Below are 57,671 nucleotides of genomic sequence, written 5' to 3' on the forward strand. Positions count from 1 at the left end.
GTCTGCTCCCTTTGGCCGCTCGGGAACCCCACCACGGGGTAAAGCTTGGTTTTACTGGCCTGCTTCCTTCTGGGGAAGCGGGGCGCATCATATCAAATGACGCGCCGCTGTAAAGCATTCGTTTACCGAAAATGAACTGTTTGCATGCTTTTTGTCCGTAACGGATTAAAGCTAATCAATTCATTTCGCTAGCGATTAAAGAATAATCGTTCGATTGCCGTATACGAAGACGCGCTGCGCTAATACCTGGTACAGCGCACGGCTGAGAACGTTTTTCTCCACGTCGCGACCGGCACGCATCATATCTTCCGCCGTGTAGGTGTGATCGACGTGAATGACGTCCTGCATAATGATTGGGCCTTCGTCCAGATTATCGTTCACATAGTGAGCCGTAGCGCCAACAATCTTCACGCCGCGCTCGTAGGCCTGATGGTACGGACGCGCGCCGATAAACGCCGGCAGGAACGAGTGGTGGATGTTGATAATCTTGTTCGGGAAGCGAGAAACGAATTCAGGCGTCAGCACGCGCATATATTTCGCCAGCACCACATAGTCCGGCTGGTGCGCTTCAATGGCATCCGCCATCAGCTTATCGTGCTCTTCACGCGCCAGCCCTTCATGGCTGACCAGCTCGAATGGAATACCGAAACGCTCAACCAGCGAACGCAGCGTGTCGTGGTTGCCAATCACGGCGGCAATGTCGACGTCAAGACCGCCATAGTTGGCCTTCATCAGCAGATCGCCGAGGCAATGGGCCTCTTTGGTCACCAGGATCACGATGCGACGGCGGCCGGCTGGATTTAATTCGCGAACGGAGCCTTCCGGCAGCGCGCTGTCTAAGTCTGCCAGCAGGGTGGAGTCGTTGAAGATCCCTTCGAGCTCGGTGCGCATAAAGAAGCGGCCGGTGCGGTGATCGACGAACTCGTTGTTCTGCACGATATTCAGCTCGTGCTTATAGCAGATGTTGGTGATGCGCGCGATAAGCCCTTTTTGGTCAGGGCAGATGGTGCGAAGAACTTTACGTTGAATGGAATGCATTGCCGGGTAAATCCTGTTGATGATGTTTGCGAAGCTGTTCCGGGCTTATTGCCCGCAGCATTTTTTAAATTTTTTACCTGAACCACAGGGGCAGGGATCATTTCTGCCAATTAATGGACGGGTGCCATCAATATAGTACCACTGGCCGTTTTCTTTTAAGAATCGTGAACGCTCAATGATGGCGCCACTCTTGTTATTTTCTCGAAAACGGGCCACGAAGCTGACGAAGCCTTCATCAGGCGAACGGCCTGGGTCAGTCGCGAAGACGGTCAGCCCCAGCCATTCGGTCTGACCAAATCCGTTCTGGATGTCGTCACGAAAGGTTCCAGCCTGACAGGAAGGATGCCAGGTTTTCACCAGGTAATCGGCATCCCGCTTAACAAAGGCAGTATAGCGTGAGCGCATCAGCAGTGACGGCTCGGCGGCACATTCGTTACCGGACAGATAACGCTGGCAACATAAGCTATACTCGAGAGCGCTGCCACAAGGGCACAGTTCAGACAAAGACAACTCCTGAATCGATAATTAACGGCGTTTTAACGCCCGATAGCACTATGTTAACCGAGCGCTGGCAATGATGCCACGCTATCAGTAAGAGGATGTTCATCGGTCGCAATGAGAAAAATTAAAATTGGCCTGGCATTAGGCTCAGGAGCTGCGCGAGGCTGGTCGCATATCGGGGTCATTAAAGCGCTACAGAAGATGGGCATCGAGATTGATATTGTCGCGGGGTGCTCCATCGGTTCACTGGTCGGGGCGGCGTATGCCAGCAATCGGCTTCCTCAACTGGAGGAGTGGGTCTGTTCATTTAGCTACTGGGACGTTTTGCGCCTGATGGATCTCTCCTGGCGGCGCGGCGGGCTTCTGCGCGGCGAGCGGGTGTTTAATCAGTATCGGCAGATTATGCCCAACGAAGTGATTGAACAGTGCGAGAGGCGTTTTGCGGCGGTAGCGACTAATCTGAGTACCGGGCGTGAGCTTTGGTTTACCGAAGGCGACCTGCACATGGCGGTGCGAGCGTCCTGCAGCATCCCAGGGTTGATGGCGCCAGTGCTACATAACGGCTACTGGCTGGTTGACGGCGCGGTGGTTAATCCGGTTCCCGTTTCGCTGACCCGTGCGCTGGGAGCCGATATTGTGATAGCGGTTGATTTGCAACATGACGCACATCTTATGCAGCAGGATCTCCTGTCCGTCCATATTCAGCCTGATGAAGAGATGAATGAATCAGCAGATGAGCTATCATGGCATGAGCGTCTGCGTGCCCGGCTCGGCCGTGCCGCTGCGCGTCGTTCGGTCGTAGCGCCGACGGCGATGGAAATCATGACAACATCAATCCAGGTCCTGGAAAACAGACTAAAGCGAAACCGCATGGCGGGTGACCCGCCGGATATTTTATTACAGCCGTTTTGCCCCCAGATCTCGACACTGGATTTTCATCGAGCCTCATCTGCAATAGCCGCGGGTCAACAAGCGGTTGAAAAAAAGACAGATGAGCTTTTGCCTTTGGTACAGAGTTCGACTTAAGGCATTTTTTTCGACTACTTCAGCATATTCTGACAGGCGATTATCACAATAGCATGCCACTATTTAATTATCGTCGGGCAGGGGAGACATCATGACGCAGCCGTTGGCGGGAAAACAGATTTTGATAGTCGAAGACGAACCCGTTTTCCGCTCACTTATGGACTCATGGCTTTCGTCGCTGGGCGCAAAAACCCTGGTAGCACAGGACGGCGTCGACGCCCTGGCGCAGATGGCGCTGCAAAAACCTGACCTGATGATTTGCGATCTCGCGATGCCTCGCATGAATGGGCTGCAGCTGGTAGAGCACGTCCGCAACGCCGGTGAGCAGATTCCTATCCTGATTATCTCTGCCACTGAAAATATGGCCGATATTGCCAAAGCGCTGCGCCTTGGCGTACAGGACGTCTTATTAAAACCGGTGAAAGACCTTAACCGACTGCGTGAGACGGTACTGGCCTGTCTTTATCCCAATATGTTTAATTCCCGGGTGGAAGAAGAAGAGCGGTTATTTGAAGATTGGGACGCGTTGGTTAACAATCCTACAGCCGCGGCTAAGCTCTTACAGGAGTTGCAGCCGCCTGTTCAGCAGGTTATTTCACGCTGCCGCATAAATTATCGCCAATTAATGGCGGTGGACGCGCCGGGGTTGGTGCTCGATATTGCACCGCTATCCGAACACGATTTGGCTTTTTATTGCCTGGATGTCACCCGAGCAGGGGATAATGGCGTACTGGCGGCGTTATTACTTCGCGTGCTTTTTAATGGCCTGCTTCAGGAGCAGCTTTCCCACCAGGGGCAACGGCTACCGGAATTGGGCAGTTTGTTAAAACAGGTCAACCAACTTCTTCGCCAGGCAAATCTTCCAGGTCAGTTCCCACTATTGGTTGGCTATTACCATAGCGGATTAAAAAATCTTATCCTCGTGTCAGCTGGTTTGAATGGAACCTTAAATACCGGTGAGCATCAAATACAAATAAGTAACGGCGTTCCTCTAGGGACGTTAGGAACGGCCTATCTCAATCAAATAAGCCAACGCTGCACTTCATGGCAGTGTCAGATTTGGGGTAATGGTGGCCGTTTACGCTTAATGTTGTCTGCGGAATGAGCAAACGCATTTTTTTACAGGGATAGCTTTAACAGCTTATCTGCCGTAGTGATACTATCTGGCAAATTGATGTGGATATACTCGTCATGTTTCAGCGTGCTGGTGCGTTGGTCAGGTTCATTACTTTTGTGACAGTGTTTCAATCTGTAACCTGAGTTTATGAGCGGCGTTCCCTCCTACAGCTCGACTTCTTCGAGTATTAATCTTAATTCGAGGTTAACGCATTCTTTTCGGAGCAGCCTCATGTGGCTGTGATGATATACTTATTGCGTTATTAATTAACGAGCAAGTTCAAAGTTTGAACAGTTCAGGAGATTTGAATGGCTGCCCTAAATTCGAAAGTAAGAAAGGCTGTAATCCCGGTGGCGGGATTAGGTACAAGGATGCTGCCAGCAACGAAAGCAATCCCTAAAGAAATGCTGCCGTTGGTGGATAAGCCTTTAATTCAGTATGTTGTGAACGAGTGTATTGCAGCTGGTATCACTGAAATTGTACTGGTTACCCATTCTTCCAAGAATTCCATTGAAAACCACTTTGACACCAGCTTCGAGCTTGAAGCCATGCTGGAGAAGCGCGTAAAACGTCAGCTTCTGGAAGAGGTGCAGTCTATCTGTCCACCGCATGTGACCATCATGCAGGTGCGTCAGGGTCTGGCGAAAGGCCTGGGTCATGCGGTGCTGTGTGCTCATCCTGTTGTGGGTGATGAACCCGTTGCGGTTATTCTGCCAGACGTGATTCTGGATGAATATGAATCCGATCTGAGCCGTGACAACCTTGCTGATATGATTGCGCGTTTCGATGAAACTGGCGCAAGTCAGATCATGGTTGAGCCGGTAGCAGACGTGACGGCGTACGGCGTGGTTGACTGTAAAGGTGCCGCGCTGAACCCAGGCGATAGCGTCCCGATGGTTGGCGTGGTTGAGAAGCCAAAAGCTGATGTTGCGCCGTCTAACCTGGCCGTTGTAGGTCGTTATGTCCTGAGCGCTGAAATCTGGCCGCTGCTGGCAAAAACCCCTCCGGGAGCCGGTGACGAAATTCAGTTAACCGATGCCATTGATATGCTGATCGAAAAAGAAACGGTTGAAGCGTATCACATGAAAGGCAAAAGCCACGACTGTGGGAATAAACTCGGTTATATGCAGGCGTTTGTTGAATACGGTATTCGCCACAATACGCTGGGTGAAGATTTCAAAGCCTGGCTGCAAGACACGCTGGGCGTTGCGAAGTAATTTAACGAATGTTGCTAAAGCCGGGGAAACCCGGCTTTTTTATATCTAAATAACACAAATGGATAAAAAACGAGCGCCAATGTACTTGCTTGTTATCAACATCGGCGTTTTTCAGATATAAAAAATCCCGCCGAAGCGGGATTTTTACGAAGCAGGGTGGATTAACCTTAGATCAGGAAATCGTCCAGGGATTTACCCTGTTCTTCCATTGCTTTTTTGATAACTGCTGGAGTACGGCCCTGACCAGTCCAGGTTTTAGTTTCGCCGTTTTCGTCTACGTAGCTATATTTAGCCGGACGAGCAGCACGTTTAGCTTTAGTGCCAACTTTAGCAGCAGCCATGCTATTCAGCAGTTCGTTCGGGTCAATGCCGTCAGCAATCAGCATTTCACGATATTGTTGCAGTTTACGAGTGCGCTCTTCAACTTCAGCAGCTGCCGCATTTTCTTCTTCACGACGTTCGTTAACAACAACTTCTAATTTTTCCAGCATTTCTTCAAGCGTTTCAAGGGTGCATTCTCTTGCCTGCGCACGAAGAGTACGGATGTTGTTCAAAATTTTAAGTGCTTCGCTCATTGTAGTAATCTCAAACTTATATTGTGGGGTGGTTTGTTGAGGTAATAATAGAGCGATAAAATCAGTTGTGCAATAGGGAAGAATGTAAGGAATTCAAAATAACCTGTTATTTGGTGCGATATTTAATATGTATAAGTTAAATTGCTGATGAACACCCACTGCCTCGCTGCGCTTATTGTTGAAGAGCAACACGTGATTACACGCGGGATGCAGGACGGTTTACCCACATAAATATACTCCGTATGGATAAATATCAACCTTATGTATTAGCCAGAGCGCATCCTTTGCCGAACACGGTGTTATCGTGGATAACGGGGATGCTACCTGACGGCTTTGCGCTCCCCAGGCTTTCTGCTGCTCTGTTTCTTAACCTTCATTCATCTATTTGATTGATAGCATGCGGCGATAAATTGTATACGCACGGTAAGTAAGTTCAATGGACGAAAATGGCTATTGTGCCGCACGGCATACTGGACTGCGGGGTTATGTCCATAGTTATGACGATGTTATTTTCGAGAGATTACGTTTAATTTGCAGATAACAATGGTAAGGACTCCGCTACACAAATTGTGGTGGATCACATTTTCTCTGCTGAACTCATTAATCTTTTCAACTATTAATCTGGCTAGCTATTTTTTTATCCTGTGATCATTACCCCTACGTGTGCGCAGGTAGGCAAACGATTAAATAGTTCAGTTGAATGATGATGTTACGGGTGTGTACCGAGACATTATGCAAGAGCGCGTTGAGGTATTGTTTAATATTTCCAGCCAGCGTCGCGTATGCCCTTATGCTGTGTTTATCCCTATGTTGAGGTATACATAACGTCCGGATGACACAGGAAGCCTGGGGGCTAATATGGTACACTGCGCTCCGTTTAAAAAACGCATCGATTAGGACTCCTCAGCCAATGGCACAACTTTATTTCTACTACTCAGCAATGAATGCGGGCAAATCGACGGCACTGTTACAGTCGTCGTACAATTACCAGGAGCGGGGGATGCGCACCATCGTTTATACCGCTGAAATAGACGATCGGTTTGGTGCCGGTAAGGTTAGTTCGCGTATCGGCCTCTCATCGCCTGCAAAGCTGTTTAATCAGAACAGCCAGTTGTTTGATGAAATTAACGCTGAGAACGCTCGTGAGGCGGTTAATTGCGTGCTGGTGGATGAATGCCAGTTCCTGACGCGTGAGCAGGTCTACGCGCTCTCTGACGTGGTGGACAATCTGGATATTCCAGTATTGTGCTATGGCCTAAGAACCGATTTCCGTGGTGAACTGTTTAGCGGCAGTCAGTACCTGCTGGCACTCTCTGATAAGCTGGTCGAACTAAAAACGATTTGCTTCTGCGGGCGTAAGGCCAGCATGGTGCTGCGCCTCGATCAAGAAGGGCGTCCCTACAACGAAGGTGAACAGGTGGTGATTGGCGGTAACGAGCGCTATGTCTCTGTTTGTCGTAAGCATTACAAAGAAGCGCTGGAAGAGGGCTCACTGGCCGTTATTCAGGATCAACATCGTCATACCTGCCGCTCCTGTTAATCCCTTCCTGATGCGTTTCCTGCCGTTTTAGAGACGGGCAGGGAACGCGTTGCCTTGTATATACCGTTTATCAGGCATAAAAAAAGCCCCATCAGTGATGGGGCTTGTTCATTTTGCTTTTCAGCCAGAAATTAGCGGATTATTTCTTCGCTTTTTTCTCAGCTTTAGCTGGAGCGGCTTCTTTCTTCTCTTCTACAGCGCCTTCTACGAAATTACGGCCGTAGTAAGTATCCATAAGGATCTGTTTCAGTTCAGAAATCAGTGGGTAACGCGGGTTAGCACCGGTGCACTGGTCATCAAACGCATCTTCAGACAGTTTGTCAACGTGTGCCAGGAAGTCAGCTTCCTGTACGCCAGCTTCACGGATAGACTTAGGAATACCCAGTTCAGCTTTGATCTCTTCCAGCCAGCCCAGCAGTTTTTCGATTTTCGCTGCAGTACGGTCGCCCGGTGCAGACAGACCCAGATGGTCAGCGATTTCAGCGTAGCGACGACGTGCTTGTGGACGGTCGTACTGGCTGAATGCAGTCTGTTTGGTTGGGTTGTCGTTCGCGTTATAACGAATAACGTTGCTGATCAGCAGGGCGTTCGCCAGACCGTGAGGAATGTGGAACTGAGAGCCCAGCTTGTGCGCCATGGAGTGACATACACCCAGGAAGGCGTTCGCAAACGCGATACCTGCGATGGTCGCTGCACTGTGAACGCGCTCACGTGCTACCGGGTTCTTAGAACCTTCGTGGTAGGACGCTGGCAGGTTTTCTTTCAGCAGTTTCAGAGCCTGCAGAGCCTGACCGTCGGAGAACTCGGAAGCCAGTACGGAAACGTAAGCTTCCAGGGCGTGAGTCACCGCATCCAGACCACCGAAAGCACACAGGGACTTCGGCATATCCATAACCAGGTTGGCATCAACAATTGCCATGTCTGGAGTCAGCGCGTAGTCAGCCAGTGGGTATTTCTGGCCAGTTGCGTCGTCGGTTACTACCGCAAACGGCGTCACTTCAGAACCGGTACCGGAAGTGGTGGTGATAGCAACCATTTTCGCTTTCACGCCCATTTTCGGGAACTTGTAGATACGTTTACGGATGTCCATAAAGCGCAGCGCCAGTTCTTCGAAGTGAGTTTCTGGGTGTTCGTACATGACCCACATGATTTTGGCTGCGTCCATCGGGGAACCGCCGCCCAGTGCGATGATCACGTCTGGTTTGAAGGAGTTCGCCAGCTCTGCACCTTTACGAACGATGGTCAGAGTCGGGTCAGCTTCAACTTCGAAGAACACATCAGTTTCAACGCCAGCTGCTTTCAGTACAGAAGTGATCTGGTCTGCGTAGCCATTGTTGAACAGGAAGCGGTCAGTTACGATCAGCGCGCGTTTGTGGCCATCAGTAATCAGCTCATCTAACGCGATTGGCAGTGAGCCACGACGGAAGTAGATAGATTTCGGAAGTTTGTGCCACAACATGTTTTCAGCTCGCTTAGCAACGGTTTTCTTGTTGATCAGGTGCTTAGGACCAACGTTTTCAGAGATGGAGTTACCACCCCATGAACCACAACCCAGAGTCAGGGAAGGTGCGAGTTTGAAGTTGTAGAGGTCACCGATACCACCCTGGGAAGCAGGGGTGTTGATCAGGATACGCGCGGTTTTCATCATCTGACCGAAGTGAGCAACGCGTTCTGGCTGGTTGTCCTGGTCGGTGTACAGGCAAGAGGTATGACCGATACCGCCCATCGCAACCAGTTTTTCAGCTTTCTCAACAGCATCGTTGAAGTCTTTTGCACGATACATCGCCAGAGTTGGAGACAGTTTTTCGTGTGCAAACGGCTCGCTTTCGTCGACAACTTTCACTTCACCAATCAGGATTTTAGTGGTTACCGGAACGGTGAAGCCTGCCAGTTCAGCAATTTTGTATGCTGGCTGACCAACGATAGCGGCGTTCAGCGCGCCATTTTTCAGGATGATGTCCTGAACGGCTTTCAGCTCTTTGCCCTGCAGCATGTAGCCGCCGTGGCTTGCGAAACGTTCGCGAACGGCATCGTAAACGGAGTCAACAACAACAACCGACTGTTCAGAAGCACAGATTACGCCGTTATCGAAGGTTTTAGACATCAGAACAGATGCGACAGCACGTTTGATATCAGCGGTTTCGTCGATAACAACAGGGGTGTTACCTGCGCCTACGCCGATAGCTGGTTTACCGGAGCTGTATGCCGCTTTAACCATGCCTGGACCACCGGTCGCGAGGATCAGGTTGATATCCGGGTGGTGCATCAGTGCGTTAGACAGTTCTACAGACGGTTGGTCAATCCAGCCGATCAGATCTTTTGGTGCGCCAGCAGCGATTGCAGCCTGCAGAACGATATCTGCTGCTTTGTTGGTTGCATCTTTAGCACGTGGGTGCGGAGAGAAGATGATGGCGTTACGCGTCTTCAGGCTGATCAGCGATTTGAAGATAGCGGTAGAAGTTGGGTTAGTGGTCGGTACGATACCGCAGATGATGCCGATTGGTTCAGCAATGGTGATGGTACCGAAAGTGTCGTCTTCAGACAGAACACCACAGGTCTTTTCATCTTTATAGGCGTTGTAGATATATTCTGAAGCGAAGTGGTTTTTGATCACTTTGTCTTCAACAATACCCATGCCCGATTCGGCAACGGCCATTTTTGCGAGAGGGATTCGAGCATCTGCAGCGGCCAGAGCGGCGGCGCGGAAGATTTTGTCAACTTGCTCTTGAGTGAAACTGGCATATTCACGCTGGGCTTTTTTTACGCGCTCTACGAGTGCGTTAAGTTCAGCGACATTAGTAACAGCCATAATGCTCTCCTGATAATGTTAAACTTTTTTAGTGAATCATCTGCTCGACAAGTCAGTATAGACAAATCGCCTGCAGCTGGCGAAAAAGTTAAGGAAACAAGGTGTTATCGACGAACTGATTCACTGATTTACTAAAAGAGCTTCGATTTAGCCAAGGAGCTCACCGTCCAGGATACGCTGTTTTTATGAAGACGTTTCCCTTTCGGTGTAAGCAGATTACCCACTTCTGAGTACGATTTGCATGATCTAAATCAAGTTTAAGCCAAGCTGACACCTTTCAGCATGGCGCTTTTAGCAAATTATAAATGCCGTTAATCAATCGTGAGTAGTTGTGGGCTTAACATTAGCATATTTTATACAACTCGGTAACACTCTGTTTTGTACCCGGTTTTATGGATAATTCAGATGAACCTAAGGCCTAAACAGGGTATTGTCAGCGCAAATTATGGTTTGCCGTTCGTCAACTACTAACTTTTAATGATGCTCTGGGGTTAACGTGATTCAAACGCTGTTTGATTTTCCTATCTTCTTTAAGTTCTTTATCGGCCTGTTTGCGCTGGTCAACCCGGTGGGGCTGATTCCTGTTTTCATCAGTCTGACGAGCAATCAGACGGCGATGGTGCGAAATAAAACCAACCTGACGGCGAGCCTTTCCGTCGCCATCATCCTGCTGACGTCTTTATTCCTTGGCGACCTGATTCTGCAACTGTTCGGGATCTCCATTGATTCCTTCCGTATCGCCGGTGGGATTCTGGTGGTGAGCATCGCGATGTCGATGATCAGCGGCAAGCTAGGAGAGGACAAACAAAATAAGCAGGAGAAATCGGAAACCTCGGTGCGCGAAAGCCTTGGTGTGGTACCGCTCGCTCTGCCGTTGATGGCCGGGCCTGGGGCGATCAGTTCGACCATCGTGTGGGGTACACGCTTCCACTCTCTTCCTTATTTACTCGGCTTCTCGCTGTCCATCGCGCTGTTTGCTTACTGCTGCTGGGGTATTTTCCGTATTTCGCCGTGGTTAGTTCGTATGTTGGGGCAGACGGGGATCAACGTGGTGACGCGTATTATGGGTCTGCTGCTGATGGCGCTGGGCATTGAGTTTATTGTTACCGGCATCAAATCCATCTTTCCCGGTCTGGTCGGTTAATTATGCTGCGGCGGTAGTGGCGCTGTTGTCGCGATTACCGCCGTGACTATTGGAAAAACATATTCTTAAACTTTTGTTGTAATCCATACATAATTAATTTGAATGTTTTAAAAAATTGATTTCAATCAATCAGATACTCCCGCCTCCTGTCTGCTTTCTCAACAACTCACATGTTATTTCTCTCACACCATACTCTGGCGCTTGCTGTTAGATAATTGAAATGATATTAGTAATTTCAGTTTCAACGCAGAGTTATGTGCTAAAAAATAAGCAACTGTTAAATTTTCGTACAAAAAACGCACACCTTTGCAGAACGCATATGTACAGGGCACTGGTTTTCATCTATCTAATTGAAAAATATTGATTTCAGATAGATTGATTTTGCGATTACGCTAGCGGGCAGCGCACAGTATGTTGAGCAAAAGAGAATTGCTTAACAAATTTGCAAATTATATTGGCGGCAGTGATAGGCATTTGGTACTTTCCGGCCTGAGTTATTCGCAAGATAAAATTTTGTAAACGGTAACTGTTTCTGGTTGTAAGCAGTTATTAACGGATAAGAAAAGTTTCCCGACAGGGGGGAAGCTTTTAATGAATCGACGTCAGGTTGCCAATAAGAGCAACCGTAATAAAAAAGTCGGTGATAGCAGCAGTAAAACGACCCGGCAGACGCAAAAATCTCCTGCGCTGTACGGGAACCCGAAACGGGATTAAACAGGCTGGCGTGAGTCAGTAATAATAATGAACGGAGTATCAACACAATGTCCATCATCACAAAAAAAAGCCTGGTTGCGGCAGGCATTCTTACCGCACTGATCGCGGGTAATGTCATGGCTGCAGATGTTCCTGCAGGCGTACAGTTGGCAAGCAAGCAAACGCTGGTTCGTAACAGTGGCGCAGAACCGCAGTCCCTCGATCCGAATAAAATTGAAGGTGTTCCTGAGGCGAATATTAGCCGCGACCTGTTCGAAGGGTTGCTGAATACCTCTCCGAAAGACGGCCACCCGATTCCGGGCGTTGCAGAAAGCTGGGATAATAAAGACTTTAAAGTCTGGACATTCCATCTGCGTAAAGACGCTAAATGGTCTAACGGCCAGCCGGTTACCGCACAAGATTTCGTCTATAGCTGGCAGCGTCTGGTGGATCCGAAAACCGCATCCCCATACGCCAGCTATCCGCAGTACGGTCATATCGTGAACGTTGATGATATCATCGACGGTAAAAAGGCGCCGAGCGAGTTGGGCGTGAAAGCGTTGGATGACCACACGCTGGAAGTCACTCTGAGTGAGCCAGTGCCTTACTTCTATAAACTGCTGGTTAACCCAGCGATGTCTCCGGTCTACAAGCCCGCGATTGAAAAATTTGGCGAAAAATGGACCCAGCCTGGCAATATCGTGACCAACGGTGCATACACCCTGAAAGATTGGGTTGTTAACGAACGTATCGTGATGGAACGTAACCCACAGTACTGGGATAACGCCAAAACCGTCGTTGATGAAGTCACCTGGCTGCCAACGTCTTCCGAAGTTACCTACGTTAACCGCTATCGTAGCGGCGAGCTGGATATGACCTATAACCAGCTGCCGATTGAACTGTTCCAGAAGCTGAAAAAAGAGATCCCGAACGAAGTTCACGTCGATCCGTATCTGTGTACTTATTACTATGAAATTAACAACCAGAAAGCACCGTTTACCGACGCACGTGTTCGTACCGCACTGAAGCTGGGTCTGGATCGCGATATTATCGCCAACAAAGTGAAAGGCCAGGGCGACCTGCCAGCTTATGGTTATACCCCTCCGTATACCGATGGCGCGAAGCTGACCGAACCAGAATGGTTCAAGTGGTCACAGGAAAAACGTAACGAAGAAGGTAAGAAACTGCTGGCCGAAGCGGGTTATACCGCTGATAAGCCGCTGACCTTCAACCTGCTGTACAACACTTCAGATCTGCACAAGAAGCTGGCGATTGCTGCGGCCTCTCTGTGGCGTAAAAACCTGGGCGTAGAAGTGAAGCTGGTGAACCAGGAATGGAAAACCTTCCTCGACACGCGTCACCAGGGGACTTACGACGTTGCGCGCGCCGGCTGGTGTGCGGACTACAACGAACCAACTTCCTTCCTGAACACCATGCTGTCTGGTAGCTCTATGAACACCGCGCACTATAAGAGCGAAGCGTTCGATAAGATCATGGCTGAGTCAGTGAAAGCGTCTAATGAAGAGCAGCGTACTGCCGCGTATGCGAAAGCTGAACAACAGCTGGATAAAGATACCGCGATCGTACCGGTCTATTACTATGTGAACGCCCGTCTGGTGAAACCATGGGTTGGCGGCTATACCGGTAAAGACCCGATGGATAACGTTTATACTAAAGACCTCTACGTTATCAAGCATTAATGGCAATACGTGGGGCGAGTACTGGCTCGCCCCATCGTGTCTTATTTGAGAGCAGTGCAAAGGCACATGCCAGAAGGTACGGGCAATGTTAAAATTTATATTACGCCGCTGTTTGGAAGCGATTCCGACGCTATTTATTCTTATTACTATTTCCTTCTTTATGATGCGCCTTGCGCCGGGAAGCCCGTTTACGGGTGAGCGTACGCTCCCGCCGGAAGTGATGGCCAACATCGAAGCGAAATATCATTTAAACGATCCAATTCTGGTTCAGTACGGTAATTACCTGAAGCAACTTGCTCACGGTGATTTCGGCCCTTCCTTTAAATACAAAGATTATACCGTTAACGATCTGGTGGCGGTGAGCTTCCCGGTATCGGCGAAATTGGGTGCCGCGGCGTTCCTGTTGGCCGTTATATTCGGAGTGACTGCCGGGGTTATTGCGGCGTTAAAACAGAACACCAAATGGGATTACGCGGTAATGGGGGTGGCAATGACCGGGGTGGTCATACCGAGCTTCGTTGTCGCGCCGCTGCTGGTAATGATATTCGCGATCACGCTGCATTGGCTGCCCGGCGGTGGCTGGAACGGCGGGGCGATTCAATTCATGATTCTACCGATGGTGGCGCTTTCTCTGGCCTATATTGCCAGCATTGCGCGTATTACCCGCGGCTCGATGATTGAGGTTTTACACTCCAACTTCATCCGTACCGCACGGGCGAAAGGGTTACCGATGCGCCGGATTATTTTCCGCCATGCGTTAAAACCTGCGCTGTTACCGGTGCTTTCTTATATGGGGCCAGCCTTCGTCGGTATTATTACCGGTTCGATGGTTATCGAGACAATCTACGGTTTACCGGGGATTGGACAGCTGTTCGTTAACGGGGCGCTTAACCGCGATTATTCCCTGGTGTTGAGCCTGACCATTCTGGTTGGCGCACTGACGATCCTGTTTAACGCGGTAGTAGACGTGCTCTACGCCGTGATTGACCCGAAAATCCGTTACTAAGGCTGGAGTTCGCCATGATGTTAAGTAAAAAAAACAGCGAGGCGCTGGAAAACTTCAGCGAGAAGCTGGAAGTTGAAGGGCGTAGCCTCTGGCAGGATGCGCGTCGGCGCTTTATGCACAACCGCGCGGCGGTTGCCAGCCTGGCTGTGCTCGTTGTGATTGCACTGTTCGTGACGCTGGCGCCCATGTTGTCGCAGTTCTCCTACTTCGACACCGATTGGGGCATGATGTCCAACGCGCCGGATATGGCTTCCGGTCACTACTTCGGCACTGACTCCTCCGGGCGTGACCTGCTGGTGCGCGTGGCTATCGGTGGGCGTATCTCCTTAATGGTTGGGATCGCCGCTGCGCTGGTAGCCGTGATTGTCGGCACGTTGTATGGCTCACTGTCCGGTTATCTGGGTGGGAAAGTCGATTCGGTGATGATGCGCCTGCTGGAAATCCTCAACTCCTTCCCGTTCATGTTCTTTGTGATCCTGCTGGTGACGTTCTTTGGGCAAAACATCCTGCTGATCTTCGTGGCTATCGGGATGGTGTCCTGGCTGGATATGGCGCGTATCGTGCGTGGCCAGACCCTCAGCCTGAAGCGCAAAGAGTTTATCGAAGCGGCACAGGTTGGCGGTGTTTCTACCGTCAATATCGTGGTTCGCCATATCGTGCCGAACGTGCTGGGCGTGGTGGTGGTTTACGCCTCGCTGCTGGTGCCGAGCATGATCCTGTTTGAATCCTTCCTGAGCTTCCTCGGACTGGGTACCCAGGAGCCGTTGAGTAGCTGGGGTGCGTTATTAAGCGATGGCGCGAACTCAATGGAAGTATCGCCGTGGCTGCTGCTGTTCCCGGCTGGGTTCCTGGTTGTGACCCTGTTCTGTTTTAACTTTATCGGCGATGGCCTGCGTGATGCCCTCGACCCGAAAGACCGTTAAGGAGAGTTGCCATGAGCACAATTGAAACGGCAACGGCATCTGAGCGGTTGCTTAGCGTTAAAGATCTGCGCGTCACCTTTAAAACCCCGGACGGTGACGTGACCGCCGTGAACGATCTCAACTTCAGCCTGCGTGCGGGTGAAACGCTGGGTATCGTTGGTGAGTCTGGTTCCGGTAAGTCGCAGACTGCGTTTGCGCTGATGGGGCTGCTGGCCAGCAACGGGCGCATTGGCGGTTCGGCGCTGTTTAACGGCAAAGAGATCCTTAACCTGCCCGAGCATCAGTTGAACAAGTTGCGCGCCGAACAGATTTCGATGATTTTCCAGGACCCAATGACCTCACTGAACCCGTATATGCGCGTCGGCGAGCAGTTAATGGAAGTCCTGATGCTGCATAAAGGCATGGGTAAGGCCGAAGCATTTGAAGAGTCGGTCAGAATGCTGGACGCGGTTAAAATGCCGGAAGCGCGTAAGCGCATGAAGATGTATCCGCACGAGTTCTCCGGCGGGATGCGTCAGCGCGTGATGATCGCCATGGCGCTACTTTGCCGGCCAAAACTGTTGATTGCCGATGAACCAACTACCGCGCTGGACGTGACCGTTCAGGCGCAAATTATGACCCTGTTGAACGAGTTGAAGCGCGAGTTCAATACGGCGATTATCATGATCACCCACGATCTGGGCGTTGTTGCCGGGATCTGCGATAAGGTGCTGGTGATGTACGCCGGGCGGACCATGGAATACGGTAAGGCGCGCGATGTGTTCTATCAGCCTGCTCATCCGTATTCTATTGGTTTGCTGAATGCCGTTCCACGTCTTGATGCCGAGGGTGAGTCGTTGCTGACTATCCCAGGTAACCCACCGAACCTGCTGCGTTTGCCGACCGGTTGCCCGTTCCAGCCTCGCTGTCCACATGCGATGGAGGCCTGCAATAGTGCGCCGCCGCTGGAAGAGTTTGCGCCGGGCCGTTTACGTGCCTGCTTTAGAAACGTGGGGGAACTGGTATGAGCGCCGTGACTGACGAAAGAAAAGTGTTGCTCGAAATCGCGGACTTAAAGGTCCACTTCGAGATCAAAGATGGGAAACAGTGGTTCTGGCAGCCGCCAAAAACGCTGAAAGCAGTCGATGGCGTGACCCTGCGTCTGTATGAAGGTGAAACGCTGGGCGTGGTAGGCGAGTCTGGCTGCGGGAAGTCAACCTTCGCGCGCGCCATTATCGGTCTGGTGAAGGCAACGGAAGGCAAAGTGGCCTGGCTTGGCAAAGATCTGCTGGGGATGAAACCGGACGAGTGGCGCGCCGTGCGCAGTGATATCCAGATGATTTTCCAGGATCCGCTGGCCTCGTTGAACCCGCGTATGACCATCGGCGAAATCATCGCTGAGCCGCTGCGCACCTACTATCCGCAGATGCCCCGTCAGGAAGTGCGCGATAAAGTGAAAACCATGATGATGAAGGTGGGTCTGCTGCCGAACCTCGTCAACCGTTATCCGCATGAGTTTTCCGGTGGTCAGTGCCAGCGTATCGGTATTGCCCGCGCGCTGATCCTCGAACCAAAGCTGATCATCTGTGATGAGCCGGTGTCGGCGCTGGACGTATCAATCCAGGCGCAGGTGGTGAACCTGCTGCAGCAACTGCAACGTGAGATGGGGTTGTCGCTTATCTTTATCGCCCACGATCTTGCGGTGGTGAAGCATATCTCTGACCGCGTACTGGTGATGTATCTGGGGCATGCGGTGGAGCTTGGTACCTACGATGAGGTGTACAACAATCCGCTTCATCCATATACCAGGGCGCTGATGTCCGCGGTGCCGGTGCCTGACCCGGATCTGGAGCAGAACAAAACCATTCAACTGCTGGAAGGGGAACTGCCGTCGCCGATTAACCCGCCGTCAGGCTGCGTATTCCGTACGCGCTGTCCGTTGGCAGGACCAGAATGTGCGAAAACGCGTCCACTTCTGGAAGGGAGTTTCCGCCACGCGGTTTCCTGTCTCAAGGTTGACCCGTTATAATCGTCAGGGCTGGCAAGTTGCCAGCCCTTTTATTTTGACGAGGAGATAACGTGGTGGCTATTAGCGCTTTGCGCCATCGTCTTTATCATTTCTTATTCGATCAACGTACGCGCACCGGACGACGGTTTGAAGCGCTGTGCGGACTGTTTGCGCTCTTAAGCGTTATCGTTATTTTTATCGAATCAGGGATTGGCACAACCTACCATCTGACCTTCGACGAATGGCATGCATTCATGCTGCTGGAAGTCGGATTTACCCTTATGTTTACCCTGGAATACCTTCTGCGGGTGTGCTGCTGGCCAAAACCGGCGCGCTACGTTTTCAGCTTCTGGGGATTTATCGATCTCGCGACTATTCTGCCGCTGTACGTTATTTTACTGTGGCCAGAGATTGGTGTGGAGTATCTGTTCGCCTGGCGAGCGATGCGTGTGATTCGCGTATTACGTATTCTGAAGCTACTGCGCTTGATGCCTGCGCTGAACAGTTTGTGGAGCGCTATCGTTAATTCGCGGCATCAACTGATTCTGTTCTACGCCTTTATTGGCATTGTCATGGTTGTCGCGGGCGCGCTGATGTACGGCATAGAAGGGCCGGTTAACGGCTTTACCACGCTGAGTACTTCAGTGTATTGGGCGATTGTCACGGTGACGACGGTAGGCTATGGCGATATTACGCCGCATACCGCACCAGGCAGAACGGTGGCCTCGATTCTTATCTTAATCGGTTACTCTGTCATTGCTATCCCAACCGGGATTATTACTGCGCAGATGACCGCAGAGTTTCAAAAACGCCGCCATGAACGTGTGTGTCCGCACTGCAAACAGCGAGACCACGATCCGAAAGCGCGTTACTGCAACGGATGTGGAACAGCGCTTCCCCGTGAGCTTGGGGCATAAAAAAGGGCAGCGTTACGCTGCCCTTTGATCAACATTTCACTTATTCGCGCCACAGAATATGGCAGAGCTTGTGATCTTTTTCGCGGCACAGCAGAACGCGCGCGAAGATATCGTTCAGTTCGCCGCCGTCGGTGTCTGCCAGACCAATAACCACTTCCGCAAAGAAGTCCGGGTTCAGGTCATAATCAACGTGTTCCTGCCAGTCTTCCGCCGGATCGAACAGTTCGGCGCCGCCGCGCTCTTCAAACTGCAGGTTGAACAGAAGGACATCGGCGGGGTCGAGATTATCGACCGCCAGCTCGAGGAAAATGTCGTAAGCCTGCTCGAGCGTTTCGTCTTCGGTAAGACGATTATTTAAATCCATATCCATGATGGCTACCTGTTGAGTTCTGTTGGGCACGTTTTACAGCAACGGACTGAAGAAGTAAAACAGACGTTCGGCAATACGGTGCCAGAAGGGACGTTTAACCCATAACCGCGCATCCAGTAACCGGGAACGGGAAATGTAGTCGTCCTGCACGGAGGCTAAATCGGCGCCGAATCCGGCATCATCAATCACCAGCGTGATCTCGAAATTGAGCCACAGGCTGCGCATATCAAGATTAACGGTGCCGACCAGGCTCAGTTCCCCATCGACCAGCACGCTCTTGGTGTGCAGCAGTCCACCTTCAAATTGATAAATTTTCACCCCCGCAGCCAGCAGTTCGGTAAAGAAGGCGCGGCTTGCCCAACCCACCAGCACCGAATCGTTCTTACGCGGCAGAATAATGCTGACATCAACCCCACGCTGAGCCGCAGTGCAGATGGCATGTAGCAGGTCTTCGCTCGGGACGAAGTAGGGGGTGGTCATGATCAGATACTCACGGGCAGAGTATGCCGCCGTCAGCAATGCCTGGTGAATCAAATCTTCCGGGAAGCCCGGGCCGGAGGCGATGGTCTGGATGGTGTGCCCGCTGGCCTCTTCAAACGGCATAATGTTGAGGTCTGGAGTCGGCGGTAAAATGCGCTTGCCGGTTTCTATCTCCCAGTCACAGGAGTAGACAATCCCCATGCCGGTAGCAATAGGGCCTTCCATTCGCGCCATCAAATCAATCCACTGACCGACGCCAGAATCCTGTTTAAAGAAGCGCGGGTCGACCATGTTCATACTGCCGGTGTAGGCAATATAGTTATCAATCATGATCATTTTGCGATGCTGGCGTAAGTCCATACGGCGCAGGAAAACACGCATCAGGTTAACTTTGAGGGCTTCCACCACTTCGATGCCAGCATTGCGCATCATCGCGGCCCACGGGCTGCGGAAAAACGCCACGCTGCCAGCAGAGTCGAGCATCAGGCGGCAGTGCACGCCGCGTCGCGCAGCAGCCATCAGCGACTCGGCAACCTGATCGGCCATGCCGCCGGGCTGCCAGATATAGAACACCATCTCAATATTATGCCGTGCGAGCTGAATATCACGGATGATGGCCTGCATCACATCATCGGATTCCGTTAACAGCTGTAGCTGATTGCCCTTAAGGCCAGCAATGCCCTGGCGGCGTTCGCACAGTTTGAACAGTGAAGAGGCGACCTGACTGTTGTCCTCGGCAAAAATATGTTTGCAGGCTTTGAGGTCGTTAAGCCATTTCGCCGTTGATGGCCACATTGCGCGGGCGCGTTCGGCGCGGCGTTTACCGAGATGGAGCTCACCTAAAGAGAGGTAGGCGATGATCCCAACCAGCGGCAGGATATAGATAACCAGCAGCCAGGCCATCGCTGAGGGCACGGCGCGGCGCTTCATTAAAATACGTAGCGTTACCCCGGCTATCAACAACCAATACCCCAAAATTGCCATCCAACTCACTACGGTGTAGACGGTTGTCATATGTCGAAAATCCTTTTGAATGCCAGTTGTTAAGAGTTTACGCATCAGGAGGCGTCTGGCAAATAAAAACACCATGAGAAAGCGCTGGTCAGCACTAAGCGAGGGGCTATAATGGTCCGTCTTTTTTTGAAAGAGCGTTAGAAATGAAGCGTAGTAGACCGGAAGTGGGGCGTTGGCGGATGCTGAGACAAGCGAGCCGTCGTAAGTCGCGTTGGCTGGAAGCTCAGTCGCGTCGCAATATGCGTATCCACTCCATCAGAAAGTGCCTTGTCGGTCGGCAGCGCAATTGCCTGCTGTTCGCCATCTACGATCTCTGATGATATAAAAAGGGCACCGTCAGGGTGCCCTCAGTTTTTAAGCAGGTGCCAGCCTGCTTTTGTCAAAATACTTTCTTGTAAGGTTTTACTGAAACCTGCTGATATACACCCGCGGCAACGTACGGGTCATCCTGCGCCCATGACTGCGCGGCTTCCAGTGATTCAAATTCAGCAATAACCGTCGAACCGCTGAAACCGGCGGCGCCCGGATCGTTGCTATCAACGGCAGGCATCGGGCCAGCGGTCAGCAGACGGCCTTCGTCGTGCAGAAGCTGCAGGCGAGCGAGGTGGGCAGGGCGTACGGAAAGACGTTTTTCAAGAGAGTCGGCGATATCCTGGGCATAGATGACGTAAAGCACGGGCGGAACTCCTGTTTAAATAATTTGCGAATTACGGTAAGGGAAAGCGCCAGCGACTGCAATGCAAAGTTTTAGCGGCGTGAAAAGTTGTGTTTTGGCGGGGGTTTTTTAGGCAGGAAGGGGAAAAAATTGATCGAAGATAAGATGTCTTATTGAATATGATTGTCATTTGCATTTAAAATCAGGGTCTCATTTTTCAACTGTAACGACTATGACTGCAATGACCCTTGATTTACCTCGCCGCTTTCCGTGGCCGACGTTACTCTCTGTTGGTATTCACGGTGCCGTCGTCGCTGGTCTGCTTTATACCTCGGTACATCAGGTTATTGAACTGCCCGCACCCGCTCAGCCGATTACCATTACCATGGTCGCGCCTGCCGATTTAGAGCCGCCACAGGCGGTGGTTCAGCCACAACCGGTCGTCGAGCCTGAACCCGAGCCAGAGCCGGAACCGATCCCTGAAGTACCGCAGGCCCCGGTCGTTATTCATAAACCGAAGCCTAAGCCGAAACCTAAACCGAAGCCGGTGAAAAAGGTCGAGCAGCCGAAACCGGAAGTTAAGCCGGTTGAACAGCGTCCGCTTTCTACCGTGAACAACGATGCGCCGCCAGCACGTTCCGTTGCTAACAATCTGCCGGGGGCAAGTGCGCCTTCGGTGAATACGCCAACGGGCCCACGTGCGTTGAATCGTCCGCAGCCGGGTTACCCAACGCGTGCGCAGGCATTACGTATTGAAGGCAAGGTGCGGGTGAAGTTTGACGTGACCGCCGATGGCCGCGTTGAAAACGTAGAAATTCTCTCCGCTCAGCCATCTAACATGTTTGAACGTGACGTGAAAACGGCGATGCGTAAATGGCGCTACGAATCCGGTAAGCCGGGAACGGGGCTGATTATGAATATTGAGTTCCGCCTGAAGGGCGTACAGATGAACTAAAGCAAAGCCCCCGAAAGGGGGCTTTGTCGTTATACGGCAAGGACGTTATCCAGCGCCTTTTGCGCGATAACCAGATGTTGCCCACCAAACAGAATGGCACGGTTAATGAGGGTATACAGCTGATACACCGGCTGGCGTTCAAGGAAATCGGCCGGCAGCGGCGAGACGGACTGATAGCCATCGTAGATTTGCGGCGGCTGGTCAGGATGTAGCGGCAGCATGGCAAGGTCGCACTCGCGGTCTCCCCAATAACAGGCTGGGTCGAAAATATACGGCCCGTTTGGCCCCAGCGCGCAGTTGTTTGACCACAAATCACCGTGTAGTAAGGAAGGCTGCGGCTGGTGGGAACTCAGGCGCTGCTGAACGTGGTCGACTATCGCATCGATATCACCAAACTCCATGCCTTTTTCTGCTGCTAATTCCAGCTGCCAGCCAATACGCTGCTCGGCGAAAAAGTTAGACCAGCGCCGTTGCCAGGCATTGGGCTGCGGGGTGGTGGACAGATCGTTGTCGAAGTCGAGACCAAACTGCGGCTGATCGCTCCATTCGTGCAGACGGGCCAACTGTTGCCCCAGCAAGAAAGCATTATGCGCATCCAGCGGACGCGGTGGGAGATACTCCATGACCAGGAAGCTATAGTCGCGATCGGTGCCGACGACGAAAACTTCAGGAACGGCCACAGTTTTGCTGCGAGAGAGCAGCTCAAGCTGATCGGCCTCCGCGGTAAAAATGGGCAGTAATTCTCGTTCATCGCATTTGACGAAAAAATCTCGACCCGCATAGCGCATATGCCATGCGGCATGGATCTCTCCGCCGGGCAGTTCAGTACGCTGATCGATTTCGCCACTTCCAAGTTGCTCGCCTAACAGGTTACTGATCGCTTGCCACATGATGTCTCTCCCCATGTTTTCTGCCATATCATAAGGTTAGCGCATAAAGACCGGGTAAAAATACGAGCCAGACCGCACAACGGGTAAAAAGAGTGTAGAAAGCAGAGGCAAGGTCGTATGCCTTCTGCGACAAACGCATGATGGCTCACCCGTGGCAATGGCTGGTTCAACCATCGCGATGCACACCATTGTTAACAATGGAGTTTTGTTAGCATAGCCGATAACGGCAATTTCGCGACTCGCGGCGGGCTCCGCGAGTCCGATTTTTGAACATTTAGTGCTGTTGCAGATAATCGTAGATTTTTTGGGTATTTTCCCGTGAGCACAGGCGAGTGCCCTGGTTGATCGTGGCTGCGCTGCCTGCGGCAACCCCAAAGCGAACCATCTCTTCAAGACTGGCGTGCTCGGCGAGTTTCAGGGTCATCGCGCCGACCATGCTATCCCCCGCACCCACGGTGCTCTGGCTTTTAATTGGCGGGGGAACGACCTGCACGCAGAGTTGTTCATCCACTGCCAACGCCCCCTGTGCCCCCAATGACACCACCACCCGACGCGCTTTACCGCTGCGGACAATCTCCTGCGCAGCATTGCGGACGTCATCAGGCTGTATAAGTTCGCGCTGGACCAGCGCACTCAGCTCTTTCTGATTCGGTTTAACCAGCTCGATTTGGCCAATGGCTAACGCGGCGGTCAACGCATCACCAGAGCTATCGATAACGCAGCGCAGCCCATGGTGTTGAACCGCTTTAATGAGCGTTGTGAACTGCTCCAGGGAAACGCCGGGCGGCAGGCTGCCGCTGATAACCAGCAAAGAGCCTGGTGCAATCTGCAGGACCTTTTGCTGAATTTGTTGCAGTTCATCTTCGTTGAGCGTGGCACCGGGCATGACAAAGCGATACTGCTCGCCGCTGGCATTGACGTGGACGTGAAGGTTCTGGCGGGTCCATTCGTGCGCATTGATACTTTCAACGGGAACATTTTCCTGCTGGAGCAGGGCGACCAGGTGCTCGCCGGTGGCACCACCGGCAGGGAAGATGGCGGTAGCTCGGCCTCCGAGAAAGGTAATTGCGCGGGCAACGTTAATGCCGCCGCCGCCGGGCTCAAACACAGGGGAACTGCAACGCAGTTTACCTTCCGGATAGATTTGTGGCGTTTGGGTGGCGCTGTCGAGTGAAGGGGCGAGCGTCAGCGTGTAGATCTGGACCATAGCGATAACCTCCCTTTATGAGCCAGAAGACGGCTCTGAACACAATTGGGTTTAAGTCTGGCACTGGTTCATCGATAAGGAAAGTAACAATGGACTGATTTTTATAGAAAAATGTAAAGAAGCCGTCGTTTTTTATTATGAAATAAAACGTGCTTTGAGAGGGCTCTTATTCAAAAAATGAAAGAAGAATAGATTGCTATGTTATACGTGCCTTTTTATAATTTGTTGCCTTTCTACGGACCACCCCATCGTTGATCCTCGCGAAAGTTTCCCGGGACGGAATCGTCTCCTATTTTGTTGTATGGACCTTTAATAAATGAAGCTTTTGAAGACAGTACCGGTAGCGGTTGTGCTGCTGGGGGGCGTGTTTGCGTCTATGTATGCAACCGCCAGTGATACCGTTTTTACTGTCATGGATGACCCAACTACCGCTAAGAAGCCTTTTGAAGGCAACGTCAATGCGGGCTATCTCTCGCAGGCTGGCAACACCAAAAGTACGTCAGCAACCGCAGATTCCACGCTCACATGGTACGGTAGCGAGACGGCATGGTCCTTATGGGGCGCAGCCAGCAACACCTCTGCAAATGATGAACGTTCTTCCGAGAAATACTCCGTCGGTGGTCGTAGCCGTTACAACATGACACACGAAGACTACCTGTTTGGTCAGGCTAGCTGGTTAACCGATCGCTATAATGGTTACCATGAACGTGACGTGTTTACGGCAGGTTATGGTCGTCAGTTCCTGAACGGGCCAATCCACAGCTTCCGTTTTGAATTCGGTCCTGGTGTTCGCTATGACGAATATACCGATGGCAATACGGAAACCCAGCCGCTGGGCTATGCTGCCACGACCTACGCCTGGCAGATGACCGACACGGCTAAATTCACACAGGGTGTTTCCGTCCTTGGGGCAGATGATACCACCGTGAACTCAGAAACCGCGCTGAACGTTGCTATTAATGCACACTTTGGTTTGAAAGTGGCTTACAACGTGACCTGGAACTCTGAGCCACCGGCAACGGCGCCGAATCATACCGACCGCCGTACATCGCTGACCCTGGGTTACACGATGTAATCATTTACAGGCTGGGGAATTCCTGGCCTGTATTTTCAATTTATCGTTTTGTGTTATTATTAAAAACAACCGCTGTTTTATTTTATTAAAAATACAAGTCCTTCATAATATCTCCATAATCGGCCTTTCTGACATATATATTCAATAAATTTGACACGAATAGCTAAATATTTTGACTAGGCAAAAGTGTGATCTGGATCTAGACTATGTTCAAGGGCGGAATGATGCCTTAGCGTTCTAAAGTCTTAATCAAGTCAGAGAATAAACATTATGAAAAATATCAAAATCGCATCTGCAGCTATTTTGCTGTCAGCACTCTCTTTCGGCGTATTTGCTGCCGAACCAGTAACTCAACCTGCCAGTTCTACAAACACCACTACCGCACAGCACATCGGTATCTCCAATGCGCACGACGTTGAAGCGGGCTCTAACATGGCGCCTGGCTCACAGTCTACCGGTCAGTCTATGGATGACGCATTTAACGTACACACCCTGGTTGCGGGCGGCTGGTCCTAATATTTCTGTGCTGTAATAATTTGATTTTCGTTCAGTTATTAATACCGGCAGAGAAAACCGGGTAGAGTGGTACCGGTTTTTCTTGCTGCTATTTATTTTAAATTCAAATTTCAGTTTTTGTATTTTACATGTAAATCTGTATTGGATTTAGCCGCACATATTGTCAATTAATCTGCGTTAACAGCATTTTCTGTATATATTTTAATGTGCTGGACAGCATGTTAAATTGACTTCAATGCCTCACGTTATTAACCGTAACGTCCTCGTCATTATCCCCAGATCATCGCCGCCCATCGGAGCAGAAGCATTGCGCCGCAGATAGCGATCAGTACCAGTACCATTTTCCAGTGTTTTTTCGCGAATCGATGTGATGGCATTTTCTGTCTCTATGTCATTAAGATTAAACGTAGTGTATCAGAATTGTTGGTAAAGATAGCACTGTGTACCCCGGAGGGTAATTGCGGCTTTTATCATGTCCTGATGATGTGTAAACTAACCCACGGTGTTATCGGCAGGCGGATGCAGCTGGAGCAGGGTACATAATTTGTACACACTCCTCATTTTTTGCAGAGTGAAGCAGAAATCAATCCATAACCTGTTGATAAATTTAATCATATAGTTTTGTATGTGCTCTTTCGTGTGGGGCACCACTGCAAATAAGGACATTAAATGCCTGTAATTACTCTTCCTGATGGCAGCCAACGCCATTACGACCACGCCGTTAGCCCAATGGATGTTGCTCTGGACATCGGTCCTGGCCTGGCAAAAGCCACCATCGCTGGGCGCGTAAACGGTGAGCTGGTTGACGCTTCCGATCTGATTGAAAACGATTCCACCCTGTCTCTCATCACCGCAAAAGATGAAGACGGTCTGGAAATCATTCGTCACTCCTGTGCCCACCTGCTTGGTCATGCGATCAAACAGCTTTGGCCAAACACTAAAATGGCTATCGGCCCGGTGATTGACAACGGTTTCTATTATGACGTTGATCTTGACCATACGCTGACCCAGGAAGACATCGACGCGCTCGAAAAACGTATGCATGAGCTCGCCGAGAAAAACTACGATGTCATCAAGAAGAAGGTGAGCTGGCATGAAGCCCGCGAAACTTTCGTCAAACGTGGTGAGAACTATAAAGTTTCCATCCTGGATGAAAACATCGCGCATGATGACAAGCCTGGCTTGTATCATCACGAAGAATACGTCGACATGTGCCGTGGTCCGCACGTGCCGAATATGCGTTTCTGTCACTACTTCAAGCTGATGAAAACCGCCGGTGCCTACTGGCGCGGCGACAGCAACAACAAGATGCTGCAGCGTATCTACGGTACTGCATGGACGGACAAAAAAGCCCTCAATGCCTACCTGCAGCGTCTGGAAGAAGCGTCAAAACGCGATCACCGTAAAATCGGTAAGCAGCTCGACCTGTATCATATGCAGGAAGAGGCGCCGGGTATGGTGTTCTGGCATAACGATGGCTGGACTATCTTCCGTGAACTGGAAACTTTCGTTCGCTCCAAGCTGAAAGAGTACCAGTATCAGGAAGTGAAAGGCCCGTTCATGATGGACCGTGTGCTGTGGGAAAAAACCGGCCACTGGGACAACTACAAAGATGCAATGTTCACCACCTCTTCAGAGAACCGTGAATACTGCATCAAGCCAATGAACTGCCCAGGCCACGTTCAGATCTTCAACCAGGGTCTGAAATCCTACCGCGACCTGCCGCTGCGTATGGCGGAGTTCGGTAGCTGCCACCGTAATGAACCGTCAGGCGCACTGCATGGCTTAATGCGTGTACGCGGCTTCACTCAGGATGACGCCCATATCTTCTGTACGGAAGAGCAGGTGCGTGATGAAGTGAACGCATGCATTCGTTTAGTCTATGATATGTACAGCACTTTCGGTTTCGAAAAAATCGTGGTCAAACTTTCAACGCGTCCGGAAAAACGTATCGGTAGCGATGAAATGTGGGACCGTGCTGAAGCGGATCTGGCGGTTGCGCTGGAAGAAAACAACATCCCGTTTGAATATCAACTGGGTGAAGGCGCATTCTACGGTCCGAAAATTGAATTTACCCTGTATGACTGCCTCGATCGTGCATGGCAGTGCGGTACTGTACAGCTGGACTTCTCTCTGCCGTCTCGTCTGAGCGCCTCTTATGTAGGCGAGAACAACGAGCGTCAGGTACCGGTGATGATTCACCGCGCAATTCTGGGGTCTCTGGAACGCTTTATTGGCATCCTGACCGAAGAGTTCGCTGGTTTCTTCCCAACATGGCTTGCTCCCGTGCAGGTTGTGGTGATGAATATCACTGATTCTCAGTCTGAATACGTTAACGAATTGACCCGCAAACTACAAAATGCAGGCATTCGTGTAAAAGCGGACTTGAGAAATGAGAAGATTGGCTTTAAAATCCGCGAGCACACTTTACGTCGTGTCCCTTATATGTTGGTCTGCGGTGACAAAGAGGTGGAAGCTGGCAAAGTTGCCGTTCGCACCCGCCGTGGTAAAGACCTGGGCAGCCTGGACGTAAGTGAAGTGATTGAGAAGCTGCAACAAGAGATTCGCAGCCGCAGTCTTCAACAACTGGAGGAATAAGGTATTAAAGGCGGAAAACGAGTTCAAACGGCACGTCCGAATCGTATCAATGGCGAGATTCGCGCCCTGGAAGTTCGCTTGACAGGTCTGGAAGGCGAAGCTTTGGGTATTGTGAGTCTGAGAGAAGCTATCGAAAAGGCTGAAGAGGCCGGAGTAGATTTAGTTGAAATCAGCCCTAACGCCGAACCGCCAGTTTGTCGTATCATGGACTACGGCAAGTTCCTTTATGAAAAGAGTAAGTCTTCTAAGGAACAGAAGAAGAAGCAAAAAGTTATCCAGGTTAAGGAAATTAAATTCCGTCCTGGGACCGATGATGGCGATTACCAGGTAAAACTCCGCAGCCTGGTTCGCTTTCTCGAAGATGGCGATAAGGCTAAGATCACACTGCGTTTCCGCGGTCGTGAAATGGCCCACCAGCAGATCGGTATGGAAGTGCTTACGCGCGTCCGTGACGATCTGAGTGAACTGGCAGTAGTCGAATCCTTCCCAACGAAGATAGAAGGCCGCCAGATGATCATGGTGCTCGCTCCTAAGAAGAAACAGTAAGGCCTTCAAGTAGCGATGTCGGTGGAGCCTTAGGGCTTCACTGATGTTGTTCGCCTACGTTTCGTTTATTAACAATGCGAAGTGGAAGTTATTAAGATGCCTAAAATTAAGACCGTACGCGGTGCTGCTAAGCGCTTCAAAAAAACCGGTGGTGGTGGATTTAAGCGTAAGCACGCAAACCTGCGTCATATTCTGACCAAAAAATCTACTAAACGTAAACGTCACCTGCGTCCAAAAGGCCTCGTGTCTAAAGGCGATCTGGGTCTGGTTATCGCGTGCCTGCCGTACGCATAAGCCGTTAACGTTTAATTTTTTTTACTAAGAATATAGATACAGGAGAGCTCACATGGCTCGCGTAAAACGTGGTGTAATTGCTCGTGCACGTCACAAAAAAATTCTGAAACAAGCTAAAGGCTACTATGGTGCGCGTTCTCGCGTATACCGCGTTGCCTTCCAGGCTGTTATCAAAGCTGGTCAGTACGCTTACCGTGACCGTCGTCAACGTAAACGTCAGTTCCGTCAGCTGTGGATTGCACGTATCAATGCAGCAGCACGTCAGAACGGTATTTCTTACAGCAAATTCATCAACGGCCTGAAAAAAGCCTCTGTTGAAATCGACCGTAAGATCCTGGCTGACATCGCAGTATTCGACAAAGTAGCGTTCACCGCTCTGGTCGAAAAAGCGAAAGCAGCACTGGCATAAGCCAGTTGGAAGAGGGAGCTAGTCTCCCTCTTTTCATTTTAACCGTATCAATGCATTGACATTTATCAGCGTAGACCTTTCAATAAAGACTCTACGGTTATTACCACACAAGGTAACGCAAGCATGAATGCTGCTATTTTCCGCTTCTTCTTTTACTTTAGCACCTGAACTCAGGAGGCTTGCGCGTGAAAGAAGAAACGAAAAATCAGCGCCAATAAGCCTCCGGATGGAGGCTTTTTTTGTATCTGAATTCGAGATTAAGTCCACCAAACCGGTGTCTGCACCGACATAATGAGGAAAACCATGTCACATCTCGCAGAGCTGGTTGCCAGTGCCAAGGCAGCCATTAACCAGGCTTCAGATGTTGCCGCGTTAGACAATGTCCGCGTCGAATATCTGGGTAAGAAAGGGCACTTGACCCTTCAGATGACCACACTGCGTGAACTGCCGCCAGAAGAGCGTCCAGCAGCGGGTGCCGTTATCAACGAAGCGAAAGAGCAGGTGCAGCAGGCACTGAACGCGCGTAAAGCCGATCTGGAAAACGCCGTACTGAACGCCCGTCTGGCCGCAGAGACCATCGACATCTCCCTGCCGGGGCGTCGTATTGAAAACGGTGGTTTACACCCGGTGACTCGCACCATCGACCGTATTGAAAGTTTCTTCGGTGAGCTCGGCTTTACCGTGGCGACGGGTCCGGAAATTGAAGATGACTATCACAACTTCGATGCGCTGAATATTCCCGCACACCACCCGGCACGCGCTGACCACGACACTTTCTGGTTTGATGCTACCCGTCTGCTGCGTACGCAGACCTCCGGCGTACAGATCCGCACCATGAAGGATCAGGAACCGCCAATCCGTATTATTGCGCCGGGCCGCGTATATCGTAACGACTACGATCAGACGCACACCCCAATGTTCCATCAGATGGAAGGCCTGATTGTTGATAAGAACATCAGCTTCACCAATCTGAAGGGTACGATTCACGACTTCCTGCGTAACTTCTTTGAAGAAGATCTGCAGATTCGTTTCCGTCCGTCCTACTTCCCGTTCACCGAACCTTCCGCTGAAGTGGATGTGATGGGCAAAAACGGTAAATGGCTGGAAGTTCTGGGCTGCGGCATGGTGCACCCGAACGTCCTGCGTAACGTTGGTATCGATCCGGAAGTTTATTCCGGCTTCGCCTTCGGCATGGGCATGGAGCGCCTGACCATGCTGCGTTACGGCGTCACCGACTTACGTGCATTCTTCGAAAACGATCTGCGTTTCCTCAAACAGTTTAAATAAGGGCAGGATAAAACAATGAAATTCAGTGAACTGTGGTTACGCGAATGGGTGAATCCGGCGATTGATAGCGAAGCGCTGTCGGGTCAAATCACGATGGCTGGCCTGGAAGTGGACGGCGTAGAAGCCGTTGCTGGTAGCTTCAACGGCGTGGTTGTCGGTGAAGTGGTTGAGTGCGGTCAGCACCCAAATGCAGACAAACTGCGCGTGACGAAAGTGAACGTAGGCGGAGAACGTCTGCTGGATATCGTCTGCGGCGCGCCAAACTGCCGCCAGGGCCTTAAGGTTGCTGTGGCGACCATCGGTGCCGTACTGCCAGGTGACTTCAAAATTAAAGCCGCTAAGCTGCGCGGTGAGCCGTCTGAAGGGATGCTGTGCTCGTTCTCTGAGCTGGGTATTTCCGACGACCATAGCGGTATTATCGAACTGCCGGCCGATGCGCCGCTGGGTACCGATATCCGTGAATACCTGAAGCTTGATGACAACACCATTGAAATCAGCGTGACCCCGAACCGCGCCGACTGCTTAGGCATTATCGGTGTTGCGCGTGATGTTGCTGTGCTGAACAAGCTGCCGCTGAACGAGCCGGAAATCAACGCCGTTGCCGCTACCGTTGCCGACGTGCTGCCGATTCAGGTCGATGCTGCCGACGCGTGCCCTCGCTACCTGGGCCGCGTGGTTAAAGGCATCAATGTTAAAGCGCCAACCCCGCTGTGGATGAAAGAAAAGCTGCGTCGCTGCGGTATTCGTTCCATCGATGCAGTTGTTGATATCACCAACTACGTCCTGCTTGAACTGGGCCAGCCAATGCATGCGTTCGATAAAGATCGCATTGAAGGTGGCATCGTTGTGCGTATGGCAAAAGAGGGTGAAACCCTGGTTCTGCTCGACGGCACCGAAGCGAAGCTGAACGCCGATACCCTGGTGATTGCCGACCATAACAAAGCGCTGGCGATGGCGGGTATCTTTGGCGGTGAGCACTCCGGTGTGAACGATGAAACGCAAAACGTGCTGCTGGAATCCGCATTCTTCAGCCCACTGTCTATTACCGGCCGTGCTCGCCGCCATGGCCTGCATACCGATGCGTCTCACCGTTACGAGCGCGGCGTTGACCCGGTACTGCAGTACAAAGCGATTGAACGTGCTACCGGCCTGCTCCTCGAGATCTGTGGCGGTGAAGCGGGTCCAATCATCGATGTGACTAACGACGCTACGCTGCCGAAGCGTGCGACCATCACGCTGCGCCGCAGCAAGCTGGATCGCCTGATTGGTCATCATATTGCTGATGAGCTGGTCACCGACATTCTGACCCGTCTGGGCTGCAACGTGACCGTGGGTAACGACGAATGGCAGGCTGTTGCTCCGACCTGGCGCTTCGACATGGAAATTGAAGAAGACCTGATCGAAGAAGTGGCCCGTGTTTATGGCTATAACAGCATCCCGAACGAGCCGGTACAGGCTGGTCTGGTGATGGGCAGCCATAAAGAAGCTAACCTGCCACTGAAGCGTGTGAAAACCATGCTCAACGACAAAGGCTATCAGGAAGTGATTACCTATAGCTTCGTGGATCCGAAAGTCCAGCAGCTGGTTCACCCGGGTGAAGAAGCGCTGATTCTGCCAAACCCGATTTCCAGCGAAATGTCGGCCATGCGTCTGTCCCTGTGGACCGGCCTGCTGTCTACCGTTGTTTATAACCAGAACCGCCAACAGAGCCGCGTACGTATCTTTGAAACCGGTCTGCGTTTTGTGCCGGACACTCAGGCTCCGCTGGGTATTCGTCAGGACGTGATGCTGGGTGGCGTTATCTGCGGTAACCGCTACGATGAGCACTGGAACCTGGCAAAAGAGACTGTTGATTTCTATGATCTGAAGGGCGATCTGGAATCTGTTCTCGACCTGACCGGTAAATTATCTGAAATTCAGTTCAAGGCAGAAGCGAACCCAGCCCTGCATCCTGGCCAGTCTGCGGCGATTTATCTGAAAGGTGAACGCGTTGGTTTCATTGGTGTTATTCACCCGGAACTGGAACGTAAGCTGGATCTGAACGGCCGCACTTTGGTGTTCGAACTGGAGTGGAACAAGCTCGCAGACCGCGTGGTTCCTCAGGCTCGCGACGTTTCACGCTTCCCGGCAAACCGTCGCGACATCGCGGTTGTGGTTGCTGAAAACGTACCTGCAGCAGATATTTTAAACGAATGTAAGAAAGTTGGCGTAAATCAGGTAGTTGGCGTAAACTTATTTGACGTGTACCGTGGTAAGGGTGTTGCGGAAGGCTATAAGAGCCTTGCTATCAGCCTGATCCTACAAGATACCAGCCGTACACTCGAAGAAGAGGAGATTGCCGCTACCGTCGCCAAATGTGTAGAGGCATTAAAAGAGCGATTCCAGGCATCATTGAGGGATTGAACCTATGGCGCTTACAAAAGCTGAAATGTCAGAATATCTGTTTGATAAGCTTGGGCTTAGCAAGCGGGATGCCAAAGAACTGGTTGAGCTGTTTTTCGAAGAGATCCGTCGCGCTCTTGAAAACGGTGAGCAGGTAAAACTCTCCGGTTTTGGTAACTTTGATTTGCGTGACAAAAACCAACGCCCGGGACGTAACCCTAAAACGGGTGAAGATATTCCCATTACAGCCCGGCGTGTGGTGACCTTCAGACCAGGACAGAAGTTAAAAAGCCGGGTCGAAAACGCAACACCCAAAGAAGAGTAATCTGAACTAACTAAAAAGGCCGCGCATGCGGCCTTTTTCTTTTCCTGGTGGCGGAACCACCGTAAAATCAAACGCTTCTCTACGAGCTTACGGATAACTATGCTGGTCTATGCATCCCAACAGCAGCGGCTTCACCGGCGCTGGCTCATCGCACTGTCGTTTCTTCTCCTGTTTATGCTGGTCATCGGCCTGTGCGCCGGTGACCAATGGATTGCACCAGGTGAATGGTTCACGGCAAAAGGGCAGCTCTTTATCTGGCAAATCCGCCTGCCGCGTACGCTGGCTGTTGTGCTGGTGGGGGCCGCGCTGGCGTTGTCCGGTACCGTGATGCAGGCGCTGTTTGAGAACCCGCTGGCTGAGCCGGGTCTACTTGGGGTTTCAAACGGGGCAGGTGTCGGGCTGATTGCCGCGGTGATGCTGGGGCAAGGGTTGCTACCGGCCTGGGGGCCAGGACTGGCAGCTATCGTTGGGGCTCTGACTATCACCACGATTCTTATGCGCTTCGCTCGCCGACATTTATCGACCAGCCGTCTGCTGCTAGCCGGCGTCGCGCTGGGGATTATCTGTAGCGCACTGATGACCTGGGCCGTCTATTTCTCGACCTCGTTCGATCTGCGCCAGCTGATGTACTGGATGATGGGCGGCTTTGGCGGCGTTGACTGGCAGCAGCTCTGGCTGATGGGGGCGCTGGTTCCGGTCATCATCTGGCTTTGTTGGCAATCGCAGCCGCTAAACCTGCTGGCGCTGGGTGAAACCTCCGCGCGCCAGCTTGGGGTGCCCATTGCACTGTGGCGCAAGCTGCTGGTGATGGCAACCGGCTGGCTGGTGGGGGTGAGTGTGGCATTGGCAGGCGCTATCGGCTTTATCGGGCTGGTGGTGCCGCATATGCTGCGTCTGTGCGGCCTGACCGACCACCGGGTGCTGCTGCCAGCCAGCGCACTGGCTGGGGCCAGCACGCTGCTGTTTGCTGATATTGTGGCGAGGTTGGCGCTGTCTGCCGCTGAGTTGCCGATTGGCGTCGTCACGGCCACCCTGGGCGCACCGGTGTTTATCTGGCTGCTACTTAAATCGGGTAAATACTGAATCAACATCCTGACTAAAAAGCCTTGGTGTCTCGCCCGCGTCTCTGGCTATTATTAAAGGCCGGGCGATAAGACCCTAAACACGCTGAAAAGAGGATGCTATGCAAACCAATGTTCTGAATACCCCCGTGACCACCATTGATGGTGAAAAAACCACCCTGGAAGGCTATAAGGGCAAGGTACTGTTGATCGTAAACGTGGCCTCGAAATGTGGCCTGACGCCGCAGTATGAGCAGCTGGAAGCGCTGCAGGAGTCTTTGCAGGGGGAAGGCTTTACCGTGCTGGGCTTCCCATGTAATCAATTTCTGGGCCAGGAACCGGGCAGCGAAGAAGAGATCAAAACTTTCTGCAGCACCACTTACGGCGTGACCTTCCCGCTGTTTAGCAAAGTGGAGGTGAATGGCGAGCAGCGTCATCCGCTCTATAGCCTGCTGACGCGTGCTGCACCAGACGCCATTACGCCGGAAGGCAGCGGTTTCTACGAGCGTATGGCGAGCAAAGGCCGTGCACCCGCTCAGCCGGGCGATATTCTGTGGAACTTTGAGAAGTTCTTAATTGGTCGCGATGGTGAGGTGATTAACCGTTTTTCTCCTGATATGACGCCTGACGATCCTATTCTGACCTCAGCCATTAAGCAGGCTCTCGCGCAGTCATGATGCCCTTGATGCAGCTTCAGAACGTCATTGAAAACGGCAGGCTCCAGGGTATTACCGCCGACGTTAAGCGCGGTGAAATGGTGCATCTGGTGGGGCCAAACGGTGCCGGGAAAAGCACGTTGCTGACGAGAATGGCCGGACTTAGCCGGGGAAAAGGGGTGATAACGCTCAACGGTCAGTCATTGGATGACTGGTCTGCCGCCCAACTGGCACGTCATCGTGCCTATCTTTCCCAACACCAGTCTGCACCGTTCGCTATGCCGGTCTGGCAGTTTCTGATGCTGCATCAATCTACGACTCAGGACGCTTCCTTGTCTGCTTACGTGGCAAAGGCGCTGGGGCTAAGCAATAAGCTTGGCCGTAACGTCAGTCAACTCTCTGGCGGAGAGTGGCAGCGCGTACGGCTGGCGGCAGTGATTTTACAGATCCATCCCGCAGCCAACCCGGACGGTCAGCTATTGCTACTGGATGAACCGATGAACAGCCTCGATGTTGCCCAGCAGGCGTCGCTGGATAAGCTGCTGGTGGAGCTGTGTGCTGCGGGTGTAGCCGTGGTAATGAGCAGCCACGATCTTAACTACACCCTGCGTCATGCTGGCCGCACATGGTTATTATGTGAAGGGCGAATGATTGCCAGCGGCGATACTGAAAGCGTATTGCAGGCCGATTATTTAGCCGCCGCTTATAATATGACTTTTCAGAAACTGGAAATGGCTGGTCATCAAATGCTCATTTATGACAATGACGGCGAAAATTAATCCATACTCTTCTTGCCGCTATAGGCATTGCTTGCCAGCCGATCGTGAATCGATATAATTTGGTAGCTGATTAAAAAAACAGAGGATGCGCTGGATATGCGTTTCTGGACTCTTTTTCTTGTGGCATTCATTTTAGCAGGGTGTAGCAGCCACCGTGCGCCGCCGCCGAATCCCCGACTTTCGGACTCTATTGCCGTGATTGCTGGTCTAAATGATCAGTTGCAAAACTGGCACGGTACGCCTTATCGCTATGGTGGTATGACCCGCCGTGGCGTGGATTGCTCAGCGTTTGTGCTGATGACCTTCCGCGATAAGTTTGAAATGCAGTTGCCGAGAGAAACGCGGCAGCAGGCGAAGATTGGTACCGAGATAGACAAAGGCGATCTGTTACCTGGTGACCTGGTCTTTTTCAAAACCGGGGCTGGCGAAAGCGGGCTGCACGTTGGTATTTACGATACCGATAACCAGTTTATTCATGCTTCGACCAGCCAGGGCGTGACGCGGTCCTCGCTGGATAACGTCTACTGGCGAAAAAATTTCTGGCAAGCCAGACGAATTTAATCAAAAAGAAAAGGAGGCGAAATGCCTCCTTTTCTTTTAATAGATTGTGAAATTTATAATAAGTAGCGTGCTATTTTCTTAATTTTGTTAGGCAAGATCATAGAACTTAAGGTTGATTGTGTTATTCCATTACTTTCGATTACAATCATTACGATCCAGTGACGGATTGATGAAATAAAAAGGAACCGATGAAAGGAATAGACACCGTCTCCATCACCGCAGGTTTTTTGCTTTGTGACGTCAGGAACCCGGACATGGCTTTAAGTGAAGGGCAGTCGCAATGATTGTATCGCTGGATAATACATATACTTCTCAGTTGTATTTTCTTCCCGCCCGAAATAGCGAGGGACAACTTGTTGGTCTGAAAGTGGTGTGTCAGTTTACTGGCCTTAATAACCACGTCCGAATTCCCACGAGTCTGGTGTTACCCCGTCTTACTCAACAACAAGAAATAACGTTGTTTCAGGAAAAGCTGGCCTTGCTGACCACCTGTCAGCTGTTCTTTATGCAGCATAATTTAACGGCATGGATAATGATCCCGCCGGGCGTGGTTGAGGCACTACTCAGCGACGATGAACTAGCCGCCAGCGTTCAGCGTTTACCTTTTCTTGAGCTGGCCGTTAGTGAGCAGTATCCAGGTCTGAATGATATTGATGAAAACCATCCGCTCACCCGCTTGAGCCAACGTTTTCCGCTCGCACTCAGCGACTTTGGCGCAGGAAATGCCTCCACGAAGGCCGTTTTTGCCGGGCTATTCAAACGCATCGTGCTGGATAAGAGCTTTGTGCAGCGTCAGCTAAAATCACTCTCTTTTGAGCCGTTTATGCGTGCCATCGTGAGTCAGATTCAGCCTTACTGTCAGGGGATTATGGTATCAGGTATTGATGATGAAAATATCCGCCAGCGCGTTATTCCTTATGGATTTAGCGCGATGCTCGGTACGCTGTGGCCGGTGGTATCGGAATCTTCATTAATAACATTAGTGCAACAATAACCCTGCGTTTCCTCGGGTGTTTAACGTACCGTAACCCAATACACTACGGGCAGGAGGAACCATGAACCTGTCATTTAACACTTGCTGGCGCGATGAGCTGCCGGGATTTTACAGTGCGCTACAGCCGACGCCGTTAACCAATGCTCGTCTCATCTGGCATAACGCGCCGCTGGCGCACGAACTCGCTGTTCCTGACTCGCTGTTTGCCCCTGAACATGGGGCCGGAGTCTGGGGCGGTGAAACGCTCTTGTCGGGTATGTCGCCGCTGGCGCAAGTCTACAGCGGACACCAGTTTGGCGTCTGGGCCGGTCAGCTAGGCGACGGTCGCGGGATCCTGCTCGGTGAGCAACAGCTGGAAAACGGTAAAACGGTTGACTGGCACCTGAAAGGCGCCGGGCTGACGCCTTATTCGCGAATGGGCGATGGGCGAGCAGTATTACGCTCCACGCTGCGGGAGAGTCTGGCCTCTGAAGCGATGCACTACCTGGGCATTCCTGGTACTCGCGCGCTGGCGATTGTTACCAGCGACACACCGGTTTATCGTGAAACCGTAGAGTCTGGCGCGATGCTAATGCGTATCGCCGAAAGTCATATTCGTTTTGGTCACTTCGAACATTTCTACTATCGCCGGGAGATGGATCGCGTTCGTCAGCTGGCGGAATACACCGTTCGTCACCACTGGCCGCATTTGCAGGACGAGCCGGACTGCTATGGTCTGTGGTTCCAGGACGTGGTCGCCCGTACTGCCCGCATGATTGCCCGCTGGCAAACGGTCGGCTTCGCCCATGGGGTGATGAATACCGACAATATGTCGATTCTCGGCCTGACGCTGGACTACGGGCCGTTCGGCTTCCTTGATGATTATCAGCCGGGGTATATCTGTAACCACTCGGATCACCAGGGACGCTACCGCTTTGATAATCAACCCGCGGTTGGTTTGTGGAACCTGCAGTGCCTGGCACAGGCGTTGTCGCCGCTCATTGACGTGGATACGCTCAACGCGGCGCTGGATAGCTATCAGTCGGTGCTATTCCGGGAGTACGGTCAGCGGATGCGTCAGAAGCTTGGACTCTTCAGCGAAGAAAGCGGCGACAATGACCTGCTAAACGGGTTGTACGCGCTGATGGAACGTGAGGGCAGTGACTACACGCGAACCTTCCGTATGCTGAGCGAAACCGAACAGCAGAGCGCTGCTTCACCGCTGCGCGATGAGTTTATCGACCGTGCAGCCTTTGACTCGTGGTTTACGCAGTATCGCACGCGTTTGCTGCAGGAGCAGGTTGATGATGCCCAGCGCCAACGGTCGATGAAGCAGGCGAATCCTACCGTTGTCCTGCGTAACTGGCTGGCGCAGCGTGCCATTGAACAGGCCGAAAAGGGCGATTATCAGGAGTTGCACCGTTTGCATGAAGCGCTTCGCGATCCGTGGAGCGACCGTGAAGATGACTATAGCCGCCGTCCGCCGGACTGGGGCAAACGACTGGAAGTGAGCTGCTCAAGTTAATCAATATGCTGCGCTGCTGGTGGCGCAGCTATTTCGTCAAAATGAGTTTTCCCGCCTGAGTCTGGCGCAGTAAATATTGCTGTTCACCGTGTTCGATGATGATCCGACCTTCCTGACCTAATAGCGCAAGGCTATCAATCCGACGATCGGTGGGGAGAGGACGAGGGGTGTTATCCTTTTGCGGTTCCACTGCTGCGCACGTATCCATTAGCGACATTTTTCATAATGAAAATCAATGTAACAATGATAACCATTATCAGTAATCGTTATATTAACCGCAAGCGTTATTTATCATTTTGTGTGATAAGGGATTTATTGCCCGCTGTAAAACAGCGGGCGGGGGATACTACAGACGGGTGGCGACGGCCGCAGCCAGTTTTTCCAGCAGCAGTTCGGTATCTTCCCAGCTCAGGCAAGGGTCGGTGATCGACTGGCCGTAGGTCAGCGGCTGGTCGGCAATGATTTTCTGCGTGCCTTCACGCAGGAAGCTTTCGGCCATGATCCCGGCAATCGCTGAGGAGCCGTTGCGGATCTGCTGGCAGATGTCATCGCACACTTCCAACTGACGGCGGTGCTGTTTCTGACAGTTACCGTGGCTGAAATCGACAACCAGATGCTCCGGCAGGTCGAATTCATGCAGCGTATCGCAGGCTGCGGCAATATCGTCGGCGTGGTAGTTCGGCTTTTTGCCACCGCGCATGATGATATGCCCGTACGGGTTGCCGCTGGTCTGGTAAATGGTCATCTGGCCATTTTTGTCCGGCGACAGGAACATGTGGCTGGCGCGTGAAGCGCGAATGGCGTCCACTGCGATCCGCGTGTTGCCGTCGGTGCCGTTTTTAAAGCCTACCGGGCAGGAGAGCGCAGAGGCCATCTCGCGGTGGATCTGGCTTTCCGTGGTACGAGCACCAATAGCGCCCCAACTGATGAGATCGGCGATAAACTGACCGGTCACCATATCGAGGAATTCGGTTGCCGTCGGCACGCCGAGGGTGTTCACCTGCAGCAGTAATTTGCGCGCTTGCTCAATGCCGTGATTCACGCGGTAGCTGCCGTTTAGATCCGGATCGGAGATCAGTCCTTTCCAGCCAACCACGGTGCGCGGTTTTTCAAAATAGGTGCGCATCACGATTTCGAGTTCGCCCTGATGTTTTTCACGCAGCACCTGTAAACGGCGAGCGTAATCCATTGCAGCATCGAGGTCGTGAATGGAACAAGGGCCGACAATCGCCAGCAGACGGCGATCTTCGCCGTTGAGGATTTTTTCAATGCGACGGCGTGAAGCGGTAACGTGCGCAGCAACGTCCGCTGATACAGGGTGGCGCTGAGCAAGTTCAGCAGGCGTAATCAAGCTCTCAATGCGAGCGGTACGCAGTTCATCGGTCTTATTCATGGATATCTCAGAAATTTGTTGCTTCGCCAGTCAATATGCTGGGAAGTGATGCACATCACGATAAACCAATCCCCGCTAAATTCAAGGGTGGCGCGTAATGTGCGCTCAATCACACTGCTATGATAAACAAATTCGATGCATTGTACTAGTGTATTAGTACATTCTGCGGCTTAATCCCATGATGTCCATGATTTTAGTAGCAATTTCTTCAACCGAATAGTTGGTGCTGTTCAGCCACGGGATCTGATGCCTGCGGTACAGTGCCTCAACCTCGGCGACTTCCATTCGGCACTGACGCATTGACGCATAGCGGCTATTTTCCCGACGCTCTTCGCGGATGGCTGCCAGGCGTTCCGGGTTAATGGTCAGCCCGAAGAGTTTATGCTGCAGCGGCTTGAGCGACGCGGGCAGCACGAGGTTATCCATATCATCGGCAATAAACGGGTAGTTGGCGGCGCGAATACCAAACTGCATCGCCAGGTATAGGCTGGTAGGGGTTTTTCCACAGCGCGATACGCCCAGCAGAATAACCTGTGCCTGGTCGAGATTGCGCAGCGAGATGCCGTCGTCGTGCGCCAGCGTGTAATCAATGGCGGCAATACGGGCGTCGTACTTGGTCAGGTTACCAGGCGTTAAGCCATGGGTGCGGTGGGCGATAGGCGTCGGGTCAAGCTTAAGCTCTTCCTGCAATGGGGCCACCAGCGCCTGAACGATGTCCTGACAAAACCCTTCACATTGCAGAATAATATGACGAATTTCGGGAATAACGATGGAATAGAAGACCAGTGGGCGAATGCCGGTTTGCTGATAGATAGCGTCAATCTGCTCTTTTACCGCCCTGGCGCGACTCTCGCTTTCGATAAACGGCAGGGTGATGCTGTTAATCGCCACCGGAAACTGTGACATCACCGCGTGGCCGAGGACTTCCGCCGTGATGGCGGTACCATCAGAAATATAAAACACCTGCCTGTCGACTGCGTTATCCATATTGCTTGACTCCCATTAATTGCCTGAAAGGGTAAATTAAATTTAAACACAAGCCTGAGGTATTTGTCTTAAATTTAAAAATGAAACGGTATTTTTATTTTTAATGAAATGGTCGTTTCAATTTCCAAAAGCTACCAATAGACCGCTGGTTGCTGTGCCTTTTCAGCTGAATCAGTAGGTTATGAATAACCTGGAATCAATCCGAAAAAGTAAAAAAATAATTTGCTTACACGATTCACCGTTTTTTTCAGCCGTTTAAATATGCGAGGATAATTTAAGTAGTCAGTCGTTACTTATCACTGCTTCTTTAATCAAAAAAGGATTGTTCGATGTCCAACAATGGCTCGTCACCGCTGGTGCTTTGGTACAACCAACTCGGCATGAATGATGTAGACAGAGTTGGAGGCAAAAATGCCTCCTTGGGTGAAATGATTACGAATCTGTCCGGAATGGGAGTTTCTGTCCCTAACGGATTTGCCACCACTGCCGATGCGTTTAATCAGTTTCTCGACCAGAGCGGCGTGAACCAGCAGATCTATCAACTGTTGGATAACACCGATATTGACGATGTTACCGCCCTGGCGAAAGCCGGCGCGCAGATCCGCCAGTGGATCATCGACACACCTTTCCAGAGCGAACTGGAACAGGCTATTCATGAAGCCTACAACCAACTGGCTGCCGATAATGCCAATGCCTCTTTCGCCGTGCGCTCTTCTGCCACCGCTGAAGATATGCCAGATGCGTCATTCGCTGGTCAGCAGGAAACCTTCCTCAACGTCCAGGGTTATGAAGCCGTGCTGGTGGCGGTGAAACACGTGTTTGCTTCGCTGTTCAACGACCGTGCCATTTCCTACCGCGTTCACCAGGGTTACGACCACCGCGGCGTCGCGCTCTCTGCTGGCGTCCAGTTGATGGTACGTTCTGACCTCGCATCTTCCGGCGTAATGTTCTCTATCGATACCGAATCTGGCTTCGACCAGGTGGTGTTCATCACCTCCGCGTGGGGCTTAGGTGAGATGGTCGTACAGGGCGCGGTCAACCCGGATGAATTCTACGTCCACAAACCGACGCTGGCTGCAGGCCGCCCGGCAATTGTGCGCCGTACCATGGGGTCGAAAAAGATCCGTATGGTTTACGCGCCAACGCAGGAGCACGGTAAGCAGGTACGTATTGAAGATGTGCCGCAGCAGCAGGGTGACATCTTCTCACTGACCAACGATGAAGTGCAGGAACTGGCGAAGCAGGCCGTACAGATCGAAAAACACTACGGCCGTCCAATGGACATCGAGTGGGCAAAAGACGGTCACACCGGCAAACTGTTTATCGTTCAGGCTCGCCCGGAAACCGTGCGTTCCCGTGGCCAGGTGATGGAACGTTACACGCTGCACTCCCAGGGGCGCATTGTCTCTGAAGGCCGTGCCATCGGTCACCGCATCGGTGCTGGTCCGGTTAAAGTCATTCACGATATCAGCGAAATGAACCGTATCCAGCCTGGCGATGTGCTGGTTACCGACATGACCGACCCGGATTGGGAACCGATCATGAAAAAAGCGGCAGCGATTGTGACTAACCGCGGCGGCCGTACCTGTCACGCGGCGATCATCGCCCGTGAACTGGGTATTCCAGCGGTGGTGGGCTGCGGTGACGCCACCGAGCGCATGACGGATGACGAGAAAGTTACCGTCTCCTGCGCCGAAGGCGACACCGGCTACGTCTACGCCGACCTGCTGGACTTCAGCGTGAAAAGCTCTAGCGTCGATACCATGCCGGATCTGCCGCTGAAGATTATGATGAACGTCGGTAACCCTGACCGTGCGTTCGACTTTGCCTGCCTGCCGAACGAGGGCGTCGGTCTTGCGCGCCTCGAGTTCATCATCAACCGTATGATCGGCGTGCACCCACGTGCGCTGCTGGAGTTTGATGACCAGGAGCCTAAGCTGCAAAACGAAATCCGCGAGATGATGAAAGGCTTCGACTCGCCGAAAGAGTTTTACGTTGGCCGTCTGACCGAAGGGATCGCGACGCTGGGTGCGGCATTCTACCCGAAACGCGTTATCGTCCGTCTCTCTGACTTTAAATCGAACGAATACGCCAACCTGGTGGGTGGCGAGCGCTACGAGCCGGAAGAAGAGAACCCGATGCTGGGCTTCCGTGGCGCCGGTCGCTACGTTTCCGATAGCTTCCGCGACTGCTTCGCGCTGGAGTGCGATGCGGTGAAGCGCGTGCGTAACGACATGGGGCTCACTAACGTTGAGATCATGGTGCCGTTCGTGCGTACCGTGGAACAGGCGAAAGCGGTGGTGGACGAACTGGCGCGTCAGGGGCTGAAGCGCGGCGAAAACGGGCTCAAAATCATCATGATGTGTGAGATCCCGTCTAACGCCCTGTTGGCGGACCAGTTCCTTGAGCACTTTGACGGCTTCTCTATCGGTTCAAACGACATGACGCAGCTGGCGCTGGGTCTTGACCGTGACTCCGGCGTTGTCTCTGCGCTGTTCGACGAACGCAACGACGCGGTGAAAGCGCTGCTGTCGATGGCGATTCGCGCTGCGAAGAAGCAGGGTAAATACGTCGGTATTTGCGGTCAGGGTCCTTCTGACCACGAAGACTTTGCCGCCTGGCTGATGGAAGAGGGGATCGACAGCCTGTCGCTGAACCCGGACACCGTCGTGCAGACCTGGCTGAGCCTGGCTGAACTGAAAAAGTAACGCTATCACGTACTAAAATCCCGGGCATCGTCCCGGGATTTTTTTGCCTATAGGGTTGCGGCGGATCACACTCCGGGAAGAAAACCAAAAATCATAAATCTGCTGGCAATTTCTACAATTGTTCCCCACGCATCACTTCTGAATACTGATTCGCAAATGTTAACACCGTGTGCTTACCCCTCATCATTCACCAATGATTTCGGGTACTTATCAGCGACTCAGGAGAACGGCTATGACCCCGATTTATAAAGACCCTCAGCGCCCGATTCAGGAACGCGTGGCAGACTTACTGGCGCGCATGACCCCCGAAGAAAAATATGCCCAGATGCATGCCTGGTGGCTGGTGCTATCGGAAGACGGCAATCACCGTGAAAGAACGGATATGAGCGATGAGTTTGCTGGCGTCAGCGAGCAGACGTCGCTACATGAGCGTTTAAAACTTGGCGTCGGGCAAATCACCCGCCCGCTGGGTACCCATATTGTGGATGCCAAAACTGGCGTTCGGGCAGCTAACCGCCTGCAAAAAATGATGATGGAAGAGACTCGGCTTGGCATTCCCGCGCTGTTCCACGAAGAGTGTCTGGTTGGGCTGCTGTGCAAAGATGCGACGCTGTTCCCATCCTCGCTGAACTATGGCTCAACCTGGGATGCGGAACTGGTTAAGCGTGCCGCCCAGCAAATAGGCGAAGAAGCGCGCTCTACCGGCTGCAAACAAGGGCTCGCCCCGGTGCTGGATGTCTCCCGCGATGTTCGTTGGGGGCGCACGGAAGAGACCTTCGGCGAAGACCCGTGGCTGGTGGGGGTGATGGCCTGTGCTTATGTGAAGGGTCTACAGGGTGAAAAGCGAGACGTGCTGGCGACACTGAAGCACTACGTTGGTCACTCGTTTAGCGAAGGGGCGCGTAACCATGCGCCGGTACATCTGGGCTTTCGTGAACTGAACGATACCTTCCTGCTACCGTTTGAAATGGCGGTGAAGCAAGCCAATGCTGGTTCGGTGATGCCGGCCTATCACGATATTGATAATCAGCCGGGCCACAGCGACAGTTTCCTGCTGACTACCGTACTGCGTGAGCGCTGGGGCTTTGATGGCATCGTGGTGGCAGACTACGGCGGTGTGAGCCTGCTGCATCAGCATCACGGCGTTGCGCAGGATGCGGCTGCGTCGGCGGCGCTGGCGTTTAACGCCGGGCTGGATGTCGAACTGCCAAAAGACGACTGCGCGCGTCATCTGGCGGAGGCGGTCGCTCGCGGGTTGATGACGCCGGAGAAAATCGATGAAATTGTGGCGCGTACTCTGACCGAGAAGTTCCGTCTCGGCCTGTTTGAGCATCCGTATACCGATGAAAATGCCATTTCGCTGCAGTCCGATGCCACCCGGCAGGTCGCACGCGAAGTCGCTACACGTTCCATGACGTTGCTGGAAAATCGTCAGGCGCTACCGCTGACCGGAAAACCGAAGCTCGCGGTAGTGGGCCCGACGGCGGATGATCCGCTGGCGCTGTTAAGCGGCTACAGTTTCCCGGTGCATCTGATCATCAGCGACATGATGGAGAAAACCTCGCAGGTCACTACGCCGCTGGCGGCGCTGCGCCATTATCTGGGGGATGACCACGTCCGCTATGCCAAAGGCTGCCATATCATTGAACAGCGCATGGCCGGCGCGCCGGTCTTCCCTGGTGATAGCTCTGGTAAACCGATGCAGTCTTCGCCGGTCTCACATGACCTGAGCCTGATCCCGCAGGCAGTGCTCGCGGCGCAGGAGAGCGATGTGGTGGTGGCCTGCGTGGGGGATCTGGCCGGGCTATTCCAGAGTGGTACCGTCGGGGAGGGTTCCGATACCGATAGCCTGAACCTGCCGGGTGTGCAGCAACAGTTGCTGCAGGCGCTGGTGGATACCGGTAAACCGGTGATTGTGGTGATGACCGGCGGTCGGCCTTACAACCTTCAGGGGCTGGAGTCCAAAGTGGCGGCTCTTATGCTGGCCTGGGCACCGGGTCAGGAAGGCGGCTGGGCGATTGCAGATGTCTTAACCGGTCGTGCCGAACCGCAAGGGCGTCTGGTGGTTAGCGTACCGAAAAGCGCTGGGGCAATGCCGTTCTACTATAACCACAAGCTGAAAAGTGGCGGCACGCCGTTTGCCTTCCACTTCGGCGCGCTGTACCCGTTTGGCTATGGTAAAGGCTGGGGAGAATTTAGCTACGGTACGCCTCAATTACTCCAAAACCAGGTGGCTATCGACGGTGAAATTACCCTTAGCGTCACGGTTAAAAATAGTGGTGAGCACAGCGGCAGCGAAGTGATTCAGCTATACGTGCGGGATAAGGTTGCCTCAATGGTGCGTCCATTGCAGGAGTTAAAAGCCTTCCAGCGTGTGACGTTGTCACCGAATGAACAAGCCACGCTTATCTTCACCGTGCCGGTCGATATGCTGAACTTCACCAGCTACGAAGGCCAGCGCATCGTCGAGCCCGGTGAGTTCGAACTGCAGGTGGGCAGCTCGTGTGCGCAGATTCATGGGCGAGCAACGGTACAGGTGATGGGGGAAACTCGCGCTCTGCCAACTGACTGGCGCATGATGAGCTGCTGCGAAGTGCGTTAATTTCCCCTTATTCCCGGAGACAGTGTAGGGCGCTGACTCCGGGATTTTGCCAGATGACAGACAAAAAAAAGCCCAACGTGGGAGTTGGGCAAAGACTACACACAGCAATTCGGTGTTTCTCTCAGGGGATATATAAATCAAGGGGTTGATCTAGTACCTTGGAACTTATACTAGGCCATGCCCGGTTTTAGCGTCGATCAGATTCGTCTCAATAGTTAAAGAAATGTGAATAATTTCCGTAGCATGTCGCAGAAAGCGAACAAAAGACGCTGGGCAAGGCGGGGGAACGGTGAATTTTGCTTAAGTAAAAGGCGGGTTGTCCCGCCTTTTTTATCTTACGGTTTCGGATAGTTATTCTGCTCAAGCTCGGCCAGCTCTTCCAGAACCTGATCCGGGTCTCGTGACGGCGGCGGCACTTCGTGCAGCCAGGCATCAAACAGACGCCAGGAGACGGCCAGCAGCACCGGGCCAATGAACAGGCCAATCATGCCGAATGCGACCAGGCCGCCGATAACGCCGGAGAGGATCAAAATCATTGGCAGGTCAGCGCCCATACGGATAAGCATCGGGCGAATCACGTTATCCATCGTCCCGACCACACAGCTCCATACCAGCAGCACCGTGCCCCAGGTCGTGTCACCCGTCCAGTAGAGCCAGATAATGCACGGAACCAACACGATCAACGGCCCTAACTGCACCAGGCAGGAGAAGATCATCACCACGGTCAGCAGCGTGGCATACGGCACGCCAGAGATGCCGAGACCGATGCCACCGAGCACCGCCTGCGTCAGCGCGGTGACGACCACGCCCAGCGCCACGGCGCGAATCGCCTGGCCTGCCAGCAATACCGCCGCATCGCCGCGTTTCGCCGCCAGACGGGTTGCGAAGTAGCGCATACCAAACGCCACCTTTTCACCTTGCCAGTACAGCAGGGCGCTGAACAGCAGCATCAGGGTGCTGTGCATCAGGAATCGTCCGACGTGCGCAGCCTGACCGACAAACCAGGTGGTTGTGGTGCCGATATACGGGCGAACCTTTGCCATCAGCGCGCTGCCGCCCATATCCAGCAGGCTGTGCCAGCCGCTGTAGAGTTTGGCGCCAACAAAAGGAACGCTGTTCAGCCATGCCAAATCGGGCAGGCTCAGCGTACCACTGGTAATGGCGTGCACCAGCGGTGTGGATCCATCAACCAGGCTGTTAACCAGCAGCGCGATGGGGATAACGAACAGTAAAAAAAGCAGCAACGTCATGACCAGTACGGCCAAAGAACGGCGGCCAAAAAGTTTGCGCTGGAACCAGAGCAGGACCGGCCAGGTGGCAATAACGATAGTCGATGCCCAGGCGAAGCCCAGAATAAACGGCTGAACTATCCATAAACAGGCGATGATCATCAGTGCCAAAAACAGCACGGATAGCAGTATTTGTGGAATATCACGAGGCCGAGGATTCGTGTTCATAAATGAGTTTTACCTTCAGTTGCTTGTCAGCGTGTTGACGTAGCGTAAATCCGTTCATTGATAATAATATCAATAAATTCCCGGCGCTGATTCTGCGACAAAATCTACCGGGCGTATAAGAAAAAAATGTGATAAAAGAATAACTGCACGACGCAAACGATTAATTACTCTCTACACATCATCCTTGCCATTTGTTGCCTCGCGTAAACCGGCAAGATTTTGTGCGTACAACACAACATTCAGAAAGGGTCACAAGTAATGATCCCACAGATTTCCCAGGCACCTGGCGTAGTTCAGCTGGTGCTGAATTATTTGCAAGCACTGGAGCAACAAGGCTTTACCGGCGACACCGCCACCCGCTACGCCGACAGGCTGACGATGGCGACCGATAACAGTATCTACCAGCTTCTTCCCGACGCGGTGATCTTCCCGCGTTCGACCGCAGACGTTGCGCTTCTGGCCCGGTTGGCGGCAGAAGAGCGCTTCCAGTCCCTGATTTTCACCCCGCGCGGCGGCGGTACTGGCACCAACGGCCAGGCGCTGAATCAGGGCATCATTATTGACATGTCTCGTTACATGAACCGCATCATTGAGATCAACCCGGAAGAGGGTTGGGTGCGCGTTGAAGCGGGCGTCATTAAAGATCAGCTTAACCAGTATTTAAAACCTCATGGTTATTTTTTCGCCCCTGAGCTGTCGACCAGTAACCGCGCGACGCTGGGAGGGATGATTAATACCGATGCCTCCGGGCAGGGGTCGCTGGTGTATGGTAAAACGTCTGACCACGTTCTTGGCGTACGCGCCGTGCTGTTGGGCGGCGATATTCTCGATACCCAGCCGGTGCCGGTGGCGCTGGCCGAAACGCTGGCGAAAGAACAGTCGACAGCGGGGCGTATCTACCGAACCGTTTATGAACGCTGTCGGGAAAACCGTCAGCTGATTATCGACAAATTCCCGAAACTGAACCGCTTCCTCACGGGCTACGACCTGCGCCACGTCTTTAATGACGAGATGACCGAGTTTGACCTGACGCGCGTGTTGACGGGTTCAGAAGGCACACTGGCCTTTATCACTGAAGCGCGGCTGGATATCACACCGCTGCCGAAGGTGCGCCGGCTGGTGAATATAAAATATGACTCCTTTGATTCTGCGCTGCGTAACGCGCCGTTTATGGTTGAAGCGCGCGCGCTGTCCGTCGAAACGGTGGACTCAAAGGTGCTAAACCTGGCGCGGGAAGATATCGTCTGGCACTCGGTGAATGAACTGATTACCGACGTGTCGGACAAAGAGATGTTGGGGCTGAATATCGTCGAGTTTGCGGGTGACGACGATGTGCTGATTGAAGGTCAGGTGTCAGCGCTGTGCCAGCGGTTGGACGAGCTGATTGCCCAGCAGGAAGGGGGCGTTATTGGCTGGCAGCGCTGCAATGAGCTGGACGGCATCGAGCGTATTTACGCGATGCGTAAAAAAGCGGTCGGCCTGCTCGGCAACGCCAAAGGGGCCGCCAAGCCGATTCCGTTTGCAGAAGATACCTGTGTGCCGCCGGAACATCTGGCGGACTATATTGTTGAATTCCGCGCGCTGCTCGATAGCCACGGCCTGAGCTACGGCATGTTTGGCCACGTCGACGCTGGCGTGCTGCACGTGCGTCCGGCGCTGGATATGTGCGACCCGCAGCAGGAGATCTTAATGAAACAGATCTCCGACGATGTGGTCGCGCTGACCGCGAAGTACGGTGGCCTGCTATGGGGCGAGCACGGTAAAGGCTTCCGCGCCGAGTACAGCCCAGCGTTCTTCGGCGAACAGCTTTACGGCGAGCTGCGCAAAGTAAAAGCCGCTTTTGATCCGGATAACCGCCTGAACCCAGGGAAAATCTGCCCGCCGGAAGGGGTGGATGCACCTATGATGAAGGTGGATGCGGTAAAACGCGGCACCTACGATCGCCAAATCCCAGTGACCGTTCGCTCGGCATGGCGTGGGGCGATGGAGTGCAACGGCAACGGCCTGTGCTTCAACTTTGACGCCAAAAGCCCGATGTGTCCGTCGATGAAAATCACCAACAACCGTATGCATTCGCCGAAAGGCCGTGCGACGCTGGTGCGTGAATGGCTGCGATTGCTGGCGGATCGTGGCGTAGACCCGCTGCTGCTGGAAAAAGAGCTGCCGGAGAAACGCGCAAGCCTGCGCTCGATGATCGAACGGACGCGCAATAGCTGGCATGCCCGCAAAGGGGAATACGATTTCTCGCATGAAGTGAAAGAGGCAATGTCCGGCTGTCTGGCCTGTAAAGCCTGCTCTACTCAGTGCCCGATTAAAATTGATGTACCGGAGTTTCGCTCCCGCTTCCTGCAGCTCTACCATACCCGCTACCTGCGCCCGGTGCGCGATCACCTGGTGGCAACGGTCGAAAGCTACGCGCCGCTGATGGCGCGCGCGCCGAAAACCTTCAACTTCTTTATGAGCCAGCCGCTGGTACGCAAGCTGTCGGAAAAGCATATTGGCATGATCGATCTGCCGCTGCTTTCGGTACCGTCGCTGCAAAAACAGATGGTGACCCACCGTTCGGCAAACATGACGCTTGAACAACTGGAGTCGCTGGCGCCGGAGCAAAAAGCGCAGACTGTGCTGGTGGTGCAAGATCCCTTCACCAGCTACTACGATGCGCAGGTGGTCGCGGACTTTGTGCGTCTGGTTGAGAAACTGGGCTTCCAGCCAGTGCTGCTGCCGTTCTCGCCGAACGGCAAGGCACAGCATATTAAAGGCTTCGTCAGCCGCTTTACGAAGACGGCGCAAAAAACCGCTGATTACCTCAACCGTGTGGCGGAATTGGATATGCCGATGGTCGGGGTCGACCCAGCGCTGGTGCTTTGCTATCGCGATGAGTACAAGCAGGTGCTTGGCGACAAGCGCGGTGACTTCAACGTCATGCTGGTGCACGAATGGCTACCGCAGGTGCTTGAGCGCAAAGAAAATGCGCTGCCGTCCGGTGAACCCTGGTATCTGTTTGGTCACTGCACCGAGGTGACGGCGCTGCCAACCGCGCCTAAGCAGTGGGCTTCAATCTTCGCCCATTTCGGTGCGAAGCTTGAGAACGTCAGCGTAGGCTGCTGCGGTATGGCTGGAACCTATGGACATGAAGTTAAAAACCATGCCAATTCGCTAGGCATTTATGAGCTTTCCTGGCATCAGGCGATGCAAAAGCTCCCACGTAATCGCTGTCTGGCGACCGGCTACTCTTGCCGAAGCCAGGTGAAACGTGTGGAAGGTAACGGAGTGCGCCATCCGCTGCAGGCGCTGCTGGAGATGATGGGATGATCTGGAAACGACAAACAACGCTCGAAGCCCTCAATGCAATGGGTGAAGGCAATATGGTGGGGCTGCTGGATATTCAGTTTGACCATATCGATGACGATTCGATCGCGGCGACGATGCCGGTGGATCACCGTACGCACCAGCCGTTTGGGCTGCTGCACGGCGGTGCCTCAGTGGTGCTGGCGGAGACGCTGGGTTCGGTGGCGGGATATCTGTGCACCGAAGGGGAAGACCGGGTGGTGGGGCTGGAAGTTAACGCCAACCATATTCGCTCTGCCCGCAGCGGGCGCGTACGCGGCGTGTGCAAAGCGCTGCACGCCGGTCGTCGTCATCAGGTGTGGCAGATAGAGATTTTTGATGAGCAGGGGCGTTTATGCTGTTCGTCGCGCTTAACCACCGCCGTCGTCTAGTTTAACCGGCCAGTATGGTTTCCCATTCCGGGAAGCCATACTGTTCCTGCCTCACTACTGCAGCAGCGCATCCGGCGCGATATTCATATTCTTCAGCACTGGCCCCATGATATTGCCAAAGATAGGTGCGGCTACCGAACCACCAAAGTGGGTGCCTGCGGTTGGGTTGTTTACCACCACCACCAGCGCCACTTCCGGATGGCTGACCGGTGCGACGCCCGCGGTATAGTTCACGTAGCCGCCGTCGTATTTACCGCTATCGCCCAGTTTCTCTGCCGTACCGGTTTTGGTCGCCAGTCGATAACCTGGCACGGCAGCCCTCACGCCGCTGCCGCCGGGCAGAACGTCGCTCTCCATCATATGAACCACGGTTTTGACAATGTTCGGATCGGCAACCTGCTGGCCCATGACCGGCGGCGTGACTTTGGTTATCGACAGAGGGCGATAGACGCCATAGGAACCCATCGTGGCGTATTCGCGGGCAATTTGCAGCGGCGTGACGCGTAGGCCATAGCCAAATGAGAAGGTGGCGCGTTCAATGTCCGCCCACTGCTGGCGGTGGAGCGGGAAATAACCCACGCTTTCGCCGCTCAGGCCAAGATCGGTTGGTTTACCGAGGCCAAACGCCTGATAGGTGTCGACCAACGCCTGCGCCGGCATTGCCAGGGCAATGTGGGATACGCCGATATCGCTCGATTTTTGCAGAATACCGGTTGGCGTAAGCTGTGGCCAGTGGCCAACGTCACGGATCAGGTGCCCATTCACGCTATACGGCGTGGTGTTCAGCAGCGTATTAGGCTGGATGATATTGCGTTCCAGCCCTTCAATAATCACCAGCGGCTTCACCGTGGAACCCGGTTCAAAGCTGTCGTTGATCGCCACATCTCGCATCTGCGTCTGGGTGGCGTTATCAAAGTTATTCGGGTTATAGGAAGGATAAGAGGCCATCGCGAGGATTTCGCCAGTATCAATTTTAACCAGCACCGCCGCGCCGGAATCGGCCTTATTCAACAGAACGCCATCGCGCAGTTTGCTATAAAGGGTGTATTGATCGAATTTATCGATACTGAGCTGCACCGTCGGTGCCTGTTTTGGCGCATCGTAATTTAATACGCTGATAATGCCGCCATTGGCGTCCTTACGATAAATTTCTTTACCCGGCTCACCCTGCAGAATATTGTCGTAGCCTTTTTCCACCCCGTTCAGGCCGGTATTATCCGCGCCGACAATACCAATTAAGGGGGCGGAGGCTTCACCCATTGGATAGAAGCGGCTGTCGTCGTAAATTTCGCTGATGCCTTTTATATGAAGGTCGGCAACATCCTTGGCGATACCGAGTTCAACTTTGCGTCCGAGAAAAAGAAAGTGACGGTGTGCGTTCTGATAAATCTTGCTCGCAATTTGGTCTGGCGTGGTATTTAACGCCGAGGCGAGGTACTGCCATTTGGGATCGCGGAAATTAGGGCTATCTTCAACCACTTTTACCGGATCGACCACCACATCGCGCGAAGGTACGCTCATCGCCAGCGCTTCACCGTTCCGGTCTACCAGCGTTCCACGGTTTGTTGGCAGCACCACGGTACGCAGCGAACGTTGATCGGCCTCACGCGCCAGCATCGGGTGATTTAAAAATTGCAGATCCGCCACTCGCACCAGTAAAACAGCAAGGCAAAACAGAATACCTATGCAGAGTATTATGTAACGAGATGTAATAAATGAGTCTTTATTTTGCTTTTCTGTTGATTTTGTTTTCATTTGTAACATTAAACCACATGATTTTTTATTTTTTTAATTAAATGCCAGATGGTCAGCGGTTTAATCGTGACCACAATGATGCGATGCAAATATCCATTTACCCGACGAGCTGAATAATCAGTTTACAGGGAACGTCATTGATAACAAGTCATTAAGTTAACAGATTATTTCAACGTGAAAGGGATATTATCTTGAGCCAGATAGGGGACGTTAGAATGGATATAGCGAATGATAGCGGCAGAAAAACCATCCGAAGATGGTTTTTATCGTTACTGACAGTGTGGCTATTTTGCTCGAAGCCGCAACGTTATCGGATTTATCCGGCTTAGTTGGCTAATGTTGCTTCAGTTACCCTGCAGGCTAAGCCTGGGCGTATGACTGTCTTTTCGCCACAACAGCAGCACTGAACGTTGTAACCCTAACCTTCCAGGGCAGGGAAGGCATCATTGATGTGATGACCAATCGTACCGACAGGCGAATTTAAATATAAAGCTGATTACTTTCTTATCTTTTACTGTTGTTTTTATTAAACAAACCATAGTGAAAATAGATAGCGTTTGTTCTCAATATTTAATACTGGATAAAACAAGCGAAGACAGCGTTCATTCGCTATCGCTATGATACGGTTTAGGTTTAATAATTATTATTTTGTTTTAGCGCGGTGATACTTCTACGCTTTAAATGACCTGATTCAGGTTCTTTTAGAACCAAAGATAATCCACGCTTTCTGTTTCAAGGTAACCAAATGAATAAAAAAACAATTATTATCACGGGTCTTTTTTTTACAACGTACAGTCATGCAAGTGCACTCTATTTCTATGAAATTGGTACGGAAGATACTGCATTAGCAGGCGCGGGTCAGGCGGCACGTGCTCAGGATGCGTCAACGCTATTGACTAACCCAGCAGGTATGACGCGTTTACCGGATCACATGGTCACCGGCGGGCTGCAGGCAATGGGGGGAAATATTCCCTACACCCTTGATGATGAAACGGCGGGGCGCCAAAGCCCGGGCAATATTATGAAGCTTTTTCCCAACGCCAGCATGTTTTATACGCAACGTTTAAGCGACACGGTTTCAGCTGGCCTGGGGTTGTACGGCAACTATGGGCTCGGGATTGATTTTGGCAATTGGGCTGGGGATCGTCTGATTAAAAAAAGTACCATGGTGGCGATGACACTTAGCCCCGGTATTGCCTGGAAATTAAGTGATAAGGTTTCAATTGGTGCGGCAACCGGACTGAACTACGGTGTGCTCTCGCTGACGCGAAACGTCGATGGTAATGACGAAAAACAAAACGACCATGACTGGGCGATGAATTACCGCCTGGGCTTGTTGATGGATTTAACCGATCAAACACGAGCCGGCGTTACCTGGACGAGTAAAACGGACTATCACTTTAATATCGATGGTAAAGCGCGTTTCCCTAACGTGCCAAACGTCGAATATGACCTGCCAATTGCCGCTCAGGTACGTGCGCCACAGCAAATCATGATGAGCCTTGTTCACGACGTTAATAAACAATGGTCGGTTATGGGCGACCTTGGCTGGCAAGACTGGAGCCAGTTTGGTAGTCCGCAGATTTCAGTTAACGGACAATCCAGCGATAAAACTAACCGACTGAAGGATACGTGGCATACGGCATTAGGGGTTCAGTATCGCCCGGATGAACAGTGGCGAGTTAACGCTGGCGTGGCGTTTGACAGCACGCCGTACAAGTCACAAAGCGATGTCGCGCTTTCCCTACCGACCGGCGACGAGTGGCGTTTTGCTACTGGAGCGCAATATCAGATTACCCCTGCCAGCAATATCGGGGTGGCGGTGGAATACCTGCATATGCAGTCTTCACAGGTTAAATCAGCGGCATTTGGCGGCGAATACAACCACCCGTGGCTATGGTTTGCGAGCGTCAATTATAGCTACCAGTTTTAAGCTGAATAATCGCTTTTCATGCCGCAGCCGCGATGGTGTCCAGAATTCGGGACATTCGATTTATCCAGAAATAAACAAGTTATCGATTATCAGCACACGCTAAAAAAACTATTGTAGCGCCACTTCTTAGGTAACTCACTGACTAATGGCAACGCTATAATAGGATGATTATGAAAAAGGCACTTATTACACTCATTATTGCAAATGCACTGACGGCTACGACAGCTTTCGCGGCAGCAGATGCTGGAACCTGGTACACCGGCGGTAAATTCGGCTGGTCACACTATTCGGATACCAGCACCAGCCAGCAAACTAATGCCGACGGAAATAAGTTCGGCGATGTGGGCAAGAATAGCGATAATGTGGGCGGCGGTGTATTTACGGGCTACCAGATTACCCCCTGGCTGGCTGTTGAAGGTGGCTATGATTATTTAGGTAATATGCAGTTTAATGGCCGAAACGGCGCATCGGGTTCTCAGATGAAAAGCCAGGGTCTGCAACTGTCATTAAAAGCCAGCTATGGCCTGACGGATAGCTGGGATCTGTATGGTCGTGCAGGGGCGATGGGCTATCGCGCCGAGTCTGATATTAAAGGCCATAATCGCTTTGATACCGGTGTGCGTCCTGTTGTCGCCGTCGGTACGGAATATGCCTTTAATAAGAACTGGGCTGGCCGTCTGGAATATCAGTGGGTGAGCAATGTGGGTAATGAAAACCAGATTGGCGTATCAAGCGATGTCCATTCTGTCACGGCGGGCCTCTCATACCGTTTTGGTCAGCACGATGATGCTGCGGTTGTTGCCGCACCTGCTGTCGCGGTTACTGCCGCACCACAGCCTCAACGTTTTAACTTAAAATCCGATGTGATGTTTGGCTATGATTCCGCGGCATTAACGGCTGAAGGTAAGGCGGCTATCGCCCAGCTTTATCATAACCCTGGAATGCAGCCAGCGAACGATAAAACGACGGTGGTTATTGGCTATAGCGACCGTACCGGTGCTGCCAATTATAACCAGCAACTTTCCGCCCAGCGTGCTCAGGCCGTTGCCGATGAGTTAGTCGCTTTAGGTATGCCGGCGGCCAACATTACCGCTGAAGGCCATGGCGCCAGTGATTCAGTGACCGGTGCGAGCTGTGATGGACAGTCTGGTCAGCAACTGATTAACTGCCTGGCGCCAGACCGCCATGTGGTGGTCGAGATAACTGACAAGCAGTAATTCAGTGCCAAAAAAGCCCTTCTTATCTTTGGATAAGAAGGGCTTTTTTTAATCAATTTAATCTTCGCTATGATATGAGCGCTGTAGAGAATCATCATGTTTATAGAATCGATGGTATCAAAACTTAAAACTAAAATGTGGAGTTATTTTCTCCCCGTGTTCACCGCTAACAGCTTGAAAGATGGTGAAGTCTATAACTACTACGGCGTTAATTTCTCAGACGTAAAGCAAGAGAAATATCAACTGCTCAAGCTGATTGGCAAAAGCGTAGTGCTTGAAAAATGGAATGCTGAGGAACATGCATATGTTGCCAGATTAAATATCGCGATTAGCGATATTGAGAAAATGAATGTTGAAATCATTCATTGGAAAAAGTATGGCCCGCTCAGGTTCGACTCTATTGTTCTTTTTGCGGTTAACTATTTTACGCGAATCGCCTATCTGAAGAACCTGATTACCCGCACTAAAAATAAGCTGTTCGTTCAGTTTCCACAGAACAGGGAAATGACCGGTCTTGATCGTATCATGCTGCTGAAAATGCTGGTGAGCGAGTATGTCCGCCAATCGCCTGAAAAGACGCATACCGGAGTGACCGGTCATGACGTGATTAATTTACTGTACGGCACGCTTTGGTATCGCCATATAAAGAATGAGGATTTTAGACGTAAGATTTTACTACTGCTGCAATCTCTGGTGGTTACTGGCGATGTCAAACTTGAAGAGGGCAAATATCTTGTTCAGGGCCAGGCGATTTCTACGATTGTCGCGTGGGAGTCGGACGAAAGAAGAGATAAACAGCAGCTAAGAATCCAGAAAAATATCAATCGCTTAATGCTGATTATCACGGCCTCAACGCTGATGATTACGCTGGCCATATTGGCGCAGGCGGGTATCGTTAACCTGCATAATCTTTGGCTGCATCTGACCCAACTGAAGCCGATTCGCCTCTTGTTTAAATTGCTCTAGTCACTGATGGGGAAATTACGCTAAGTTCTGGCGAATGACACCTGGTTTCGCCCAGCTTGTTTGGCCTTATAGAGTTCTTTATCGGCATCTTCAGCCAGTTTTTCCAGCGAACTACCCGTTCTCCACTGGGCAACGCCGAAACTGGCGCTAAGCCAGGAAGAGTGCTGGGATCCTTGATGC

General features: G+C 52.2%; 53 protein-coding genes, 1 other RNA gene and 1 other annotated feature (1 of these 55 cut by a window edge). Of the genes, 37 read left to right on the forward strand and 17 right to left on the reverse strand.

Annotated elements, in window-relative coordinates; translation table 11 throughout:
- Positions 1-195: 195 nt before the first annotated feature.
- On the reverse strand, positions 196-1,038 hold the full coding sequence (purU, locus tag V6940_RS03600; protein ID WP_185669725.1) for a formyltetrahydrofolate deformylase: 843 nt from the start codon (positions 1,036-1,038) through the stop codon (positions 196-198).
- A 45-nt stretch (positions 1,039-1,083) separates the two neighbouring features.
- Positions 1,084-1,542 (reverse strand): YchJ family protein, encoded by a 459-nt coding sequence (locus V6940_RS03605; RefSeq protein ID WP_333494860.1) that lies wholly within the window; start codon positions 1,540-1,542, stop codon positions 1,084-1,086.
- A 111-nt stretch (positions 1,543-1,653) separates the two neighbouring features.
- On the opposite strand from V6940_RS03605, the gene rssA reads away from it, so the two are divergent.
- From rssA to galU, 3 genes are all read left to right on the forward strand, one after another.
- A complete protein-coding gene (gene rssA / locus V6940_RS03610) occupies positions 1,654-2,565 on the forward strand; it encodes a patatin-like phospholipase RssA (protein ID WP_185669727.1) in 912 nt (303 codons plus the stop codon).
- A 91-nt stretch (positions 2,566-2,656) separates the two neighbouring features.
- Positions 2,657-3,670: a two-component system response regulator RssB gene (rssB, locus tag V6940_RS03615; protein ID WP_333494861.1), complete on the forward strand. Its 1,014-nt coding sequence runs from the start codon at positions 2,657-2,659 to the stop codon at positions 3,668-3,670.
- A gap of 320 nt (positions 3,671-3,990) precedes the next feature.
- A complete protein-coding gene (gene galU / locus V6940_RS03620; protein WP_185669729.1) occupies positions 3,991-4,899 on the forward strand; it encodes a UTP--glucose-1-phosphate uridylyltransferase GalU in 909 nt (302 codons plus the stop codon).
- Positions 4,900-5,066: 167 nt separating this feature from the next.
- Here galU and hns read toward each other — a convergent pair whose 3' ends face one another.
- Positions 5,067-5,474 carry a histone-like nucleoid-structuring protein H-NS gene (gene hns / locus V6940_RS03625; RefSeq protein WP_185669730.1) on the reverse strand — a complete coding sequence of 136 codons (408 nt, stop codon included), beginning with the start codon at positions 5,472-5,474 and terminating at the stop codon, positions 5,067-5,069.
- 910 nt (positions 5,475-6,384) lie between these two features.
- Between hns and tdk the strand changes: the two genes are divergently transcribed.
- The gene (gene tdk / locus V6940_RS03630) at positions 6,385-7,014 is read left to right on the forward strand and encodes a thymidine kinase (protein ID WP_333494862.1); all 630 of its coding nucleotides are present in this window, start codon (positions 6,385-6,387) and stop codon (positions 7,012-7,014) included.
- Between the two features lie 139 nt (positions 7,015-7,153).
- Here the strand turns inward: tdk and adhE are convergent, their stop codons facing one another.
- Entirely contained in the window at positions 7,154-9,823 is a 2,670-nt protein-coding gene (adhE, locus tag V6940_RS03635; RefSeq protein WP_333494863.1) for a bifunctional acetaldehyde-CoA/alcohol dehydrogenase, read from the reverse strand.
- A 496-nt stretch (positions 9,824-10,319) separates the two neighbouring features.
- Here adhE and V6940_RS03640 point away from each other — a divergent pair, with 496 nt between their 5' ends.
- From V6940_RS03640 to V6940_RS03675, 8 genes are all read left to right on the forward strand, one after another.
- Positions 10,320-10,967, forward strand: a complete 648-nt coding sequence (locus V6940_RS03640; RefSeq protein WP_220440816.1) for a YchE family NAAT transporter — start codon at positions 10,320-10,322, stop codon at positions 10,965-10,967.
- Between the two features lie 591 nt (positions 10,968-11,558).
- Positions 11,559-11,681: a hypothetical protein gene (locus tag V6940_RS03645; protein ID WP_255581436.1), complete on the forward strand. Its 123-nt coding sequence runs from the start codon at positions 11,559-11,561 to the stop codon at positions 11,679-11,681.
- Between the two features lie 47 nt (positions 11,682-11,728).
- A complete protein-coding gene (gene oppA, locus V6940_RS03650) occupies positions 11,729-13,360 on the forward strand; it encodes an oligopeptide ABC transporter substrate-binding protein OppA (protein WP_185669966.1) in 1,632 nt (543 codons plus the stop codon).
- A gap of 85 nt (positions 13,361-13,445) precedes the next feature.
- Entirely contained in the window at positions 13,446-14,366 is a 921-nt protein-coding gene (gene oppB / locus V6940_RS03655; RefSeq protein WP_035896056.1) for an oligopeptide ABC transporter permease OppB, read from the forward strand.
- A gap of 14 nt (positions 14,367-14,380) precedes the next feature.
- Positions 14,381-15,289, forward strand: coding sequence for an oligopeptide ABC transporter permease OppC (gene oppC, locus V6940_RS03660; RefSeq protein WP_333494864.1), 909 nt, complete (start codon positions 14,381-14,383; stop codon positions 15,287-15,289).
- 11 nt (positions 15,290-15,300) lie between these two features.
- Positions 15,301-16,296, forward strand: coding sequence for an ABC transporter ATP-binding protein (locus tag V6940_RS03665; protein WP_185669964.1), 996 nt, complete (start codon positions 15,301-15,303; stop codon positions 16,294-16,296).
- On the forward strand, positions 16,293-17,297 hold the full coding sequence (gene oppF / locus V6940_RS03670) for a murein tripeptide/oligopeptide ABC transporter ATP-binding protein OppF (RefSeq protein ID WP_333494865.1): 1,005 nt from the start codon (positions 16,293-16,295) through the stop codon (positions 17,295-17,297). The genes V6940_RS03665 and oppF overlap by 4 nt, the downstream gene beginning before the upstream one ends.
- Positions 17,298-17,350: 53 nt before the next feature.
- The gene (locus tag V6940_RS03675) at positions 17,351-18,193 is read left to right on the forward strand and encodes an ion transporter (RefSeq protein ID WP_333494866.1); all 843 of its coding nucleotides are present in this window, start codon (positions 17,351-17,353) and stop codon (positions 18,191-18,193) included.
- Positions 18,194-18,233: 40 nt separating this feature from the next.
- On the opposite strand, the gene V6940_RS03680 is transcribed toward V6940_RS03675, so the two are convergent.
- Together V6940_RS03680 and cls are read right to left on the reverse strand one after the other, a co-directional pair.
- Positions 18,234-18,563 (reverse strand): HI1450 family dsDNA-mimic protein, encoded by a 330-nt coding sequence (locus tag V6940_RS03680; RefSeq protein ID WP_185669961.1) that lies wholly within the window; start codon positions 18,561-18,563, stop codon positions 18,234-18,236.
- A gap of 33 nt (positions 18,564-18,596) precedes the next feature.
- Positions 18,597-20,057 carry a cardiolipin synthase gene (gene cls / locus V6940_RS03685; protein ID WP_333494867.1) on the reverse strand — a complete coding sequence of 487 codons (1,461 nt, stop codon included), beginning with the start codon at positions 20,055-20,057 and terminating at the stop codon, positions 18,597-18,599.
- A 143-nt stretch (positions 20,058-20,200) separates the two neighbouring features.
- Here cls and V6940_RS03690 point away from each other — a divergent pair, with 143 nt between their 5' ends.
- The gene (locus V6940_RS03690) at positions 20,201-20,374 is read left to right on the forward strand and encodes a YciY family protein (protein WP_123652457.1); all 174 of its coding nucleotides are present in this window, start codon (positions 20,201-20,203) and stop codon (positions 20,372-20,374) included.
- Between the two features lie 62 nt (positions 20,375-20,436).
- On the opposite strand, the gene V6940_RS03695 is transcribed toward V6940_RS03690, so the two are convergent.
- The gene (locus V6940_RS03695) at positions 20,437-20,733 is read right to left on the reverse strand and encodes a YciI family protein (protein WP_064545104.1); all 297 of its coding nucleotides are present in this window, start codon (positions 20,731-20,733) and stop codon (positions 20,437-20,439) included.
- A 220-nt stretch (positions 20,734-20,953) separates the two neighbouring features.
- Between V6940_RS03695 and tonB the strand changes: the two genes are divergently transcribed.
- Positions 20,954-21,667: a TonB system transport protein TonB gene (gene tonB / locus V6940_RS03700; protein ID WP_220440820.1), complete on the forward strand. Its 714-nt coding sequence runs from the start codon at positions 20,954-20,956 to the stop codon at positions 21,665-21,667.
- A 29-nt stretch (positions 21,668-21,696) separates the two neighbouring features.
- On the opposite strand, the gene V6940_RS03705 is transcribed toward tonB, so the two are convergent.
- On the reverse strand, positions 21,697-22,557 hold the full coding sequence (locus tag V6940_RS03705; protein ID WP_333494868.1) for a fructosamine kinase family protein: 861 nt from the start codon (positions 22,555-22,557) through the stop codon (positions 21,697-21,699).
- A 274-nt stretch (positions 22,558-22,831) separates the two neighbouring features.
- Positions 22,832-23,764 carry a 6-phosphofructokinase II gene (pfkB, locus tag V6940_RS03710; protein WP_333494869.1) on the reverse strand — a complete coding sequence of 311 codons (933 nt, stop codon included), beginning with the start codon at positions 23,762-23,764 and terminating at the stop codon, positions 22,832-22,834.
- A 316-nt stretch (positions 23,765-24,080) separates the two neighbouring features.
- Between pfkB and V6940_RS03715 the strand changes: the two genes are divergently transcribed.
- Positions 24,081-24,839, forward strand: coding sequence for a DUF481 domain-containing protein (locus V6940_RS03715; RefSeq protein ID WP_333494870.1), 759 nt, complete (start codon positions 24,081-24,083; stop codon positions 24,837-24,839).
- Between the two features lie 270 nt (positions 24,840-25,109).
- Complete coding sequence (locus tag V6940_RS03720; protein WP_185668623.1) at positions 25,110-25,355, forward strand: hypothetical protein; 246 nt, start codon at positions 25,110-25,112, stop codon at positions 25,353-25,355.
- Between the two features lie 269 nt (positions 25,356-25,624).
- Here V6940_RS03720 and yniD read toward each other — a convergent pair whose 3' ends face one another.
- On the reverse strand, positions 25,625-25,732 hold the full coding sequence (gene yniD, locus V6940_RS03725; RefSeq protein WP_185668624.1) for a small membrane protein YniD: 108 nt from the start codon (positions 25,730-25,732) through the stop codon (positions 25,625-25,627).
- A 292-nt stretch (positions 25,733-26,024) separates the two neighbouring features.
- Here yniD and thrS point away from each other — a divergent pair, with 292 nt between their 5' ends.
- From thrS to selO, 14 genes are all read left to right on the forward strand, one after another.
- On the forward strand, positions 26,025-27,953 hold the full coding sequence (gene thrS, locus V6940_RS03730) for a threonine--tRNA ligase (RefSeq protein WP_333494871.1): 1,929 nt from the start codon (positions 26,025-26,027) through the stop codon (positions 27,951-27,953).
- Between the two features lie 3 nt (positions 27,954-27,956).
- A complete protein-coding gene (gene infC / locus V6940_RS03735; protein WP_071828920.1) occupies positions 27,957-28,499 on the forward strand; it encodes a translation initiation factor IF-3 in 543 nt (180 codons plus the stop codon).
- A gap of 96 nt (positions 28,500-28,595) precedes the next feature.
- Positions 28,596-28,793, forward strand: a complete 198-nt coding sequence (gene rpmI / locus V6940_RS03740) for a 50S ribosomal protein L35 (protein WP_003030583.1) — start codon at positions 28,596-28,598, stop codon at positions 28,791-28,793.
- A gap of 52 nt (positions 28,794-28,845) precedes the next feature.
- The gene (gene rplT / locus V6940_RS03745) at positions 28,846-29,202 is read left to right on the forward strand and encodes a 50S ribosomal protein L20 (protein WP_000124850.1); all 357 of its coding nucleotides are present in this window, start codon (positions 28,846-28,848) and stop codon (positions 29,200-29,202) included.
- A 118-nt stretch (positions 29,203-29,320) separates the two neighbouring features.
- Positions 29,321-29,445 (forward strand) — a sequence feature (Phe leader region).
- Positions 29,326-29,370 (forward strand): pheST operon leader peptide PheM, encoded by a 45-nt coding sequence (pheM, locus tag V6940_RS03750; RefSeq protein ID WP_001386830.1) that lies wholly within the window; start codon positions 29,326-29,328, stop codon positions 29,368-29,370. (Overlaps the previous feature by 45 nt.)
- Before the next feature lie 60 nt (positions 29,446-29,505).
- Complete coding sequence (gene pheS / locus V6940_RS03755) at positions 29,506-30,489, forward strand: phenylalanine--tRNA ligase subunit alpha (protein ID WP_035896277.1); 984 nt, start codon at positions 29,506-29,508, stop codon at positions 30,487-30,489.
- 15 nt (positions 30,490-30,504) lie between these two features.
- A complete protein-coding gene (gene pheT / locus V6940_RS03760; RefSeq protein WP_333494872.1) occupies positions 30,505-32,892 on the forward strand; it encodes a phenylalanine--tRNA ligase subunit beta in 2,388 nt (795 codons plus the stop codon).
- 4 nt (positions 32,893-32,896) lie between these two features.
- A complete protein-coding gene (gene ihfA, locus V6940_RS03765; protein WP_003030571.1) occupies positions 32,897-33,196 on the forward strand; it encodes an integration host factor subunit alpha in 300 nt (99 codons plus the stop codon).
- 99 nt (positions 33,197-33,295) lie between these two features.
- The gene (gene btuC, locus V6940_RS03770) at positions 33,296-34,279 is read left to right on the forward strand and encodes a vitamin B12 ABC transporter permease BtuC (RefSeq protein ID WP_333494873.1); all 984 of its coding nucleotides are present in this window, start codon (positions 33,296-33,298) and stop codon (positions 34,277-34,279) included.
- A 100-nt stretch (positions 34,280-34,379) separates the two neighbouring features.
- The gene (locus tag V6940_RS03775; protein ID WP_333494874.1) at positions 34,380-34,934 is read left to right on the forward strand and encodes a glutathione peroxidase; all 555 of its coding nucleotides are present in this window, start codon (positions 34,380-34,382) and stop codon (positions 34,932-34,934) included.
- Entirely contained in the window at positions 34,931-35,692 is a 762-nt protein-coding gene (gene btuD / locus V6940_RS03780) for a vitamin B12 ABC transporter ATP-binding protein BtuD (protein ID WP_333494875.1), read from the forward strand. Before V6940_RS03775 ends, btuD begins: the two co-directional genes overlap by 4 nt.
- 96 nt (positions 35,693-35,788) lie before the next feature.
- Positions 35,789-36,253 carry an NlpC/P60 family protein gene (locus tag V6940_RS03785; protein ID WP_185668630.1) on the forward strand — a complete coding sequence of 155 codons (465 nt, stop codon included), beginning with the start codon at positions 35,789-35,791 and terminating at the stop codon, positions 36,251-36,253.
- A 280-nt stretch (positions 36,254-36,533) separates the two neighbouring features.
- Complete coding sequence (locus V6940_RS03790) at positions 36,534-37,247, forward strand: EAL domain-containing protein (protein WP_333494876.1); 714 nt, start codon at positions 36,534-36,536, stop codon at positions 37,245-37,247.
- A 61-nt stretch (positions 37,248-37,308) separates the two neighbouring features.
- Positions 37,309-38,751: a protein adenylyltransferase SelO gene (gene selO, locus V6940_RS03795; protein ID WP_333494877.1), complete on the forward strand. Its 1,443-nt coding sequence runs from the start codon at positions 37,309-37,311 to the stop codon at positions 38,749-38,751.
- Positions 38,752-38,779: 28 nt separating this feature from the next.
- Here the strand turns inward: selO and hemP are convergent, their stop codons facing one another.
- The 3 genes from hemP to ppsR form a co-directional block, all read right to left on the reverse strand.
- Complete coding sequence (gene hemP / locus V6940_RS03800) at positions 38,780-38,959, reverse strand: hemin uptake protein HemP (RefSeq protein WP_333494878.1); 180 nt, start codon at positions 38,957-38,959, stop codon at positions 38,780-38,782.
- A gap of 138 nt (positions 38,960-39,097) precedes the next feature.
- Positions 39,098-40,144 carry a 3-deoxy-7-phosphoheptulonate synthase AroH gene (aroH, locus tag V6940_RS03805; protein ID WP_333010382.1) on the reverse strand — a complete coding sequence of 349 codons (1,047 nt, stop codon included), beginning with the start codon at positions 40,142-40,144 and terminating at the stop codon, positions 39,098-39,100.
- 153 nt (positions 40,145-40,297) lie between these two features.
- Positions 40,298-41,131 (reverse strand): posphoenolpyruvate synthetase regulatory kinase/phosphorylase PpsR, encoded by an 834-nt coding sequence (gene ppsR / locus V6940_RS03810; protein WP_333494879.1) that lies wholly within the window; start codon positions 41,129-41,131, stop codon positions 40,298-40,300.
- A gap of 329 nt (positions 41,132-41,460) precedes the next feature.
- On the opposite strand from ppsR, the gene ppsA reads away from it, so the two are divergent.
- Together ppsA and V6940_RS03820 are read left to right on the forward strand one after the other, a co-directional pair.
- Positions 41,461-43,839, forward strand: coding sequence for a phosphoenolpyruvate synthase (gene ppsA, locus V6940_RS03815; protein WP_333494880.1), 2,379 nt, complete (start codon positions 41,461-41,463; stop codon positions 43,837-43,839).
- A gap of 232 nt (positions 43,840-44,071) precedes the next feature.
- Positions 44,072-46,441, forward strand: a complete 2,370-nt coding sequence (locus V6940_RS03820) for a glycoside hydrolase family 3 N-terminal domain-containing protein (RefSeq protein WP_333494881.1) — start codon at positions 44,072-44,074, stop codon at positions 46,439-46,441.
- A gap of 60 nt (positions 46,442-46,501) precedes the next feature.
- Here the strand turns inward: V6940_RS03820 and rprA are convergent.
- Together rprA and ydiK are read right to left on the reverse strand one after the other, a co-directional pair.
- Positions 46,502-46,601, reverse strand: an RNA gene (rprA, locus tag V6940_RS03825) — antisense sRNA RprA.
- 175 nt (positions 46,602-46,776) lie between these two features.
- A complete protein-coding gene (gene ydiK, locus V6940_RS03830; protein WP_333494882.1) occupies positions 46,777-47,898 on the reverse strand; it encodes an AI-2E family transporter YdiK in 1,122 nt (373 codons plus the stop codon).
- A gap of 258 nt (positions 47,899-48,156) precedes the next feature.
- On the opposite strand from ydiK, the gene ydiJ reads away from it, so the two are divergent.
- Both ydiJ and menI read left to right on the forward strand, forming a co-directional pair.
- Positions 48,157-51,213, forward strand: coding sequence for a D-2-hydroxyglutarate dehydrogenase YdiJ (gene ydiJ, locus V6940_RS03835; protein WP_333494883.1), 3,057 nt, complete (start codon positions 48,157-48,159; stop codon positions 51,211-51,213).
- Complete coding sequence (menI, locus tag V6940_RS03840) at positions 51,210-51,620, forward strand: 1,4-dihydroxy-2-naphthoyl-CoA hydrolase (protein WP_333494884.1); 411 nt, start codon at positions 51,210-51,212, stop codon at positions 51,618-51,620. The genes ydiJ and menI overlap by 4 nt, the downstream gene beginning before the upstream one ends.
- 54 nt (positions 51,621-51,674) lie before the next feature.
- Here the strand turns inward: menI and V6940_RS03845 are convergent, their stop codons facing one another.
- A complete protein-coding gene (locus V6940_RS03845; RefSeq protein ID WP_333494885.1) occupies positions 51,675-53,384 on the reverse strand; it encodes a penicillin-binding transpeptidase domain-containing protein in 1,710 nt (569 codons plus the stop codon).
- Between the two features lie 736 nt (positions 53,385-54,120).
- Between V6940_RS03845 and V6940_RS03850 the strand changes: the two genes are divergently transcribed.
- The 3 genes from V6940_RS03850 (at position 54,121) to V6940_RS03860 (ending at position 57,491) form a co-directional block, all read left to right on the forward strand.
- On the forward strand, positions 54,121-55,308 hold the full coding sequence (locus tag V6940_RS03850) for an OmpP1/FadL family transporter (protein WP_333494886.1): 1,188 nt from the start codon (positions 54,121-54,123) through the stop codon (positions 55,306-55,308).
- A 170-nt stretch (positions 55,309-55,478) separates the two neighbouring features.
- Entirely contained in the window at positions 55,479-56,525 is a 1,047-nt protein-coding gene (ompA, locus tag V6940_RS03855; RefSeq protein ID WP_333494887.1) for a porin OmpA, read from the forward strand.
- A gap of 96 nt (positions 56,526-56,621) precedes the next feature.
- Positions 56,622-57,491 carry a hypothetical protein gene (locus V6940_RS03860; RefSeq protein ID WP_333494888.1) on the forward strand — a complete coding sequence of 290 codons (870 nt, stop codon included), beginning with the start codon at positions 56,622-56,624 and terminating at the stop codon, positions 57,489-57,491.
- Between the two features lie 20 nt (positions 57,492-57,511).
- Here the strand turns inward: V6940_RS03860 and V6940_RS03865 are convergent, their stop codons facing one another.
- A protein-coding gene (locus V6940_RS03865; protein WP_333494889.1) for a GGDEF domain-containing protein crosses the window boundary here: on the reverse strand, positions 57,512-57,671 show its final stretch. The gene runs 926 nt beyond the window's last position; 160 of the gene's 1,086 nt are visible here — the last part of the coding sequence; its start codon lies beyond the right edge, outside the window — the gene reads right to left on this strand; its stop codon occupies positions 57,512-57,514.

It is taken from the genome of Kluyvera sp. CHPC 1.251 (genome assembly GCF_036759945.1).
Lineage (GTDB): Bacteria > Pseudomonadota > Gammaproteobacteria > Enterobacterales > Enterobacteriaceae > Kluyvera > Kluyvera sichuanensis.

Coding starts and splice junctions, on each gene's coding strand:
- selO (WP_333494877.1), top strand. CDS start 37,309: ATGAACCTGTCATTTAACACTTGCTGGCGCGATGAGCTGCCGGGATTT.
- pheS (WP_035896277.1), top strand. CDS start 29,506: ATGTCACATCTCGCAGAGCTGGTTGCCAGTGCCAAGGCAGCCATTAAC.
- rssA (WP_185669727.1), top strand. CDS start 1,654: ATGAGAAAAATTAAAATTGGCCTGGCATTAGGCTCAGGAGCTGCGCGA.
- tonB (WP_220440820.1), top strand. CDS start 20,954: ATGACCCTTGATTTACCTCGCCGCTTTCCGTGGCCGACGTTACTCTCT.
- rplT (WP_000124850.1), top strand. CDS start 28,846: ATGGCTCGCGTAAAACGTGGTGTAATTGCTCGTGCACGTCACAAAAAA.
- ydiK (WP_333494882.1), bottom strand. CDS start 47,898: ATGAACACGAATCCTCGGCCTCGTGATATTCCACAAATACTGCTATCC.
- V6940_RS03860 (WP_333494888.1), top strand. CDS start 56,622: ATGTTTATAGAATCGATGGTATCAAAACTTAAAACTAAAATGTGGAGT.
- V6940_RS03680 (WP_185669961.1), bottom strand. CDS start 18,563: ATGGATATGGATTTAAATAATCGTCTTACCGAAGACGAAACGCTCGAG.
- V6940_RS03845 (WP_333494885.1), bottom strand. CDS start 53,384: ATGTTACAAATGAAAACAAAATCAACAGAAAAGCAAAATAAAGACTCA.
- adhE (WP_333494863.1), bottom strand. CDS start 9,823: ATGGCTGTTACTAATGTCGCTGAACTTAACGCACTCGTAGAGCGCGTA.
- hns (WP_185669730.1), bottom strand. CDS start 5,474: ATGAGCGAAGCACTTAAAATTTTGAACAACATCCGTACTCTTCGTGCG.
- V6940_RS03645 (WP_255581436.1), top strand. CDS start 11,559: ATGAATCGACGTCAGGTTGCCAATAAGAGCAACCGTAATAAAAAAGTC.
- V6940_RS03850 (WP_333494886.1), top strand. CDS start 54,121: ATGAATAAAAAAACAATTATTATCACGGGTCTTTTTTTTACAACGTAC.
- V6940_RS03690 (WP_123652457.1), top strand. CDS start 20,201: ATGAAGCGTAGTAGACCGGAAGTGGGGCGTTGGCGGATGCTGAGACAA.
- ppsR (WP_333494879.1), bottom strand. CDS start 41,131: ATGGATAACGCAGTCGACAGGCAGGTGTTTTATATTTCTGATGGTACC.
- V6940_RS03715 (WP_333494870.1), top strand. CDS start 24,081: ATGAAGCTTTTGAAGACAGTACCGGTAGCGGTTGTGCTGCTGGGGGGC.
- V6940_RS03720 (WP_185668623.1), top strand. CDS start 25,110: ATGAAAAATATCAAAATCGCATCTGCAGCTATTTTGCTGTCAGCACTC.
- V6940_RS03775 (WP_333494874.1), top strand. CDS start 34,380: ATGCAAACCAATGTTCTGAATACCCCCGTGACCACCATTGATGGTGAA.
- oppF (WP_333494865.1), top strand. CDS start 16,293: ATGAGCGCCGTGACTGACGAAAGAAAAGTGTTGCTCGAAATCGCGGAC.
- menI (WP_333494884.1), top strand. CDS start 51,210: ATGATCTGGAAACGACAAACAACGCTCGAAGCCCTCAATGCAATGGGT.
- pheT (WP_333494872.1), top strand. CDS start 30,505: ATGAAATTCAGTGAACTGTGGTTACGCGAATGGGTGAATCCGGCGATT.
- V6940_RS03790 (WP_333494876.1), top strand. CDS start 36,534: ATGATTGTATCGCTGGATAATACATATACTTCTCAGTTGTATTTTCTT.
- V6940_RS03820 (WP_333494881.1), top strand. CDS start 44,072: ATGACCCCGATTTATAAAGACCCTCAGCGCCCGATTCAGGAACGCGTG.
- V6940_RS03785 (WP_185668630.1), top strand. CDS start 35,789: ATGCGTTTCTGGACTCTTTTTCTTGTGGCATTCATTTTAGCAGGGTGT.
- oppA (WP_185669966.1), top strand. CDS start 11,729: ATGTCCATCATCACAAAAAAAAGCCTGGTTGCGGCAGGCATTCTTACC.
- V6940_RS03705 (WP_333494868.1), bottom strand. CDS start 22,557: ATGTGGCAAGCGATCAGTAACCTGTTAGGCGAGCAACTTGGAAGTGGC.
- pfkB (WP_333494869.1), bottom strand. CDS start 23,764: ATGGTCCAGATCTACACGCTGACGCTCGCCCCTTCACTCGACAGCGCC.
- thrS (WP_333494871.1), top strand. CDS start 26,025: ATGCCTGTAATTACTCTTCCTGATGGCAGCCAACGCCATTACGACCAC.
- oppB (WP_035896056.1), top strand. CDS start 13,446: ATGTTAAAATTTATATTACGCCGCTGTTTGGAAGCGATTCCGACGCTA.
- V6940_RS03665 (WP_185669964.1), top strand. CDS start 15,301: ATGAGCACAATTGAAACGGCAACGGCATCTGAGCGGTTGCTTAGCGTT.
- btuD (WP_333494875.1), top strand. CDS start 34,931: ATGATGCCCTTGATGCAGCTTCAGAACGTCATTGAAAACGGCAGGCTC.
- rpmI (WP_003030583.1), top strand. CDS start 28,596: ATGCCTAAAATTAAGACCGTACGCGGTGCTGCTAAGCGCTTCAAAAAA.
- ppsA (WP_333494880.1), top strand. CDS start 41,461: ATGTCCAACAATGGCTCGTCACCGCTGGTGCTTTGGTACAACCAACTC.
- yniD (WP_185668624.1), bottom strand. CDS start 25,732: ATGCCATCACATCGATTCGCGAAAAAACACTGGAAAATGGTACTGGTA.
- purU (WP_185669725.1), bottom strand. CDS start 1,038: ATGCATTCCATTCAACGTAAAGTTCTTCGCACCATCTGCCCTGACCAA.
- ihfA (WP_003030571.1), top strand. CDS start 32,897: ATGGCGCTTACAAAAGCTGAAATGTCAGAATATCTGTTTGATAAGCTT.
- ydiJ (WP_333494883.1), top strand. CDS start 48,157: ATGATCCCACAGATTTCCCAGGCACCTGGCGTAGTTCAGCTGGTGCTG.
- oppC (WP_333494864.1), top strand. CDS start 14,381: ATGATGTTAAGTAAAAAAAACAGCGAGGCGCTGGAAAACTTCAGCGAG.
- tdk (WP_333494862.1), top strand. CDS start 6,385: ATGGCACAACTTTATTTCTACTACTCAGCAATGAATGCGGGCAAATCG.
- rssB (WP_333494861.1), top strand. CDS start 2,657: ATGACGCAGCCGTTGGCGGGAAAACAGATTTTGATAGTCGAAGACGAA.
- ompA (WP_333494887.1), top strand. CDS start 55,479: ATGAAAAAGGCACTTATTACACTCATTATTGCAAATGCACTGACGGCT.
- aroH (WP_333010382.1), bottom strand. CDS start 40,144: ATGAATAAGACCGATGAACTGCGTACCGCTCGCATTGAGAGCTTGATT.
- galU (WP_185669729.1), top strand. CDS start 3,991: ATGGCTGCCCTAAATTCGAAAGTAAGAAAGGCTGTAATCCCGGTGGCG.
- cls (WP_333494867.1), bottom strand. CDS start 20,057: ATGACAACCGTCTACACCGTAGTGAGTTGGATGGCAATTTTGGGGTAT.
- btuC (WP_333494873.1), top strand. CDS start 33,296: ATGCTGGTCTATGCATCCCAACAGCAGCGGCTTCACCGGCGCTGGCTC.
- hemP (WP_333494878.1), bottom strand. CDS start 38,959: ATGGATACGTGCGCAGCAGTGGAACCGCAAAAGGATAACACCCCTCGT.